The organism is Streptomyces sp. JN8 (assembly GCF_055808075.1).
This window is the reverse complement of the sequence record NZ_CM147852.1, coordinates 5,625,585-5,682,414: the sequence shown is the minus strand read 5'-3', so window position 1 is coordinate 5,682,414 and position 56,830 is coordinate 5,625,585. Positions and strand designations below refer to the sequence as shown.

Below are 56,830 nucleotides of genomic sequence, written 5' to 3'. Positions count from 1 at the left end.
TCCTGCTGTCCCGTCGGGCGATCGCCGCCTCGCTCGACGCGCTCGCCGGGGCCTGGTCCTGGACGGCCGACGACGTCCTCGTGCACGCTCTTCCGCTGTTCCACGTGCACGGGCTGATCCTCGGGATCCTGGGGCCGCTGCGCCGGGGCGGCGGGGTCCGGCACCTCGGCGCGTTCTCGGTGGCGGGCGTGGCCCGCGAGCTGGGCGGCCCGGGCGGCGGCACGATGCTGTTCGGCGTGCCGACGATGTACCACCGGCTCGCGGACGCGCTCGCCGACGACGCCGCCCTGGTCGGGGCGCTGGCCGGTGCGCGGCTGCTGGTCTCCGGGTCGGCGGCGCTCCCGGTGCACGACCACGAGCGGATCGCGGCGGCGACCGGCCGGACGGTCGTGGAGCGGTACGGGATGACCGAGACGCTCATGAACACGAGCGTCCTGCCGGGCGCCGAGCCGCGCCCCGGAACCGTCGGGGTGCCGCTCGCGGGCGTGGAGCTGCGTCTCGTGGACGAGGACGGCGCGGTGTCCGGGGCGTACGACGGGGAGACGGTCGGCGAGGTGCAGGTGCGCGGCCCGAACCTGTTCTCCGGCTACCTCGGCCGGCCCGCGGCGACGGCGGAGGCCTTCGACGGCGACTGGTTCCGCACCGGCGACATGGCGGTCCGGGAGGCGGACGGCACCGTGCGGCTGGTGGGCCGGAAGGCCACCGACCTGATCAAGAGCGGCGGCTACAAGATCGGGGCGGGCGAGATCGAGAACGCGCTGCTCGACCACCCCGGGGTGCGCGAGGCGGCCGTCACCGGCGAGCCCGATCCGGACCTCGGCGAGCGGATCGTGGCCTGGGTGGTGCCGGAGGACGCCGGGAGCCCTCCGACGGCGGAGGAGCTCGCCGACCACGTCGCCGGTCTGCTCGCCCCGCACAAGCGGCCCCGGGTGGTGCGCCGGCTGGACGCCCTGCCGCGCAACGACATGGGGAAGGTCCTCAAGAAGGCGCTGGTCGAGAGGGGTTGAAGGGACGGAACGGGCCCGTCCGGCGCGCGCCGGGAGCCCCCGGCGCGAGCCCGGACCCTCGGACGAGCCCGGACCCCCTCCGGCACGAGCCCGGACCCCCTCCGACGCGAGCCGCGGCCCCTCCCCCGCGGGCCGGGCCATCCCCACGAACCGGCCCCTCCGGCGTCGGCGTCGGAAGCCCTCCCCCACGGGCCCGCCCGTTCCGCACGGGCCGAGCCCTCCCCCACGGCCCGGGCCCTCTCCGACGCGCACCGGGCCCCCTCCCGCGCGGGGCGGGGAGGGGGCCCGGTCTTCCGGGGGTGCCGGCGGGCTACTTCACGCCCACCGCGCGGATCAGCTCCTGCGTGACCGAGCCGCCCCGGTCGTCGCTCGCCCCGGCCCGCAGCGAGACGGACCCGGCGCCGGACGGCACGCGCAGTTCGCCGTCCCAGGCGGCGCCGTGCCGCGCCTTCCGGAGGGCGACCTTCGTCCAGGTCCTGCCCTCGTCGTAGGAGACCTCCAGGGTGGCGCCCGTGATGGTCCCGGTGCCGGAGGCGCCCTTCACGTACTCGGCGGAGATCCCGACGGGCAGCCTGTGCCCGGCGCGGACGTCGCCGTGGAGGTCGGTGTCCACGTCGAAGCCGAGGTTGAGCATCGGCAGGTAGGTGATCCTGTCGTCCGGGGTCTCGGCGGACCGGAAGGTCCACTCGCTGTGGCCCTCGGTGGCGAGCCGCCAGCGCGCCGGGTCGAGCGTGGTGTCGGTGACGACCCTGAAGGTCGACTCCTCCGCCGGGGCGTCCCAGGCGTAGGCGCCCGAGCTCATCTTGCGGTCGACGCGGGTCCCGTTCACGTACACCTCGGTGTACTGGGTCATCGACTCGTCGTTCCAGACGTTGCCGAAGCCGGTGTGGTCGGCGCCGGAGTCGCCCCAGCCGGGGGTGTTGAACCGCAGGTCGTTGCCGGTGCGCTGCTGGCCCCAGCCGAGGCCGGTGCCCAGCCAGGGGTGCCAGACGGGGCCGAACCAGTCGAGGTCCACCCGGCTGCCGCCCCGGTAGGACGGGGTGCCGCCGCGCTGCTCCAGGGACTCGCCGAGGTCGACGGACTCGTGCCAGCGCTGGCCGGTGCCGGTGGAGACGTACTCGGTGCGCTCGGTCGGGAAGGCGATCCACTCCTTGAAGCCGAAGCCGATCGGGAAGGTGTCGGTGATCGAGAAGCGGAACTCCCCGCCCAGCTCCTCGCGCCTGGTCGGCATGCGGAACGTGGAGCGGATGGTGGCCAGTTCGTCCTTGCCGGGGCGGAAGACGAGGTCCTTGCCGATGGCGCCGGGGTGGCCCTCGGAGAGGTCGTAGGTGTACGGGGTGAAGCGGGTGCCGGTCAGGTCGACGCGCTTGCCGCGGGCGGCGCCGGCGGCGAGGCGGCGGCCGTCGGCGGCGTTGACGGTGGCGACGGCGAGCGGCCGGTCCTGGTAGTCGGCGGTGCCGAACCACTTCATCAGCCGGCCGGGCCGGTCGTCGGTGACGAACAGGGCCTTGGCGCCCGCGTCCTGGGCGGTCTGGGCGATCTGCGCCGGGTCCGCTCCGTCGGTCAGGCGGACGAGGACGGCCTTGCCCGTGACCTTCCTGCCCTCGTACTCGGCGGGGGTGCCGGTGCCCGCGTCGACGAGGCCGAGGCGGTGGCCGCCCTCCAGGAGGGCGGCGCCGGCCTGCGGGGTGGCGTCGGAGAGGCGGGAGCCGTCGACTCCGGCCTCCAGCATCGGCTTGCCGAGGCGCCAGACGGTCCGGTACTCGAAGGTGCCGGTGGCGGGCCTGCGGGTGGGCGCCGCGAAGATCGAGTCGTACACGGCCGGGACCTGGACGGCTCCGCCGTAGGAGGCGCCGCCGGCCTTCCGGTCGAACTCCATCAGGAGCTGGCGGGTCTCGGTGCGCTTGTCGACCTCGGCGCGGATCTCGCGGAGCTGCCGTCCGTCGAGGGTGATCTCGCGGTCGCGGTCGAGGGTGATCTCCGGCTCGGACAGGAAGCCGAGGCCGAGGGAGTCGGCGCCGTGGGAGCCGCGGACGTCGAGGAAGGTGTCGACGGCGTACGTGCCGGGCTTCAGGCGGAGTTCGAGGGTGCCGGACTCGCCGACCGCGGCCGGGAAGGGATCGACCCCCTCGGTGAGCTGCTGCACGCCGAGGGAGGCGGGGGCGGGGGCGCCGTCGCGGTCCTTGACGTGGACGGTGAGGGTGTAGCGCTCCTCCTCCTTGACGAGGCCGAGCGCGGTGTGGGCGACGACCGCGCCGGCGGCGGTGGCGGTGACCCGGCCGGAGGACTGGCCGACGGGCGCCTTGGCGCCGTCGCCGGTGACGGTGGTGCTCGCGGTCCCGTGGGCGGGAACGGTGAGGGTGGTGTCGGCGAGTGCGGCCACTCCGGCCGGCATCCCCTCGACGGCAAGGGCCAGCTCCACCGGGGCGTCGGAGGAGTTGGTGTAGGTGACGGTCCTGGTGACCGGCTCGTTCGTCTCGTACGGCCAGGCGACGAAGCCGAGGTCGGCGGAGCCGGTGGCGGTCACGTCCGCGGCGATGGCGGCGGGCACGTCGACGCGGCCGGAGCCGAGGGCGTACGAGGAGGCGTCGAGCGTCTTCGACGAGGACATCAGCGCGTTCTTGAGCTGGGCGCCGGTCCAGTCGGGGTGCTTCTCGGCGAGCAGCGCGGCGACGCCGGCGACGTGCGGGGTCGCCATGGACGTCCCGCTCATCGACGTGTAGAGGCCGCTGCCGGGGACGAGCTGGGAGCGGGCGGCGAGGATGTCCACGCCGGGCGCCGACAGGTCGGGCTTGAGGGCCTGGTCGCCGTGGCGAGGACCCTGGCTGGTGAAGTAGGCGGCCTCGTCGGCGGAGTCGACGGCGCCGATGGTGAGCGCGGAGTCGGCGGCGCCGGGCGAGCCGATGGAGCCGGGGGCGCCGGAGTTGCCCGCGGCGATGACGAAGAGGGCGCCGGTCTCGGCGGTGAGGGTGTCGACGGCCTGGGCCATCGGGTCGGTGCCGTCGCTGGCCTCGCGGGAGCCGAGGCTCATCGACACGATCTTCGCGTCGACGTCCTTGGCCGCCCACTCCATGCCCGCGATGATCTGCGACTCGCTGCCGGAGCCCTCGTCGCTGAGGACCTTGCCGACGGCCAGGGTGGCGCCGGGGGCGACGCCCTTCTCCGCGCCGTCCGAACCGGCGCCGCTGCCGCCGACGGTGGAGGCGACGTGGGTGCCGTGGCCGTCGCGGTCGGCGACCTCCTGGCCCTCGATGAAGGACTTCGACTCGGCGACCCGGCCCACGAGGTCGGGGTGGCCGAGGTCGGCGCCGGTGTCGAGGACGGCGACCTTCACGCCCTTGCCGGTGAGCCCGGCCTCCCAGGCCTTCGGGGTGCCGATCTGGGCGTTGGACTCGGCCATGGCGGCCTTGACCCGGCCGTCGAGCCAGACCTTGGCGGGGGCGGCGGAGCGCGCGGTCGAGGCCGCGGTGAAGCCGCGCCAGAAGGCGGCGGGGTCGGTGGCGGTGACGGCGGCGCCGCCGATGCTGGGCAGGGGGCGGACGGTCTCGGCGCCGCGCGGGGCCGTCGCCGCGGTGCGGGCGGCCTTGCCGCCGTACGTGACGATCAGCGGGAGTTCGCCGGTGACGCCCTGCTCGACGAGACCGGTGACGTCGAAGAGCCGCGGGTCGAGGGCGCCGGAGTCCAGGTAGGGGCGGGCCTCGTCGGGCACGACCGTGACCCGGCCGTTCGAGATCCGGCTGCGTATCGCGCCGGTGGCGCCCGCGGCCCGGTCGACGGTGACGGTCTGCCGGCCGCCGCCGAGGTCGGTGAGGGTGACGCGGTCGCCGGTGACGAGGGTGACGGTGCTGCCGGCCGCCGTCCTCTTGAAGGTGTCCGGGACGGCTGTGGCGGTGGTCCCGGCGGCGGCGGTCTGCCCGGCCGAGAGCATCACGAGGGAGACGCCCGCGGCGATCAGCGCGGCTCTCCCCCTGTCGAAGGGTGTGGTCCTCGACGTCATCGTTCGAACTCCTCGTGGGCCCGGGGTCGGGGGTGTTTCCGGGTGCCGCGAGGAGTCTTGGCCAGGTGGGCGGGAGTTGACTCCGCTCCGCGCTGGCGGTTATGCGCCGTGGCGGCCAACCGCCAGAACAGGACGTGCCGTTCGGGGAGAATTGATCACGGAGTCGGGTCGAGCGCGTCGTACCGGCGGAAACCGCGCCCGTACAGCGCGAGGGCGCCGACGGCGAGGACGCAGGCGATCCCGCCTCCGGTGACGGCGACCGCGGGCGAGGTCAGGTCGGCCACGGAGCCGGCCAGGAAGTCCCCGAGCCGGGGCCCGCCGGCGACCACCACGATGAACACGCCCTGGAGCCGGCCGCGCATCTCGTCCGGCGCCGCGACCTGCATCATCGTGTTGCGGAAGATCATCGAGACGGTGTCGGAGTACCCCGCGACGGCCAGCAGGAGCAGCCCCAGCCAGAGGTTCCGGGTGAGCCCGAAGGCGGCGATGGCGGTCCCCCAGCAGGCGACGGCGAGCAGGATCGCCTGGCCGTGGTGCCGGACGCGTCCCTGCCAGCCGGAGAGCACCCCGCCGAGCAGCGCCCCGCACGCGGGCGCGGCGACGAGGAGTCCGGCGGTCTTCGCGTCGCCGCCGAACCAGAGCACGGCGACGGCGGGGAACAGGGCGCGGGGGTGGGCGAGGATCATCGCGCAGAAGTCCGAGAAGAACGTCATGCGCAGGTTGGGCCGGGTCGCGAGGAACCGCAGCCCGTCGAGCACGGAGGCCCGCTTCCCGCCCTCCTTGCGGTCCGGCAGCATCGAGGGCAGCCGCCACATCGCGTAGAGGCTCGCGGCGAAGGCGAGGGCGTCCACGAGGTACGCGGTCTGGTATCCGGCGAAGCCGACGATCAGCCCGCCGAGGCTGGGCCCGACGAGCATGCCGAAGGTGGTGACCATCGAGTTCAGCGCGTTGGCGGCCCGCAGCTGCTCGGGCGGCAGGAGCCGCGGGATCATCGACGACCGGGCGGGCGCGTTGAGCGCGGCGCAGACGGCCTGGAGGGCGACGATCCCGTAGAGGAACCAGACCCGGTGGAAGCCGGCGAAGGCGGCGGCGGCGAGCCCGGCCGACAGGACGGCGGAGCCGCAGGCGCTGTAGAGCCCGAGCCTGCGGCGGTCGACGGTGTCCGCGATGGCGCCGCCGTAGAGCCCGAAGACCACGAGCGGCACGAGCGAGAACAGTCCGACCAGCCCGACGGAGAAGGGCGACCGGGTGATGTCGTACACCTGGAGGGAGACGGCCAGCGAGGTCATCCCCTGGCCGACCCAGGAGACGGCGCCGCCGAACCAGAGGCGGCGGTAGTGGGCGGAGGTCCGCAGCGGTGTGAGGTCGGCGAAGAGCCGGCGCCGCTCGGGAGCGGGAGCTCCGGGGGGCGGGGTCGCGGCGGGCGGGGGTTCGGGGGGCTGCTGCCGGGAGCGCGGCCGGGCGGCGGTCACGCGACGTCGTACCGGAGCTCGGGACGCTCCCAGTGGATGCGGCCGCCGGGCGGGACGGTTCCGGTCCGGACGGCGCCGGTGCGCAGGTAGAACTCCTCGGCGGGCGGGTGCGCGACGACCCGCACGGCGTCGAGTCCGGCGGCGGCGGCCTGCCCGGTCATGTGCGCCATGAGCAGCCGCCCGATGCCGAGGCCCTGGGCGCTGTCGGCGACGAACGCGAGGTCGAGCTCCGCGTCGTCGACGAGCAGCGCGTAGAACCCGAGCACCCGGTCGGTCGCGTCGACGGCGACGAACACGGAGTGGTGCTCGATGTACGCGCCACCGACCTGGTACCCCTCGACCATCGTGGCGTAGTCCCCCCGATAGGCCCGGGAGTTCCTGACCAGCCTGGTGAGGCGCTTGGAATCGTCGGCGTCGGCACGCCGGACGGTGAACTCGGACATGGGGTGAGTATAGGGGCGCCTACGGCCTTCGATCCTTACGTTTTGGTCAAGGGCCGAAGGTGGAGCCGGTGCCGGGTGGGACGCTCAGCCGCAGGTGCCCAGGTCGCCCGGGTCGACTCCGTCGAGACGGGCGGCCAGGGCGTCCAGGCGCTCCCGGAGGTCGCGGATGTCGGCGAGGTCGAGGCCCGTCGCGGCGGCGATCCGGCGCGGCACGTCGCGGGCCCGCTCCTTGAGCGCGACCCCCTCGGGGGTGGGGCGGACGGTGACGGACCGCTCGTCCTCGGGGCTGCGGCGCCGCTCGACGTAGCCGGCCGCCTCCAGGCGCTTGAGCAGCGGGGACAGGGTGCCGGAGTCGAGCCGGAGGCGCTCCCCGATCCCCTTCACGGGCAGCTCGCCGTGCTCCCAGAGCACCAGCATCGCGAGGTACTGGGGGTAGGTGAGCCCCAGCTCCTTGAGCGCCTCGCGGTAGACGCCGTTGAACGCGCGGGTCGCCGCGTGCAGCGAGAAGCAGATCTGGTGGTCGAGCCGGAGGAAGTCCTCGTCCGGGACGGTGTCGAGCGTCTCCATGGCTCCAGGATACGCGAGGACCCCTCACGCATGATTGAGTTGTGCACAACTTAATCATGCGCTACTAATAGAGGGCCACCGCAGCACACCACCTCCCGAGGACAGGAACGGACACCATGGACGCGATCTACACCGCCGTCGCCACCGCCAACGGCCGCGAGGGCCGCGCCGTCAGCTCCGACGGCCACATCGACCTCCCCCTCGCCCACCCCCAGGCGCTCGGCGGCAACGGTCAGGGCACCAACCCCGAGCAGCTCTTCGCCGCCGGGTACGCGGCCTGCTTCGCCAGCGCGATGAACCTGGTCGCCCGCCAGGAGAAGATCGACATCTCCGAGGCCTCCATCACCGCCGAGGTCTCCATCGGCAAGGACGCCGCGGACGGCGGCTTCGGCCTCGCCGTCGTGATGCGCGCCGAGTTCCCCGACCACCTCCAGGGCGAGGCCGGCGCGGCCCTCCTCGAGAAGACCCACGCCTTCTGCCCGTACTCCAAGGCGACCCGCGGCAACATCACGGTCGACCTCGTCGTCGAGTAGGTTCCTGTCGCTTCCTGTACGCCCCTGACGGTTCTCCGACCGTCGGGGGCGTTCGCTTGTGAGCTCTTCCGTTGGAGCACGGGGGATTCGTCTGCCGTACGACGGGCAGTCATGGAACGGCCCCCGGGCGGTGGTTCACGGGCGCTCTCCTGTGGGGCGCCCGTCGGCCGGTCCGCCGGGCCGCCGCACGCGCACCCCCACCCGTGCCCCGTACCGACCCGGAGGAGAACTCCCCCATGGCCGACCTCGACCGCCGCCGGTTCCTTCAACTCGCGGGCGGCGCCGCCGCGCTGACCATGCTCTCGGACAGCATCGCGCGCGCCGCCGCCATCCCGGCGCAGGGTTCCACCGGAACGATCCAGGACATCGAGCACATCGTCGTCCTGATGCAGGAGAATCGTTCCTTCGACCACTATTTCGGGGCGATGAAGGGCGTACGGGGCTTCGGCGACCCCCGCCCCGTCACCCTGCCCAGCGGGAAGTCGGTCTGGAACCAGTCGGACGGCGGCAAGGTCACCCTGCCCTTCCGTCCGGAGAGCGCGAAGCTCGGCATGGAGTTCCTCCAGGGCCTCAACCACGACTGGGCGGGCGGCCAGAGCGCCTTCAACAAGGGCAGGTACGACAACTGGGTACCGGCCAAGACCAAGGCCACCATGGCGTACCTCACCCGCGAGGACATCCCGTTCCACTACGCGCTCGCCGACGCGTTCACGATCTGCGACGCCTACCACTGCTCGTTCATCGGCTCGACCGACCCGAACCGCTACTACCTGTGGACCGGCCACACCGGCAACGACGGCACCGGCGGCGGCCCGGTCCTCAACAACGCCGAGGCCGGCTACGGCTGGACGACCTACCCGGAGCGCCTGGAGGCGGCCGGGGTGTCCTGGAAGATCTACCAGGACATCGGCGACGGGCTGAACGCCGCCGGTTCCTGGGGCTGGATCAACGACGCCTACCGCGGCAACTACGGCGACAACTCGCTCCTGTACTTCAACACCTACCGCAACGCCCAGGCCGGCGACCCGCTGTTCGAGAAGGCCCGCACGGGCACGAACGCCAAGGCCGGCGACGGCTTCTTCGACCGGCTGCGCGCCGACGTCCAGGGCGGCCGGCTGCCGAAGATCTCCTGGATAGCCGCCCCGGAGGCCTTCTCCGAGCACTCCAACTGGCCCGCCAACTACGGCGCCTGGTACATCTCGCAGGTCCTCGACGCGCTGACCTCGAACCCCGACGTGTGGGCCCGTACCGCCCTGTTCATCACCTACGACGAGAACGACGGCTTCTTCGACCACGTCGTCCCGCCCTACGTCCCCGGCTCCGCCGCGCAGGGCCTCTCCACCGTAGCGACCGGCCTCGACCACTTCCCCGGCAAGACCGGCTACGTGGCAGGCCCCTACGGCCTCGGCCCGCGCGTCCCCATGCTGGTCGTCTCGCCCTGGTCCAAGGGCGGCTACACCTGCTCCGAGACCTTCGACCACACCTCGGTCATCCGCTTCATGGAGCAGCGCTTCGGCGTCCGCGAACCCCAGATCTCGCCCTGGCGGCGGGCCGTCTGCGGCGACCTGACCTCCGCCTTCGACTTCTCCCGCACGGACCCCTCGGCCGCCGCCCTGCCGCCGACGTCCGGCTACTTCCCGCCGGACAGGAACCGCCACCCCGACTTCCTCGCCACCGCACCGGCGACCGGCACCATGCCCCGCCAGGAACGCGGCGCCAAGCCCACCCGCCCGCTGAAGTACGCCCCGTTCGTGGACGGCGCCGCCGACACCGCGGCCGGCAGGTTCCGCCTCACCTTCGGCGGCGGTCCCTCGGCGGGCGCGCAGTTCTACGTGACCTCGGCCAACCGCACCGACGCGCCCTGGACCTACACGACCGAGGCCGGCAAGACGATCGCGGACACCTGGAACACCACGTACTCGAAGGGCGTCACGGACCTCACGGTCCACGGCCCCAACGGCTTCGTCCGCCGCTTCCGCTCCCCCGGCAAGACGGCCGTCCCGGAGGTCACGGCCCGCCACAACACCAGCGCGGGCACGCTGGACCTGACGTTCACCAACACGGGCACGACCGCGACGGTGACCCTCGTCAACGCCTACGGCGGCGCCCAGAAGACGCTCTCCGTCGCGAAGGGCGCCACGGTCACCCACAGCGTCGCCGTCTCCGCCGCCCACCACTGGTACGACGTCACCGTCACCTCGTCCGCGAGCACGGACTACGTCCGCCGGCTCGCGGGCCACGTCGAGACCGGCGCGGCGAGCGTCTCGGACCCGGCCATCCTCACGTACTGACGCCCCGGCGGAACCCCCGGCGGCCCGGACGCGCCCCCTCGGCGCGCACCGGCCCCCGGGGCCTTCCGGCGGACGGATCCGGTCACCGAGCAGGCCGCCGCACCCGCCCTGATAATCGGAGGTGGGCGATCCCGGCCCGGCCGCCGAGCAGGTCCCGGCGGTCCGAGGGCCCGGGCCCGTCCGGCCGGGAACCGCACGCTGCGAGGTGACTGCCATGAGCCAGCACACACCCACCGGGGGTCGGGGGGACGCCGGTACCGCACCGGGGAAGGCGCACCGCCACGGAGGGGGCGTCGCCGGCGGCGGCACGGTGTTCGCCGCGGTCCTCCTCACCCTCGCGGGCATCCTCGCCATCCTCCAGGGCATCGCGGCCATCGCCGAGGACGACGTCTACGCCCGCGTCGGCAGCTACGTCTTCGAGTTCGACCTGACCTCCTGGGGCTGGATCCACCTGATCCTCGGCATCCTCGTCACCCTGACCGGCGTGGGCCTCTTCCAGGGCGCGAACTGGGCGCGGGCGGCGGGCGTCTTCCTGGCCGGCCTCAGCATGATCGCCAACTTCCTCTGGCTGCCGTACCAGCCATGGTGGGCGATCACCCTCCTGGCGATCGACGTGTTCGTCATCTGGGCCCTGTGCTCCAGCTGGTCGCACACCGCCGCCGACTGACCGGCCCGGCCCCGCGAGGCGGTCGCGGCACCCCGGGGGGACCGAGCAGAAAGGGTTCCGATGCCCCGGAAAGCCACCACGGCGCTGCGCGCGGCGCGCGGTGCGACACCGAAGGAGCGCGCGGCGCTCGGCAGGAAGGCCCGGCGCCGCTCGCCGCGGTCCGGCCACGCCGAGTACCGGCCGCCCGCCGACCGGCCCGACCCGCTGACCATCCTGGAGGCGCAGTCGGCGACCCGGGTCCCCGAGCTCGTCCCGATCCGCTACGGCCGCATGATCGAGTCGCCGTTCCGCTTCTACCGCGGTGCGGCCGCGATCATGGCGTCCGACCTGTCCCTCACCCCGCGCTCGGGGCTCACCGCCCAACTCTGCGGGGACGCGCACATGCTGAACTTCCGTCTCCTCGCCTCGCCCGAACGCCAGCTGATGTTCGACATCAACGACTTCGACGAGACGCTCCCGGGCCCCTGGGAGTGGGACGTCAAACGGCTCTCGGCGAGCTTCGTCATCGCCGCCCGCGCGAACGGCTTCGACGAGGCCGAACGGGCCCGCATCGTCCGGGACACCGTCCGGTCCTACCGCGAGGCGATGATCAGGTTCGCGGGCATGCGCACCCTCGACGTCTGGTACTCGAAGATCGACTCCGACCGCCTCGAAGCCCTGGGCTCGACCCTGCTCGGCAGGCGCGGCCGGAAGAACCTGGCCCGCGCCATGGCGAAGGCCCGCGGCCGGGACAGCCTCCAGGCCTTCGACCGGCTCACCGAGACCGTGGAGGGGCGGCCCGTGATCGCGGCCGACCCCCCGCTGCTCGTGCCCATGGGCGACCTCCTCCCCGACCTCCAGCGGGCCGCTCTCACCCAGCGGTTCCACGACCTGGTCGGGGAGTACGGCACCACCCTGACCTCGGACCGGCGCACGCTCCTCGCGGACTACCGGCTGACCGACATCGCCCGCAAGGTGGTCGGGGTCGGCAGCGTCGGAACCCGCTGCTGGATCTTCCTGCTCCTCGGCCGGGACGACGAGGACCCGCTCTTCCTCCAGGCCAAGGAGGCGGACACCTCCGTGCTCGCCCCGTACGTGGGCGCGAGCGCGTACCGCAACCAGGGCGAGCGCGTCGTCTCCGGCCAGCGCCTGATGCAGGCCACCAGCGACATCTTCCTGGGCTGGCAGCGCGTCGACGGGATCGACGGGCGCAAGCGCGACTTCTACGTGCGGCAGCTGCGCGACTGGAAGGGCATCGCCGTCCCCGAGCGGATGGGCCCCGGGGACATGCGGGCCTTCGGCGACCTGTGCGGGCTGACGCTGGCGCGCGCCCACGCGCGGTCCGGCGACCGCATCGCGATCGCCTCCTACCTGGGCCGGGGCGACTCGTTCGACCGGGGCCTCGCGAGCTTCGCGGAGGCGTACGCCGACCAGAACGAGCGCGACCACCGGGCCCTGGTCGACGCCGTGCGGGCGGGCCGGCTGCCCGCCGAGGAGGCCTCCTGACCGAGGCCGGCCGGGATCACGGCGGGGCGGGCGGGCCGCCCCGCTCCCCGTCCTTCGCCTCCAGCCCCCGCAGGCGCCGGCCCTCCTGGACCGCCCCCAGCAGGAACCGGGCCGCGACGCCGATCAGCAGGAAGTTGGCGGTCATCTGTCCGGTGGTCAGCAGCCGGGCGAGTTCGGTGCGCGGGCTGATGTCGCCGAAGCCGACCGTGCTGAACACCGTCATCGTGAAGTAGAGGGCGTCGGTCCGGGTCAGCGTCTCGGTGAAGCTGGCGGGCTCGCTGCGCCCCAGCAGGTAGTAGGTGGCGGCGAAGAGGAGCACGAAGAAGGGCAGCGTCGCGGCGACCGCGGCGACGGCCCGGAGGCCCGGCCGGGCCGAGTGCATGATGGTGCGCACCTGCCAGGCGATGAGCAGGCCCACCAGGGCGACGCCGCCGGCGAGCACCGCCACGGTGGCGGTGCTGAAGGACGAGTCCAGCGGCAGCAGGTAGTAGGCGGCCAGCACCGCCGTCAGCGACAGGACCGCCTGCACGGCGGTCAGCACGGCCGACCGCCGGTCCCCCGGATTGCCGTCCACGTTTCCCCTCTCGGTCGCTCGGAACCCCGTGGCCGTGCCGGACCCGGCCGGCCGGGCGGTGACTGTCCCAGGCGCTCCCGGCCGGGCGCGGCAGGCGCACCGGAGGATCACCGGTCCGGCGGCATCCTCCCCGGCGTGCGGTGCGCCCCGGAGCGGCGCACGCTGGATTCAGTTCGTCCCGCCGGACCGCGGCCTCACCGAACAGGCGGCAGCGGCCGGTCACGATCGGCAGGAGAGCGGCCATGAAGGACTCCGTGGTGAACCTGGCGGTGGACTATCCGCTGCTGAACATGTTCTGGACCATGCTGATCCTCTTCCTGTGGATCCTCTGGTTCATGCTGCTCTTCCGGGTCATCGCCGACATCTTCCGCGACGACGGGCTCGGCGGCTGGGGCAAGGCGGGGTGGACCGCCTTCGTCATCCTGCTGCCGTTCCTGGGCGTGTTCGTGTACCTGATCGCCCGCGGGCGCTCGATGGGCGAGCGCGAGCTGAACCGGGTCCGGCAGAACGAGGAGCAGTTCCGCTCGTACGTACGCGAGACCGCCGGCGGCGGCTCGGGCCACGCGGACGAACTGGCCCGGCTGGCCGACCTGAAGAGCAGCGGCGCGATCACGGAGGCCGAGTTCGCGCAGGCCAAGGCCAAGGTCCTGGCGAGCTGACGGACCGCCGGAGTGCGCCGCGGGCCCCGCGCCCGCGGCGTACTCCCGTGCAGGGGGCCGGCGGGCGGGCCGACGTCCCATGGGCCGCCCGGCCGGGGAGCGAGTCCACGCGGCCGACCGCGCGGTGCCGGCGGCGCCGGCGGCGGCACGGCACCGAGGAGGGCCGTCCATGGCGGAGAACGACGTCCACCCCGCGGATCCCGACGGCGGGGAGCGGCAGCAGCCCCTGGAGGCGGACCGGCTGCGCGACCTGCTCCTCGCCCCGGGCTATCTCAAGGCCCTGGTCTTCTCCGCCGCCATCGGCGTGCCGGTGTCGCTGGTGGCCTTCTGGTTCCTGGTCGCCCTGCACGAGCTGGAGCACCTCATGTGGGCCGACCTGCCCCGGGACCTGGGCTGGGACACCCCGCCGTGGTGGTGGCCGCTGCCGCTGTTCCTGGTCGCGGGGGTCCTCGTCGGGCTGATCGCCCTGCGGCTGCCCGGCGGCGGCGGGCAGGTGCCCGCCTCGGGCCTCCACGCCGGCGGCACCTCGCCCGCGATGCTGCCGGGGGTCCTGCTCGCGGCGGCGGTGAGCCTGCCGCTCGGTGCCGTGCTGGGCCCGGAGGCGCCCCTGATCGCGCTGGGCGGCGGTCTCGCCCTGGTGTTCCGGGACCTCGCGCGTGTTCCGGCGACCCCGAAGAGCACCGCGCTGCTCGCCGCGGCCGGTGCCGCGGCCGCGGTCGCGGCGATCTTCGGCAATCCGCTGGTCGCCGCGGTGCTCCTGATGGAGGTGGTGGGGGCCGGCGGTCCGCAGCTGTTCGCCGTGATGCTGCCCGCCCTGCTGTCCAGCGGCGTCGGGGCCCTGGTCTTCACCGGCATCGGGCACTGGACCGGTCTGGAGACGGGGAGCCTGAGCCTCCGGCTGCCGATGCCGTTCCCCCGGCTGGACGTGGGGGACGTGCTCTGGGCGGTGCCCTTCGCGCTCGTCGTCGCCCTCCTCCTGCACCCGGTGCTCGGCGCCGCCCGCCGGGTCGCCGCCTTCGTCTCCGCGGGGGTGGCCGCGCGGACCGCGCTGTGCGCCGTGGCGGCCGCGGCCTGCGCGGCGCTCTACACCCTGGCGACCGGCCGTTCCCCGGCCGAGGTGGCGCTGTCGGGCCAGGCGACCCTGGGGCAGCTGGCCGCCGACCCGCACGCCTGGGGCGTGGGGGCGCTGATCGCCGTCCTGGCCCTCAAGGGGACCGCGTACGCCCTCTGCCTGGGCAGTCTGCGCGGCGGCCTCGTCTTCCCCGCCCTCTTCCTGGGGGCCGCCGCCGGGGTCCTGCTGGCCCCGCTGCCCGGCCTGGGCCTGGTGCCGGCCATGGCGGCGGGCATGGGTGCCGCCGCGGCCGCCACCCTCCGGCTGCCGGTCAGCAGCGTCGTCCTGGTCTCCCTGCTGCTGGGCGGGACGGAGATGATCCCGGTCGTGATCCTCGCGGCCGTGATCGCCTTCGTCGCCACGGAGCTGCTGCCGAGGCACCGGCCGGCCGGGTGAGGGCGCACGGGGCCCGGCCACGGGCCGTGAGGCGGCGCGCGGTGGGGCCGCACGGGGCCGGAGCTGCGTCATCCGGGTGACTTCGGCGTGTCGGAGCCCGCGGGGCCGCGTCCTCTGTCCACACACTGGGGGAAGAGGCGCGACGCGGGCCGGCATGGCCGGGGGCCGCCTCGTCCGACCAGCGGAAGCGCTGGTCAGAACGATTCTGCGGGCACCACGAGGTGGTGGGGCGGGTGGGACTCGAACCCACGGCCGACGGATTATGAGTCCGCTGCTCTAACCGGCTGAGCTACCGCCCCGTTCGGTGAGGCGCGTACATGTGTGCGCGCCGTCTGCCGCAGCATAGCCGCTCATACGATCTCCTGCTCCGGAAGATCGGCTCTGCTCGACCATGAAGACTGCGCCGCGCGCCGCATGGTTCCCCGGGACGCGAAAAAGGACCCCGAAGGGTCCTCTTCCGTTCCGCTCCCCCGACTGGACTCGAACCAGTAACCCTCCGGTTAACAGCCGAATGCTCTGCCAATTGAGCTACAGGGGATCGCGCTCCCCCGACTGGACTCGAACCAGTAACCTGCCGGTTAACAGCCGGCTGCTCTGCCAATTGAGCTACAGGGGATTGCTGCGTTGCACCGAACGTACCCACTCCGGATGCTCCGGGCGGGCGGTTGCTCGCTGCGACACATACATTAGCGCAAGCAGGGGGGTGCTCCGCCAATCGGTATCGCCGTGGCACCACCAGGGCACCAGCCATGCATCAGGGAAGCTCTCCAGGGAAGGTGGTGGCCATGCGATACAAGCTGACGTTCGTCGTAGGACTCGCCCTCGGTTACGTGGTCGGCACGCGGGCCGGCCGCGAGCGCTACGAGCAGATGAAGAAGTCCGCGAAGGAGTTCACGCGGAACCCGGCCGTGCGCAACGCCGCCGAGTCCGCCGCCCAGACCGGGCGGCAGGTCGCGGGCAAGGCGGCGCACGTCGTGGGCGACAAGGTGGGCGACCGGCTGCCGTCCTCGGTGACCGACCGGTTCCACGCGCTCTCCGGGCGCGGCGGGGCCAACGGGAAGGTCGAGGACGACGACTGGGGCACCAGCAACACCTGAACCGCCCCGCGTGCGGCAGAATCAAGTGTCATGGGGATAGTCGCCGGACTCGACAGCTCAGCGGAGTTCACACGCATCGTCGTCTGTGACACGGACACGGGTGCCGTACTGCGGCAGGGATACGCCCCTCACCCGGGCGAACCCAAGGCCGTCGACGTCGACCCGCAGACCTGGCTGCTCTCCCTCGGGGAGGCCGCCGGCGGCGGCATCCTGGAGGGCGTGCAGGCCATCGGGGTCTCCGCGCAGCAGCACGGGCTCGTGCCGCTCGACGCGCAGGGCGGCCTGGTGCGGCCCGCGCTCGTCCGGAACGACAAGCGGGCCCAGGTCGCGGCCGCCGACCTCGTCGAGTCGCTCGGCGGCCGCCAGGCCTGGGCCGAGGCCGTCGGCTCCGTGCCCGGCGCGGGGCAGCCGGTGGCCAAGCTGCGCTGGCTGGCCCGCACCGAACCCGAGCACGCCCGGCGGGTCGCCATGGTCCTCCAGCCGCACGACTGGCTGGTCTGGCAGCTCCTCGGCCGGCCCGCCCGGCGCACCACCGACCGCGGCGCCGCCTCCGGCACCGGCTACTGGTCGGCCCGCACCGGCACCTACCGGCCCGATCTCGTCGAACTGGCCCTCGGCCACCAGGCCGTGCTCCCCGAGGTCCTCGGCCCGGCCGAGGCCGCCGGCACCACCCCCGAGGGGCTCCTCATCTCCGCCGGCACGGGCGAGACGATGGCCGCCGCGCTGGGCCTGGGGCTCGGGGTCGGCGACGCCGTGGTCTCGCTCGGCGCCTCCGGCTCCGTGATGGCCGTCCACCACGAGGCCCTCGCCGACCCCGGCGGCATGATCACCTCCTTCGCGGACGCCACCGGCATGCACCTGCCCGTCGTCCACACCTCCAACGCGGTCCGGGCCCTGCGCGGCACCGCGGAGATGCTCGGCACCGACTCCCTCGACGAGCTGTCCGCGCTCGCCCTGAAGTCGACCCCCGGCGCCTCCGGGCTCGTCCTGCTGCCCTACCTGGAGGGCGAGCGGACCCCGAACCTGCCGAACACCGCGGGCACGCTCAGCGGGCTGCGGCGCGAGTCGATGAAGCCCGAGCACCTGGCGCGGGCGGCGTTCGAGGGCATGCTGTGCGCGCTCACCGACGCCATGGACGTGCTGCGCGGGCGCGGGGTCGAGGTGCGCCGGGTGTTCCTGCTCGGCGCCGCCGCCGCGCTTCCGGCGGTGCAGGCGCTCGCGCCCGCGCTGTTCGGCGCGCAGGTCGTCGTCCCCCAGCCCGCCGACTACGCGGCGCTCGGCGCGGCCCGGCAGGCCGCCTGGGCCCTCGGGGTGGCGCGGGGGACCCTGTCGCCGTCCGCTCCCCCGGCCTGGCAGGGCGCCGCCACGCAGATCCTGGAAGCGGGCGACGACCTGCCCGCGGGCCGGGCCGTGCGGCAGCAGTACAGGGCGACCCGGGACCAGCTCCACCCGGGGGCGTTCGGGTCCTGAGGCCGGCCGCGGGGCCCGGACCCCGTTCGTAAAGTCTTCCCCAGGGCTCCCCCCGCACCCCGAAACGGAGTCGTAACGCCCCGGGCGTGCGGGCGATAGTGGAGCCGTGCTCATAAGACTTCTCCGAACCCACCTCGGGCCCTATCGAAAACCCATCACCCTGCTCGTCCTGCTGCAGTTCCTGCAGACCTGCGCGAGCCTCTACCTGCCGACCCTGAACGCGGACATCATCGACAACGGTGTCGTGACCGGGGACACCGGATACATCCTGCGCTTCGGCGCCCTGATGGTCGGCGTCTCCGTCGTCCAGGTCGTCTGCAACATCGGGGCCGTGTTCTACGGCGCGCGCACCGCCTCCGCGCTGGGCCGGGACGTGCGGGCCGCGGTCTTCGACCGCGTGCAGTCGTTCTCCGCCCGGGAGCTGGGGCACTTCGGCGCTCCCTCGCTGATCACCCGGACGACCAACGACGTGCAGCAGATCCAGATGCTGGTCCTCATGGCGTTCACCCTGATGGTCTCCGCGCCGATCATGTGCGTCGGCGGCATCGTGATGGCCCTGGGGCAGGACGTGCCGCTCTCCGGCGTCCTGCTCGCCGTGGTGCCCGTCCTCGCGGTCTCGGTCTCCCTGATCGTCCGGCGGATGCGGCCGCTCTTCCGGACGATGCAGGAGCGTCTCGACACGGTGAACCGGGTGCTGCGCGAGCAGATCACCGGCAACCGGGTGATCCGGGCGTTCGTGAAGGACGACTACGAGGAGGAGCGGTTCCGCGGCGCCAACGCGGAGCTGACCGACGTGTCGATGGCGACCGGCCGGCTGATGGCGCTGATGTTCCCGGTCGTCATGACCGTCGTGAACATCTCCAGCGTGGCGGTCGTCTGGTTCGGCGCCCACCGCATCGACAGCGGCGGGATGCAGATCGGCGCGCTGACCGCGTTCCTCGCCTATCTGATGCAGATCGTGATGGCGGTCATGATGGCCACCTTCATGTTCATGATGGTGCCCCGGGCCGAGGTCTGCGCCGAGCGCATCGAGGAGGTCCTCGCGACCGAGTCCAGCGTGGTGCCGCCGGTGAAGCCGGTGACCGCGCTCGACCGGCGGGGACACCTGGAGGTCCGCAGCGCGGACTTCCGGTACCCCGGCGCGGAGGAGTCCGTCCTCAAGGACGTCCGGCTGGAGGCCCGGCCCGGCGAGACCACCGCGATCATCGGCTCGACCGGAAGCGGCAAGTCCACCCTCCTCGGACTCGTCCCCCGCCTCTTCGACGCCACCGGCGGCGAGGTCCTCGTCGACGGCGTCGACGTCCGCCACCTCGACCCCGCCCTCATGGCCCGCACCGTCGGACTCGTCCCCCAGAAGCCCTACCTCTTCTCCGGCACCGTCGCCACCAACCTCCGCTACGGCAAGCCCGACGCCACCGACGAGGAACTCTGGCACGCCCTCGACGTCGCCCAGGCCGCCGACTTCGTGCGGAACCTGGAGGCCGGCCTGAACGCGCCGATCGCCCAGGGCGGCACCAACGTCTCCGGCGGACAGCGCCAGCGGCTCGCCATCGCGCGGACGCTGGTGCAGCGGCCGGAGATCTACCTGTTCGACGACTCGTTCTCCGCCCTCGACTACGAGACGGACGCCCTGCTGCGGGCCGCGCTCGCCCGGGAGACCGCCGACTCGACCGTCGTGATCGTCGCCCAGCGGGTCTCCACCATCCGGGACGCCGACCGGATCGTCGTCCTGGACGAGGGCCGGGTCGTCGGCACCGGACGGCACCGGGAGCTGATGGCCGACAACGAGACGTACCGGGAGATCGTGCTCTCCCAGCTCACCGAGGCGGAGGCAGCCTGATGGCCGGTCCTGGCGGACGCATGATGGCCGGTGGCGGCCCCGACCAGCGGTCGATGGACTTCAAGGGCTCCGGCAAGCGGCTGCTGAGGCAGCTGGCGCCCGAGCGCGGCGCGCTCTGGGTGATGCTCCTCGCGGGTGTGCTGTCGGTGGCGGCCTCCGTGGTCGGCCCGAAGATCCTCGGCAGGGCGACCGACCTCGTCTTCGCGGGCGTCGTCGGGCGGCAGATCGAGGGCGGCACCAAGGCGGAGGCCGTCGAGAGGCTTCGGGCCTCGGGCGACTCCGGCATGGCGGACATGCTGAGCGGGGTGGACTTCACGCCGGGGCAGGGGATCGACTTCTCCGCCGTCGGCGAGGTGCTCTTCGTGGTCCTCGGCGTGTACGTGGCGGCGGGCCTGCTGATGCTGGTCTCCACCCGTATGTCGATCAAGGTGATCAACCGGACGGTCTACCGGATGCGGGAGGACGTCCAGACGAAGCTGGCGCGGCTCCCCCTGTCGTACTTCGACAAGGCCAAGCGCGGCGAGGTCCTGTCGCGGGCGACCAACGACATCGACAACATCTCGCAGACCCTCCAGCAGTCGATGGGCCAGCTGATCAACTCGCTGCTCACGATCGTCGGCGTGCTCGCGATGATGTTCTGGATCTCGCCGCTGCTCGCGCTCGTGGCGCTCGTCACGGTGCCGGTGTCGGTCTTCGTCGCGGCGAGGATCGGCAAGCGTTCGCAGCCGCACTTCGTGCAGCAGTGGAAGTCCACCGGCACGCTCAACGCGCACGTGGAGGAGATGTACAGCGGCCACGCCCTGGTGAAGGTGTTCGGCCGGCAGGAGGAGTCCGCGAAGGACTTCCGCGAGCAGAACGAGGCACTGTACGAGGCCGGGTTCAAGGCGCAGTTCAACAGCGGTGTGATGCAGCCGGTGATGTTCTTCGTCTCGAACATCAACTACGTCCTGGTGGCCGTGGTCGGCGGTCTGAGGGTGGCGAGCGGCACGCTCTCCATCGGCGACGTGCAGGCCTTCATCCAGTACTCGCGCCAGTTCTCGATGCCGCTGACGCAGGTCGCGTCGATGGCGAACCTGGTGCAGTCCGGCGTGGCCTCCGCAGAGCGGATCTTCGAGCTGCTCGACGCGGAGGAGCAGGAGCCGGACGCGCCGGCCGACCAGCCGGGGACGTCCCCGGACCGGGGGACGGCCGACCTCAAGGGGAAGGTCGCCCTGGAGGGCGTCTCCTTCCGCTACGAGGCCGACAAGCCGCTCATCGAGGACCTGTCGCTCACGGTGGAGCCGGGCCAGACGGTCGCGATCGTCGGCCCGACCGGCGCCGGCAAGACGACCCTGGTGAACCTGCTGATGCGGTTCTACGAGGTCACCGGCGGCCGGATCACCCTCGACGGGGTGGACATCGCCGGGATGCCCCGGGAGCGGCTGCGGACCGGGATCGGCATGGTCCTCCAGGACACCTGGCTGTTCGGCGGGACCATCGCGGACAACATCGCGTACGGCGCCACGCGCGCGGTGACCCGGGCGGAGATCGAGGAGGCGGCGCGGGCCGCGCACGCCGACCGCTTCGTCCGCACCCTGCCCGAGGGGTACGACACGGTCATCGATGACGACGGGGCGGGGGTCAGCGCGGGCGAGAAGCAGCTGATCACCATCGCGCGGGCGTTCCTGTCCGACCCGGTGATCCTCGTCCTCGACGAGGCCACCAGCTCCGTCGACACCCGGACCGAGGTCCTCATCCAGAAGGCGATGGCCCGACTGGCCCACGGGCGCACCTCGTTCGTCATCGCGCACCGCCTCTCCACGATCCGGGACGCCGACGTGATCCTGGTGATGGAGAACGGCTCGATCGTCGAACAGGGCACCCACGAGCAGCTGTTGTCGTCCGGCGGGGCGTACGCCCGGCTGTACGCGGCGCAGTTCGCGCAGGCGGTGGCGGAGGTCGACTGAACGGGACGGTGACCCGTGCCGCGTGAGGTGCGGCACGGGTCGCGCCCTAGTCCAGGTACCCCCGCAGCTGGTCCGCGTACGCGTGGTCGCGGAGTTTGTTGAGGGTCTTGGACTCGATCTGGCGGATGCGTTCGCGCGTCACGCCGAAGATGCGGCCGATCTCCTCCAGGGTGCGGGGGCGGCCGTCGTCGAGGCCGTAGCGGAGCTGCACGACCTTCCGTTCGCGTTCGCCGAGGGTGGAGAGCACGTCCTCCAGGTGGCGGCGGAGCAGCAGGAAGGCGGCGGACTCCACGGGGGAGGCGGCGTCGCCGTCCTCGATGAGGTCGCCGAGGGCGACGTCGTCCTCCTCGCCGACGGGGGCGTGGAGGGACACGGGTTCCTGGGCCAGGCGGAGCACCTCGCCGACCCGCTCGGGGGGCACGTCCAGCTGGGCGGCGACCTCCTCGGCGGTGGGCTCGTAGCCGCGCTCCTGGAGCATGCGGCGCTGGACGCGGATGACGCGGTTGATGAGTTCGACGACGTGCACGGGGACGCGTATGGTCCGGGCCTGGTCGGCCAGGGCCCGGGACATCGCCTGGCGGATCCACCAGGTGGCGTACGTGGAGAACTTGTAGCCGCGCGCGTAGTCGAACTTCTCGACGGCTCTGATGAGGCCGAGGTTGCCTTCCTGGACGAGGTCCAGCATGGTGAGGCCGCGGCCCACGTACCGCTTGGCGACGGAGACGACGAGGCGGAGGTTGGCCTCGATGAGCTTGCGCTTGGCGATCCTGCCCAGGACGACGATCCGGTCCAGGTCGCCCGCCAACCGGGTGTCCAGGTCCGGGGTGTTGGCGAGTTTCTCCTCGGCGAACAGGCCCGCCTCGACGCGGCGGGCGAGTTCGACCTCCTCCTCGGCGGTGAGGAGCGGGATGCGGCCGATCTCGCGGAGGTACTGGCGGAAGAGGTCGGAGGAGGGCCCGTTGCCGCCGGGATCGGGGCGGCGGCTCTGGGGTGGTGTCTCCGGCTGCTCGTCCGGTGCGGCGGCGGGCGGTTCCTGGGACACGATCCGGGTCTGCACGGCGGGCGACCTCCAGGGGGGTGATCGCTGCCGGTCCGGGGGCGTAGGGCAGCGCGACGACACCGTCACCCAGTGTGGGGTACGACACAGTGAGCCCACGAGGGGCGTGCGGTGACTTTTTGAGACCGGGGCGTGACTGACTGTGCGTCAGAGGGCGGCGGCGCCGTTGTTCCGGAGGGACTGGCCGTACTGGGTGAGGACCCAGAGTTCGTTCTGGACGGCGCCGACCTGCTCGGGGTCGCCCTGGGGGCCGAGGCGGGCCAGGGTGCCCTGGACCTCGCGGATGCGCCGGTCGACGGCGCGGAGCCGGACGGTGACCAGCTGGTCGCCGGCGTAGGCCTCGTCGACGCTCTTGGCGAAGATCGTCTCGACGGCGAGTTCGGTGACGAGGGCGCGGACGGTGTCGTTGGGTGCGGCCTCGCGGACGGTGTCGAGGTAGTCGGAGGGGGCTCCGGTGGCGCCGCCGGCGTCCTGGACGCACTGGCGGACGGCCGCGTAGGGCGGGGCGGTGAACTCGTCGACCCCGTAGGCGTCGAAGGCCGGGGAGACGAGTTCGGGGCGCTGGAGCGCGAGCTTGAGGAGTTCGCGCTCGGTGCGGTGGGCGGGGCTGCGCAGGTTGAGCGCGGGTCCGGAGGAGACGGGGGCCCCGGTCGGGGCGGCGGTGTCGTAGCCGCGCTGCGGGGTCTGCTGGGGTGCGGGGTTCCTGCCGCCGCGGTCGCGGGCCCAGCGGGCGAGCTGGGCGACCCGCTTGACGACGAACTGGGTGTCGAGGATGCCGAGCATGCCGGCGAGCTGGACGGCGACCTCGTGCTGGGCGCCGATGTTCTTGATGCGGGCGACGACGGGCGCGGCCTCGTCGAGGGCGGCGGCCCGGCCGGCCGGGGTCTCCAGGTCGTAGCGCCGCACGATCTGGCGGAGCGCGAACTCGAACAGCGGGGTGCGGGGCTGGACGAGGTCGGCGACGGCCTCGTCGCCCTTGGCGAGGCGCAGGTCGCAGGGGTCCATGCCGTCGGGGGCGATGGCGATGTAGGTCTCGGCGGCGAACTTCTGGTCGTCCTCGAAGGCGCGCAGGGCGGCCTTCTGGCCGGCCGCGTCGCCGTCGAAGGTGAAGATGACGCGGGCCGAGCCGTTGTCCATGAGGAGCCGGCGGAGGATCTTGATGTGGTCGCCGCCGAAGGCGGTGCCGCAGGTGGCGATGGCGGTGGTCACGCCGGCGAGGTGGCAGGCCATGACGTCGGTGTAGCCCTCGACGACGACGGCGCGGCTGACCTTGGCGATGTCCTTCTTGGCCAGGTCGATGCCGTAGAGCACCTGGGACTTCTTGTAGATCGGCGTCTCGGGCGTGTTGAGGTACTTGGGGCCGTTGTCGTCGTCGCGGAGCTTGCGCGCGCCGAAGCCGACGATCTCCCCGCCGACGTCCTTGATCGGCCACATCAGACGGCCGCGGAAGCGGTCGATGGGGCCGCGGCGGCCGTCCTGGGAGAGGCCGGAGAGGATCAGCTCCTTGTCGGAGAAGCCCTTGCCCCGGAGGTAGCGGGTGAGGTGGTCCCAGCCGGCCGGGGAGTAGCCGACGCCGAAGTGGGCGGCGGCGGCCTGGTCGAAGCCGCGCTCGGCGAGGAACTTCCGGCCGATCTCGGCCTCGGGCGAGTCGAGTTGCCCGACGTAGAACTGGGCGGCGACCTTGTGCGCCTCGATCAGGCGGATCCGCTCCCCGCGCTGGTGGCCGGGGTTGTAGCCGCCCTCCTCGTACCGCAGGGTGATGCCCGCCTTGGCGGCGAGGCGCTCGACCGTCTCCGAGAAGGAGAGGTGGTCGATCTTCATCACGAAGGCGATGGTGTCGCCGCCCTCCTGGCAGCCGAAGCAGTGGAAGAGTCCCTTGCTGGGGCTGACCTGGAAGGAGGGCGACTTCTCGTCGTGGAAGGGGCAGAGGCCCTTGAGGTTCCCGCCGCCCGCGTTGCGGAGCTGGAGGTACTCGGACACGACGGCGTCGATCGGGACCGCGTCCCGGACCGCCTTCACGTCGTCATCGTTGATCCTGCCTGCCACGCATGAAGTGTACGGGGGTCCGGGGGCGGTCCTCGGAGGGATCCGGGGCCGCGCGGGCGGCGGCGGTCAGGCCAGGCTCTCCAGGGGGACGGAGGAGTCGGCCAGGGCCTCGGGATCGACGGCGGTGCGGGCCCGGATGAGCTGCTGGATCGGGTCTGTGACGTCCCACACGTTCACGTTCATCCCGGCGAGGACCCGGCCCTCCTTGAGCCAGAAGGCGATGAACTCGCGCTTGCCGGTGTCGCCGCGGACCACGACCTGGTCGTACGTGCCGGGGGGCGCCCAGCCGGAGTACTCCATGCCCAGGTCGTACTGGTCGGAGAAGAAGTAGGGAACGCGGTCGTAGGAGACGTGCTGCCCCAGCATGGCGCGGGCGGCGGCGGGGCCGCCGTTGAGGGCGTTGGCCCAGTGCTCGACGCGGAGCCGGGTGTGGAGCATCGGGTGGTGGGCGGCGGCCACGTCGCCGGCGGCGAAGACGTCGGGGTCGGAGGTGCGCAGGGACTCGTCGACGGCGATGCCGCCGCCGTCGGCCCGGTCGACCAGGGCGAGCCCGGAGTTCTCGGCGAGGACGGTGCGGGGGGCGGCTCCGATGGCGGCGAGCACGGCGTGGGCCGGGTGCTCCTCGCCGTCGTCGGTGCGGACGGCGAGGACCATGCCGTCCTGGCCGACGATCTCGGTGAGCCGGGCGCCGAAGTGGAAGCGGACTCCGTGGTCGGTGTGCAGGTCGGCGAAGAGCTGGCCCAGCTCGGGGCCGAGGACCCGGTGCAGCGGAGTCGGGTCGGACTCGACGACGGTGACCTCGGCTCCGTAGCCGCGGGCGGCGGCGGCGACCTCCAGGCCGATCCAGCCGGCCCCGGCGATGACCAGGTGGCCGTTGTCGCGGCCGAGGGAGGCGAGGACCTGGCGGAGCCGGTCGGCGTGGGCGAGCCGGCGCAGGTGGTGGACGCCGGCCAGCTCGGTGCCGGGGACGTCGAGGCGGCGGGGCTCGGCGCCGGTGGCGAGAAGCAGCTTGTCGTAGCGGATGACGGTGCCGTCGCCGAGGCGCACGGTGCGGGCCTCCCGGTCGACGGCGGTGACGGCCTGCCCGAGGTGCAGCTCGATGTCGTGGCCCGCGTACCAGGCGGCCTCGTGGACGAAGACGCCGGAGCGTTCCTTCGCGCCGGTCAGGTACCCCTTGGACAGCGGTGGCCGCTCGTAGGGGTGGTCGCGTTCGTCGCCGATGAGGATCACCCGGCCGTTGAACCCCTCGGCTCGCAGGGTCTCCGCCGCTTTGGCCCCTGCCAGGCCCCCGCCGACGATGACAAAGGTCTGATCTGCGTCGACCACGTCGTTTCCTCCTCTTTGCGACCGGTTCCAACCTACGCCCCCGGGCGTTCGTCGGGCCGTACCGCCTCGGGCCGTGCATGCGAGCGTCCCGCACGGACGGTGGTGACGGAAGAGGGCCGACCCCGAGGGGGCCCCGCGCGCGGTCAGCCGTGGTGCGGGCGGAGACGGGCGTGCAGGGCGCGGGCGGAGGCGTCGGTGAGGGAGGCGATCTGGTCGACGATGACGCGTTTGCGCGCCCGGTCGTCGCCCGCCTGGTCGAACAGGGAACGGAACTGCGGTTCGAGTCCGTCGGGGGCGCGGGCGACGAGGGCCTCGGCGAGCTCGGCGACGACGACACGCTGGTCGGCGCGGAGGGCCTCCTGCTCGGCGCGCTGCATCACGTACCGGTCGGCGACGGCCTTGAGCACCGCGCACTCGTTGCGGGTCGCCCGGGGGACGACCAGTTCGGCGGCGTAGCGGGTGAGGCGGCCGGAGCCGTAGGCCTGGCGGGTGGCGCCCTCGGCGGCGAGCGCGAACCGGCCGATGAGCTCGCTGGTGGCGTCCTTGAGGCGGGCCTGGGCGACGGCCGAGCCGTCGTAGCCGTGCGGCCACCAGTCCTGGTCGACGAGCCGGTCGAGGGCCTCGGCGAGCTCCTGCGGGTCGGTGTCCTCGGGGACGTAGCGGCCGATGGCGACGGCGGCGATGTCGGCGCGCTCGGGCTCGGCGAGGAGGAGGTTGGGGTCGATGTGCCCGGCGTGCAGGCCGTCCTCGAAGTCGTGCACCGAGTAGGCCACGTCGTCGGACCAGTCCATGACCTGGGCCTCGAAGCACTTGCGGTGGCCGGGGGCGCCCTGCCGGATCCAGGCGAAGACCGGCAGGTCGTCCTCGTAGACGCCGAACTTGGACGAGCCGGGGTCGTCGGGGTGCCCGCCGCGGCCCCAGGGGTACTTGGTGGCGGCGTCGAGGGCGGCCCGGGTGAGGTTGAGTCCGACGCTGACGGGCTCTCCGTCGGCGCCCTGCACGAAGCGCTTGGGTTCGATGCGGGTGAGGAGGCGGAGCGACTGGGCGTTCCCCTCGAAGCCGCCGCAGTCCTTGGCGACGTCGTTGAGCGCCTGCTCGCCGTTGTGCCCGAAGGGCGGGTGGCCCATGTCGTGGGAGAGGCAGGCGGCCTCGACGAGGTCGGGGTCGCAGCCGAGGGCGGCCCCGAGCTCCCGGCCGACCTGGGCGCACTCCAGGGAGTGGGTGAGCCGGGTGCGGGGGCTGGCGTCCCAGGCGTGGCCGCGGGTGCCGGGGGTGACGACCTGGGTCTTGCCGGCGAGCCTGCGGAGCGCGGCGGAGTGCAGCACGCGGGCGCGGTCGCGCTGGAAGGCGGTGCGGCCGGGGCGTTTGTCGGGCTCGGCGGCCCAGCGGTCGGTCGCGGCGGCGTCGTAGCCGGGGGTTCCGGTGGCGTCGGCGGTGCCGGCGGGGTCGGTGGGGTCCGGGCTGCCCTTGGTCGCTGTGCTGTGTGCGATGCCTTCCATGCATCGAAGGTAACCGGAGGGACCGACAGAAGCGCTCAGACGGCGGCGAGTTCCCGCTCCCGGGTGGTCGCGCGCAGGGCCCGGTCGTAGCGGTGCAGCACGAGGCGGGCGAGGGCCGGGTGCGCGCCGAGGGGTTCGGAGGCGATCCAGGGGGCGTGGGCGGCGGCGCGGCTCGCGAAGAGGCCGGGGGCGGTGAAGCAGGAGGCGACGGCGACCCGGTGGCGGCCCCGGGCGGCGAGGGCGCGGACGGCCTCGGGCACGGTGGGCGCGGCGGCGGAGGCGTACGCGGGGACGACGGGGACGCCGCCGAGGCGCTCGCCGAGGAGGGCGGCGATCCGGCGGAGCTCGGCTCCGGAGCGGGGGTCGCGGGATCCGGCGGAGGCGAGGACGACCCCGGCGGTCCGCGAGGCGCCGTCCTCGGGGGTCCAGCCGGCGCGCGCGAGCCGGTCGGCGAGGGCCTCGACGAGCAGCGGGTGGGCGCCGAGCGGCCCGGCCACGCGGGCGCGGAGTCCGGGCACGGCGGCGAGGGCGGCGGGCAGGTCGTGGCCGACGTGGTGGCCGGGCGCGAGGAGCAGGGGGACGAGGACGGCGTCCCGGTCCTCGGCGGCGAGGTCCGCGAGGGCGGTGTCGAGGAGCGGGGTGTTCAGTTCGATGTGCGCGAGGCGGACGTCGAGGCCGGGGCGGAGTTCGCCGACCCGTTCGAGGAGGCGGGCGAGGGTGGCACGGGCGCGGGGGTCCCGGCTGCCGTGGCCGACGGCGACGAGGACGGGCGCGGCCGGGGCCGCCCCTCCGGGGGCGGCCCGGAGCGGTGCGGCGGCACCGCGGGCGGGCTCGGCGGCGGGTGTGGTGGGGGGCGGCGCGGCTCCGTCACCGAGCTCCGGGTCGGCACCGCGTACGGGCTCGGCGGGGCGACCGCGGGCGGGCTCCCGGGGGATGCGGCGTGCGGGCTCGGACGGGCGGTCGCGGGCGGGCTCCGGGGCGGGCTCGGCGGCGGGTGTGGTGGGGGGCGGGGTGGGCATGGGCGGGGGCACCTCCTGCTCGTCCTTCCGCGGTCGGCGGCCGTACGGACGCACGTGGCCGAGCTGGAGTCCGAGCTGCTCGGTGATGCCGCCGAGCAGTGCGGCGGCGTTGGCGAGGGTGCTGTCCGGCTCCGTCATGCGGCGATCCTGCGGGGCGCAGGTTGCCTGCCCGTTGCACGGGGGTCACGACTGCTCTCCCCGCCCTCACGTCCGCGTTTCGGCGTCCTCACGCGCGCGGTGGGGCGACTGTCAGGTCCGTGCCGCGGCGGTGTCCCCGGCGGGCCGCGCCGGGCCCGGTCCGGCGGTCGGCACGGGTCGGCCACACCTACCCCTGCCCCCTTTTCGGATTCCGAATCACGGAATATCTTTTCCGCTATGAGAATGTCCCCGCCCGCTCTCCCCCGGCGCGCCGCCGCCGAGTTCATCGGCACCTGCGCCCTCGTCGCCGTCATCGTCGGCTCCGGGATCCGCGCCGACACCCTGAGCCAGGACACCGGCGTCCGGCTGCTCGCGAACGCCGCCGCCTCCGCCATCGGCCTCGGGCTGCTGATCGCCCTCATCGGTCCGCTCTCCGGCGCCCACTTCAACCCCGTCGTCACCCTCTCCGAGTGGTGGTCGCGGCGCCGCGAGGGGAAGGGCCACGAGGTCCTCGCCTACATCGGCGCCCAGCTCGCCGGGGCCGTGACCGGCGCGCTGCTCGCCGAGACGATGTTCGGGCGGGTGCCCGGCGCCTGGGCCACCGAGTCGCGCTCGGCGCTCCACCTGCTGGTCGGCGAGGCCGTCGCCACCGCCGGGCTGGTCCTCGTCGTCCGGGGCCTGAGCCACATCGGCCGCCCCGGGCTCGCCCCGGTCGCGGTCGCCGGCTACATCGGCGCGGCGATCTGGTTCACCTCCTCCGGGTCCTTCGCCAATCCGGCCGCCACCGTCGGCCGCGCGTTCTCCGACTCCTTCACCGGGATCGCGCCCGGCTCGGTACCCGCCTTCGCCGCCGCCCAACTGCTCGGCATGCTCCTCGGCATGCTCCTGGCCGGTGTGTTGTACGGAACACAAGGGGCCGCCGCCGAACCGAACGCCCCCGAAGCGCGTCGGACGGTGTGACAGAGCGACACCGAGAACACCCGCCACGGAGGCCCGCATGCCGGCACGGCTCACCCGGTTGATCCCGCGCACCACCCGGGCCCGCCGCCGCACCGTGCAGGCCGTGATGCTGGGCGCCGTCCTCGCCCTGACCCCCGTCACCTGGATGCACACCGCGGCCGCCGGGAAGCTCCGCACCACCGCCGACGTGCCCGCCCGGGACGTCGCCGTCGTCTTCGGCGCCGGACTGTGGAAGGGCCGCCCCACCCCGTACCTCGCGCACCGGCTCGACGCGGCCGCCGAGCTGTACCGGACGGGGAAGGTCAGGGTCCTGCTCGTCACCGGCGACAACAGCAGGACCGCGTACGACGAGCCCAGCGCCATGCGCGCGTACCTCACCGAGCGCGGGGTGCCGGACGGCCGGATCGTCAGCGACTACGCGGGCTTCGACACCTGGGACTCCTGCGTCCGGGCCAGGAGGGTCTTCGGTGTCGACCGGGCCGTGCTCGTCACCCAGGACTTCCACATCAAGCGGGCCGTCGCGCTGTGCGGGCGGGCGGGCGTCGACGCGTACGGCGTCGGGGTCCCCGAACCCCACGACGCCACCTGGTACTACGGCACCACCCGGGAGGTGTTCGCCGCCGCCAAGGCCTCCCTCGACGCCGCGCTCCGCCCCGACCCGCACTTCCTCGGACCGGAGGAGAAGGGCGTCACCGAGGCGCTGGCCTCACCGCGGGAGCCGTAGCCGGCGGAGCGCATGGCACCGCGCCCGTAATCGGCGGTGCCGCCCCGCGTAACACGGCCGACCCAGGCTGGTCCCATGTCCGAGGCCACCGCCGTACCCACCCACTGCCCCTACTGCGCCCTCCAGTGCGGCATGTCGCTCCGCGCCACCGGCGTCCCGGAACGGCCCGCCGAGGTGGTCGAGCGGACCGACTTCCCCGTCAACCGGGGGGCGCTCTGCGGCAAGGGCCGCACCGCCCCCGCCGTGCTCTCCTCCCGGGTCCGGCTCACCGGGCCGCTGGTCCGCCGCCCCGGCACCGGGGCTCTGGAGCCCGCTTCCTGGGAGGAGGCCCTCGCCGCCGTCGCCGACGGGCTGCGCCGGACCCGCGCCGACCACGGTCCCGATGCCGTGGGGGTCTTCGGCGGCGGCGGCCTCACCAACGAGAAGGCCTACACCCTGGGCAAGTTCGCCCGGCTGGTCCTCGGCACCTCGCAGATCGACTACAACGGGCGCTTCTGCATGTCGTCGGCGGCCGCCGCGCACGGCAGGGCGTTCGGGCTCGACCGGGGGCTCCCCTTCCCCCTGGAGGACGTCCCGAGGACCGGCTGCGTGATCCTCGTCGGCTCGAACCCGGCCGAGACCATGCCGCCGGCCCTCCGCTACCTCACCGAGCTGAGGGAGAACGGCGGGAAGCTGATCGTCGTCGATCCGCGCCGCACCCGCACCGCCGAGCAGGCCGACCTCCACCTCGCCCCGCGCCCCGGCACCGACCTGGCCCTCGCCCTCGGCCTGCTGCACCTGGTGGTGGCCGGGGGACACGTCGACGAGGAGTTCGTCGCGGCCCGCACCACCGGCTGGGCGGAGGCCCGCGCCGGGGCCATGGCCCACTGGCCCGAGCAGGTCGAACGTCTCACCGGCGTCCCGGTGCCGCTCCTCCGCGAGGCCGTCGCGCTGTTCTGCGACGCGGCCACCGGCATGGTCCTGACCGCGCGCGGCCCCGAGCAGCAGTCCAAGGGCACCGACACCGTCGGCGCCTGGATCAACCTCTGCCTGGCCACCGGCAGGGCCGGCCGGCCGCTCAGCGGCTACGGCTGCCTCACCGGCCAGGGCAACGGCCAGGGCGGCCGCGAGCACGGCCAGAAGGCCGACCAGCTCCCCGGCTACCGCAAGCTCGACGACCCGGCCGCCCGGGCGCACGTCGCCGGGGTCTGGGGCGTGGACCCCGCGACGCTGCCGGGACCGGGGCGGAGCGCGTACGAACTCCTCGACGCCCTCGGCACCGACGTTCGGGCCCTGCTCCTCATGGGCTCCAACCCGGTCGTCTCCGCGCCGCGGGCCGCGCACGTCGAGGGGCGGCTGCGCTCGCTCGACTTCCTCGCCGTCGCCGACGTGGTGCTCTCCGAGACCGCGGCCCTCGCCGACGTCGTCCTGCCCGTCACCCAGTGGGCGGAGGAGACCGGCACCATGACCAGCCTGGAGGGGCGGGTCCTGCTCCGCCGGCGCGCCCTCACCCCGCCCGCGGGGGTCCGCAGCGACCTGGAGGTGCTGCACGCGCTCGCCGGCCTCCTCGGCTGGGAGAAGGGCTTCCCCGCCGAGCCCGAGGAGGTCTTCGAGGAGCTGCGCCGGGCCTCGGCCGGCGGCCCCGCCGACTACTCGGGCATCAGCTACCGCCGGATCGAGGAGGAACAGGGCGTCTTCTGGCCCTGCCCGGAGACCGGCCCGGACGGGGGCGGCCACCCGGGCACCCCGCGTCTCTTCCTGGACCGCTTCGCGACCCCCGACGGGCGGGCCCGGTTCGTCCCGGTGGTGCACCGGGCGGCGGCCGAGGAGACGGACGCCGAGTACCCCGTCGTCCTCACCACCGGCCGGGTCGTGTCCCAGTACCAGTCGGGTGCGCAGACCCGGCGGGTCGACGAGCTGAACGCGGCGGCGCCCGGCCCCTTCGTGGAGCTCCACCCCCGGGTCGCCGAGCGGCTCGGCGTGACCGAGGGCGAGCGGGTCGCGGTGGTCTCGCGGCGCGGCCGGGCCGTCGCCCCGGCCCGGATCAGCACCGCGATCCGGCCGGACACCGTCTTCATGCCGTTCCACTGGGCGGGCGAGGGCCGGGCCAACACCCTGGTGAACCCGGCGCTCGACCCGGTCTCGCGGATGCCCGAGTTCAAGGTCTGCGCGGTCCGGCTCGAACCGCTCTCCCCCGGGGACGCTACGACCGGTCGAACCAGTCGCCGCTCTCGATGACCTCGCCGAGGGGCGCGTCCGGCGCCGCCAGGAACACCCACGCGGACACGCTCGCGCTGTCCCGCGTCCGGACGACGTCCATCGCCACCCGCTCGTACCCGGCGGGCAGCTCCAGCCGGTCGAGCAGGCCGAACAGCTCGCCGTACGCGTCGGGCGCGGGCGTGAGCAGGGTGCCGACCACCCGGCCCCCGGTCGCCGGGACGACGTAGGGGTAGCCGGGTCCGTCGTGCAGGACCGCCCCGTGCAGCACGGCGTCCGCCTCGGTGCCGATCCGGCCGGCGAGGAACCGGTCGTGGTTGTACGCGCCGGGGCGCAGCGTGCCGTACACGAAGAACGGCCGCTCGTCGTGGGCGGCGGCCTCGGGCTCCGCGGCTCCGGAGGTCTCCCGCTCGACCCAGCGCGCGTACCCCTCGCCGGCCCGGGTGACCCGGGTGGCGAGGATCTCGGGGGTCTCGTAGTCGTGCGCGGCGAGGAGGTGCGACTCCAGGGCCGGGTAGCGGGCCTCGGTGGTCTTGAACACCACCTCCCACTCCTCGGTGGTCTCGATCGCGCCCCGCCAGTGGTAGACGGAGGTGGCGGGCCCGGAGATCTGCGCGCAGGCCGCCAGCCGGGCCTCGACGGCGCCGCGCGCCAGGGCGTCCGCCTTGGCGCGCGCGTCGGTGGTGGTGCGGACGGTGACGATCACGTCTCCACCGTACGGGCGAACTGGGCCGCGTGCAGCCGGGCGTAGGCCCCGCCCGCGGCGAGGAGTTCCTCGTGGCCGCCCTGCTCGGCGATCGAGCCGCCGTCCATCACCAGGATGGTGTCGGCGTCCCGGATCGTGGAGAGCCGGTGGGCGACGACGAAGCTGGTGCGGCCCGCCCGGAGCGAGGCCATCGCCTCCTGCACGAGGCGCTCGGTCCGGGTGTCGACGGAGCTGGTGGCCTCGTCGAGGACGAGGATCGCCGGGTCGGAGAGGAAGGCGCGGGCGAGGGTGACCAACTGCTTCTCCCCGGCGCTGAGGCCGCCGCCGTCCTCGTCGAGGACGGTGTCGTACCCGGCGGGCAGGGTCCGCACGAACCGGTCGGCGTGCGCGGCCCGGGCCGCCTCGACGATCCGCTCGCGCGAGACCTCGCCGGGCACCCCGTACGCGATGTTGTCGGCGATGGTGCCGCCGAACAGCCAGGTGTCCTGGAGCACCATGCCGATGCCGGAGCGCAGCTCCTCGCGGGTCATGGCGGCGGTGTCGACGCCGTCCACGGTGATCCGGCCGCCGGTGACCTCGTGGAAGCGGAGGAGCAGGTTGACCAGGGTCGTCTTGCCCGCGCCGGTGGGGCCGACGATGGCGACGGTCCGGCCCGGCTCCACGGTGAGGGACAGGTCCTCGATGAGCGGCCTGCCGGGCTCGTGGCGGAAGGCCGCCTTCTCGAAGGAGACCCGGCCCCGGCGCTCCGCGGGCCGCTGCGGCGCGGCCGGGTCCGGGTCCTCCTCCTCGGCGTCGAGGAGGTCGAAGACCCGCTCGGCCGAGGCCACTCCGGACTGGAGGAGGTTGGCCATCGCGGCGACCTGGGTGATGGGGCCGTTGAAGTCGTAGGAGTACTGGATGAAGGCCTGCACGTCGCCGACGGAGAGCGAGCCGCCCGCCACCCGCAGGCCGCCGACCACGGCGATGACCACGTAGTTCAGATTGCCGACGAGGGTCAGCGCGGGCTGGATGAACCCGGACACGAACTGCGCCCGGAAGCTCGCCCGGTACAGCTCCTCGCCCAGTTCGTCGAAGCGGCGCACGGCCTCCTCGCGGCGGCCGAAGACGACGACCTCGGTGTGACCGGTGATCATCTCCTCGACGTGGCCGCCGAGTCGGCCGGTGACCGCCCACTGCTTCACGAACTGCGGCTGCGCGCGCCGCCCCACGAAGCCGGCGACGGCGATCGAGACGGGCACGGTGGCGAGGGCGACGAGGGCCAGGACCGGGGAGACCCAGAACATCATCGCGAGGACGCCTACCAGGGTGAGGAGCGCGCGGCTCATCTGGCTGAAGGCCTGCTGGAGGGTCTGGGTGACGTTGTCGATGTCGTTGGTGGTGCGGGAGAGGACCTCGCCGCGCGGCTGCCGGTCGAAGTAGCCGAGGGGCAGCCTCGCCAGCTTGTGCTGGGCCTCCTCGCGGAGCCGGTGGCCGGCCCGCTGGACGACGGTGGTGGCGATCCGCAGCTGGACCCAGGTGAAGAAGGAGGATCCGGCGACGACCACGGCCGAGAGGGCCAGGAGCCGGCCGACGGCCGGGAAGTCGACCCCGGCGGGGCCGGTGGCCCCGGTGATGACGAGGTCGGTGGCGCGCCCGAGGAGCAGGGGGTTGAGGACGGTGAGGAGGACGCCCGTGGCGCCGGCGGCGAACAGGCCGACGAGGCGGGCGCGGTCGGGGGCGAGGGTGCGGAGCAGGCGGAGCCCGGAGGAGCGGAAGGACAGGGAGCGTTCGAGGCCGGGCGAGGCGGGCGGGCCGGGGCCGCGCTGCGGGGCGGCGGGGCCGACGCGGGCGGGTGCGGCGCCGTCGGTCGTGTGCTTCGCCGGGCGGCTCTCCGTGGCGGTGCTCATGCGGCTTCCTCCTCGGTGAGCTGGGAGAGGACGATCTCCCGGTAGGTGGGGTTGTCCCGCATCAGGGACGTGTGGGTGCCGGTGCCGACGGTCCGGCCGCGGTCGAGGACGACGATCCGGTCGGCGTCCCGGATGGTGGAGACCCGCTGGGCGACGAGGACGACGGTGGCGTCCGCCGTCTCCGCGCGCAGGGCGGCGCGGAGGCGGGCGTCGGTGCCGGGGTCGAGGGCGGAGAACGAGTCGTCGAAGAGGTAGAGGCGGGGGCGGGCGACGAGGACGCGGGCGATGGCGAGCCGCTGGCGCTGTCCGCCGGAGACGTTGGTGCCGCCCTGGGCGATCGGCGCGTTCAGGCCGGCCTCCAGGTTCCGCACGAAGTCGGCGGCCTGGGCGACGTCGAGGGCGTGCCAGAGTTCCTCGTCGGTGGCGTCGGGCTTGCCGTAGCGGAGGTTGGTGGCGACGGTGCCGGAGAAGAGGTAGGGCTTCTGGGGGACGAGTCCGACGGTGCGGGCCATGAGGGCGGGGTCGAGGTGGCGGACGTCGACGCCGTCGACGAGGACCTCGCCGCCGGTGGCGTCGAAGAGGCGGGGGACGAGTCCGAGGAGGGTGGACTTGCCGCTTCCGGTCGAGCCGATGATCGCGGTGGTCTCGCCGGGCCGGGCCTCCAGCCGGACGTCCTTGAGGACGGACTCCTCCGCGCCGGGGTACCGGAAGTCCGCGCTGCGGACCTCCAGGTGTCCCCGCCGGTCGTCCGGGGTCGGCACCGGGAAGGCCGGCGCGAGGACGGACGGGCGGGTGTCCAGGACCTCGCGGATGCGGACGGCGCCCGCCTCCGCGCGGGGCATGTGCATGAACATGAAGGTGGCCATCATGACGGACATCGAGGTCTGGAGCAGATAGCCGAGGAAGGCCACGAGCCCGCCCGGCCGGAGGGCTCCGGACTCGATGCGGTGGGCGCCCGCGTACACGAGGGCGACGGTGGTCAGCTCCCAGACGATCAGCACCGTCGGGAACATCAGGGCCTGGAGCCGGCCGGCCCGCAGGCCGACGGAGCGGAGTTCGTCGTTGGCGGCGGCGAACCGTTCCCGCTCGTACCGGTCGCGGACGAAGGCGCGGACCACCCGGACACCGGTGATCTGCTCGCGCAGCACCCGGTTGACGTGGTCCAAGCGCTCCTGCATGCCCGTGAACAGCGGCCGCATCCGCAGGACGACGCTGCCCACCGCCACGGTCATGACCGGCACGAAGAGCACCAGTACCAGGGCGAGCGGCACGTCCTGGCGCAGCGCCATGGTGATGCCGCCGAAGCAGAGGAGCGGCGCGGCGACCAGCATGGTGAGGACGAGGACGGTGAACGTCTGGACCTGCTGGACGTCGTTGGTCGTCCGGGTGATGAGGGAGGCGGCGCCGAAGCGGCCGCGCTCCCTCGCCGAGAACTCCTGGACGCGGCGGAAGACTTCGGAGCGGAGGTCGCGGGCGACGCCCATGGCGATCCGGGCCCCGGTGTAGGTGGCGGCGGCCGCGGCCGCCGCCTGGACGAGGGTGACGGCGACCATCACGGCGCCGCCGTCGAGGACGCGTCCGGTGTCGCCCTTCAGGACTCCCTCGTCGATGACCCCGGCGTTGAGCGCGGGCAGGGTGAGGGAGGCCAGGGACTGGACGAGCTGGAGGGCGACGAGGAGGACGAGGAGGGCCCGGTAGGGCCTGAGGCGGGGCGCGAGGAGTCCTGACAGCATGACGGTGTCCCCTCACGCGCCGTACGGCCGGACGGACTTGGCGTCCTTGAGGGCGCGGCCCCACCAGCCGAGCTGGTCGAGGAGGGCCTTGGCCGCGCCCTCGGCGGCGGCGGGGTCCTTGTGCCGTCCGTCGGCGTCGAACAGCCCGTGGGCGTGGTGGAAGGAGACGGTGTCGCGGACGGTGACCGCGTGCATCTCGGCGTAGACCTGCCGGAGTTGCTCGACGGCCCGCAGGCCGCCGGAGATGCCGCCGTAGGAGACGAAGCCGACGGGCTTGGCCTGCCACTCGGTGTAGTGCCGGTCGATCAGGTTCTTGAGGGAGGCGGGGAAGGAGTGGTTGTACTCGGGGGTGACGACCACGTAGGCGTCGGCGGCCTCCAGCACCGGGCTGACCTTGGCGAGTTCGGCGCGGACCGCCGGGGACGGGTCGTGCGAGAGGGAGGTGGGGAGGTCGATCTCGGCGAGGTCGACGACGGTGACGGTGAAGTCCTCGCGCTCGGCGAGGCGGGAGCGGAACCAGTCGGTGACGACGGGGGCGAAGCGGCCTTCGCGGTCGCTGGCGACGACGAGGGCGAGGGTGAGGGGGGCGGGGGCGGCCGCCGCGCCGGAGGAGGAGTCGGTGGTCGTGGAGGCGTTCGTGATGTCCATGTCGATGATCGTGGTACCTCAAGTTTGGTTGAGGTCAAGCGGCGTTCCGCGGGACTTCCCCAAGGCCGTTGGCACGGACGTACGGTGAGGTCATGACGACTCCGACCCCGCACATCGAGATCGACGGCGTCCCCGCGGCCGACCCCGGGCTGCTCGCCGCCCTCATGACCGGCTTCGGCCACTTCACGGCGATGCAGGTGCGGGGCGGGCGCGTGAAGGGGCTCGACCTGCACCTCGACCGGCTCGACCGCTCGACCCGCGAGCTCTTCGGCCAGAAGCTGGACGGCAAGCGGGTCCGGTCCCTGGTCGCGGGCGCGCTGGAGACCTCCGGGCGGCGGGACGCCTCGGTGCGCGTGTACGTCTACCCCGACGTCCGGATCGCGGTGACCGTCGCCGACCCCGCCCCGGACGGGCCCGGGGCCCCGCAGCGCCTCACGACCGTCGAGTACTGGCGGCCCGCGCCGCACATCAAGCACCTGGGCGGCTTCGGCCAGGCCTACCACCGGGAGGCCGCGCGGCGCGCCGGCTACGACGACGCCGTGCTGACCTCCCCGTACGGCGAGATCGCCGAGGGCGCCATCACCAACATCGGCTTCTGGGACGGCACGTCGGTGGTCTGGCCGGCGGCGCCCTGCCTCCGCGGGATCGCGATGGCCCTCCTGGAGCCGCGCCTGGAGTCGGTCCGGCGCCCGGTGACGCTGGCCGACCTGCCGGGCTACCGGGCCGCGTTCGTCACCAACTCCCGTTCCCTCGCCCCCGTGGCGTCGATCGACGAGGTGGTGTTCCCGGGGGACGAGGAGCTGATGGCACGGGTGTACGCGGCGTACGACGCGGTGGAGTGGGACGAGCTGTAGAGCGGTAGAAGCCGTAGGGGGCCGGACCCGGCCCCGCGGGCCGTAGGAGGGAGTGGTCGGCGTGGTCGCGAGGTACGTCGTCTCGCCGCGCGGCGGCCGGCGTGCCCACCGGGACATCGGCGCGGCCCTCCGGGCGGCGGGCGCGCGGGGCGGGCCGGCCCTCATCGAGATCGCGCCCGGCCGGTACGAGGAGGCGCTCACCGTGCGGGGCGACGTCCGGCTGGTGGCCGCCCGGGGGCCCGGCACCGTCGAGGTCGGGCTGCCGCGGACCACCGTCCTCGACGCCTCGGGTGCGGTCCTGGTGCACGGCCTCACCCTGGTCGGCCGCGAGGCGGACGTCGTCGCCTGCCACGCGGGCACGCTCACCCTGGAGCACACCGGCATCCGGGCCCACAGCGGCGTCGCCCTGCACGCCCGCCCGCACTCCGCCGTCACCCTGCGGGACACCGTGGTCACCCACGGCCGGATGCTCTTCTCCGGGGGCACGGGGCTGATCGAGCGCTGTCGGTTCACCGACGCCGCCGACAACGCGATCGCCGTCCTCGAAGGGGCCCGGGTGGCCGTCCGGGGCAGCCGGATCGAGGGGAGCCGGATCCACGGGCTGCGGGTCAGCGACGCGCACGCCGAGGTCGTCGGCTGCGAGCTGACCGGCACCGGGCAGGCCGCCCTCACGGCGGACGCCCGGGCGCGGCTCGTCGTGGCGGACTGCGTGATCACCGATGTGCACGGCGAGGGGATCATGTTCACCGAGCAGTCCCGGGGCTCCGTCGACGGCACGCGCGTCACCGGCGCACGGCACGGCATCGGCGCGGCGAGCGGCGCCGACCCGGTGGTGCGCGGCTGCGTCCTCGCCGACTGCCACGACACCGGCATCAACGTGCAGACGGACGCCCGGGGCCGGTTCGAGGACTGCCAGGTGCTCGGCTCGGGCAACGTCGCCGTCTTCTCGACCAGGGGCGGCGCGCCGGAGGTGCTCGGCGGCCGCGTCTCCGGGGGCAACGTCGGGATCGCGGTCACCGAGGGCGCCCGGGGCCGCTTCACCGGGGTCGCGGTCGAGGACCTGACGAACACCGCGCTGCGGGTCTTCGACGACTCCGGGGCCTCCTTCGCCCGCGTACGGGTGGAGCGCTGCCAGTCCGGGCTGGAGACCCGGGGAGACGGCGGGACGACCGCCGAGGTGGCGGACACGGTGTTCCGCGACTGCGAGATGGCCGCCGTGGCCATCGGCGGCCGGTCCCGCGTCACCCTCCGGAACGTGACGGCGGAGGGCGGCGTCCTGGGCTTCGGCGTCTCCGACGAGGCCCAGCTCCGGGTGACCGACAGCCGCGTCACGGCGGTGAGCGGCGCCGGGGCCGGGGCCCTCGGCAGCGGCCGGCTCATCGCCAGGAACCTCACCGTGGACGGCTCGGGGGCGCTCGGGATCTACGGGACGGGCTCCGCCTGGCTGGACGTCGCGCGGAGCGAGTTCACCGACTGCGCGAACGCCGGCGCGAGTTTCGACGAGGAGGCCGGCGGGCAGCTGGTGGACTGCGCGGTGAACGGCCCCCGCGGGGTGGCCGTCGTCGGCAACGGCCGGGTCGAGACGGTCCGGCTCCGCACCTCGCTCCGGGTCCTCCGGCACGCGGAGAAGCCGGCCGGACCGCCGCAGCAGATCATCAACATCTTCAACGGGCCGGTCTTCCACGGGCCGGTCCGGGACATCCAGATGGCCTGGGGCAACGAGCACGTCACCCAGCACCGGGGACGCGCCGAGGACGACCGGAGCACGGAGACGGAAGGGGACGGTTCCCGCTCATGAACGACCGCTCGCACGAGAACGGACCACCGCAGGTCAACCACTTCAACGGGCCGGTGTTCCACGGCTCCGTGTCGCAGGGCCAGTTCGCCTGGGACAACGCGACCGCCACCCAGAACCAGCAGAACGTCGGCACGCCCGGCCCGGTCGCCCCCGGGTACGAGGCACTCGCCGAGCGGGTGGCCGAGCTGCTCCGGCAGCTCCCCGGCGCCGGTCTCGCCGAGGAGGACCGGCGGAACACCGAGGAGGCGGCGGCGGAGGTCCTGGAGGTGATCGGCCAGGAGGAGCCGGTCGAGGAGGGCCGGGTGCGCCGGGCGCTCAACCAGCTCAGGGGCGCGCTCGCCCCGGTGGCCACGGGGGTCGCGGCCGGCGCGACGATGGGGGCCCAGGAGTGGGCGCTGGCGGCGATCGGGGGCCTGACCGGGGGCTGAGGGGCGCCCGGAGCGGCTTCCGCCGGGCGGGCCGGCAGCCGGGGCGGGTGGCGGCCCCGGGCGCGGTCACCCGTTCGGCACGGGACGTCAGCCGACTCCATGTAAACCGTCCTGACCTGCATGAACTCCGGAAATCCAGGCGACACACCGTATCGAACGGCCCAATCCTGATGCCTCATCAGGAGGCGGGGTGCGCGCGGCGGCTCTTATCTCGGTCACAGAAGGCCCGTCCGGGAAGTCCCTCCCGGAGGCCGTCCCGCTCGACCGCTCGCGCGCCCCGGAGGCCCCCATGCGCACCACTGTCCGCCTGTTCACCGGTACCGCGCTGACGGTCGCCGCGATCGGAGCCCTCGCCGTCCCCCCGGCGTTCGCCGGCGACTCCGAGTGGCTCGAGATCTTCCCCTCCGAAGCCGCCCCGGGGGCCAGCGTCACCGTGAACACCCTCGCCTGCGGCAAGCACGGCCGCGGCGTCGGGGACGCCAACTCGCTGGGCGCGGGCGACTTCCAGCTGAGGCCGGGCACCCACAAGGACGTCGTGGTCGGCCAGTTCCACGTACCGGAGCACGCCAAGGCCGGTACGTACGGCATCAGCGTGGCCTGCGACAACGGAAAGACGGCCCGGGGCGACCTGACCGTCACGCACCGGCGTCCCAGCGGCCACGTCCAGACCGGTGTCGGGGGCAGCGTCGGCCCCGACACCGCCCAGGTCACGGCAGGCGCGGCGGTGCTGGCCGCAGCTGCCGTGGGCGGGGTCCTGCTCCTGCGCCGCCGGGCGAGCGGCGCGCGGGGGCACTGAGACCACCGCCTGTCCTGCCCCCGCCGGAGCGCCCGAACACGGCCCGGCGGGGGCAGGGCCACATCACGGACCCCGGGGCGGCTCGCTCGACGCCCCGCCGGCCGCGTCGTCCACGGCGCCGCCCGTCGCACCACGAACCGACCGAGGGAACCCAGGTGAGCAACAGGAGCAAGGGCTGGGGCATAGCCGCGGCCGCCTGCGTCGGGCTCTGGCTCGTCCAGAACGGCTCTGAGCAGGTCACCCCGCCCGTACCGTCGGCCGCCCAGGCCTTCGCCGCCGGGCCGAGCGTGCACACCGACGCCGCCGCCGACCCGCTGCCGCCCTCGGCGCCGGTTCGGCTGCGCATCCCCGAGACCGACGTGGACACCCCGATGATGCGGCTCGGTCTGGCCGGGGACGGCTCGCTCGCCGTCCCGCCGGCCGGGAACCGTAACCTGGCCGGCTGGTACGGGGACGGCACGGCGCCGGGCGCCAAGGGCACGGCGATCGTCGCGGGCCACGTCGACAACGCCGACGGACCCGCCGTCTTCTACACGCTCGGCGCCCTGAAGAAGGGCCACCGGATCGAGGTGGACCGGCAGGACGGGCGGACCGCCGTGTTCACGGTGGACGCGGTCGAGGTCTACGAGAACGAGGACTTCCCGGACCGGAAGGTGTACGACGAGGCGAACCGGGCGGAGATCCGGGTGATCACCTGCGGCGGCGGCTTCTCGAAGAAGAACGGCTACCGGGGGAACGTGGTCGCCTTCGGCCACCTCATCGGGGTGCGGTAGTCCGGCCCCGCGGGTTCAGGCCCACTGGTCGAAGGCGAGCTTCGCGACCAGCGAGAGGACGACCACGAGCAGCACCCCGCGGACGAACTCGGCTCCCCTGCTGAGCGCCATCCGCGCCCCGACCGTCCCGCCGGCCAGGTTGAAGACGGCCATGACGGCGGCGAGCTGCCAGTACACGCTGCCCTGGTAGGCGAACATCGCGAGCGCGCCCGCGTTGGTGCAGACGTTGACGATCTTGGCGGTCGCCGAGGCCGTCACCAGGTCCAGGTGGAGCACGGCGGTCAGGGCGAGGACCAGGAACGTCCCGGTGCCGGGGCCGAACAGGCCGTCGTAGAAGCCGATGCCGCCGCCGACCACGACGATCGCGGTGACGATCCGGGCCCGGGTCAGCGGTGCCCGGTCCTCCCCCGCGGCCCGCGCGCCGAACGACGGCCGCAGCATCACGAAGGCCGCCACCGCGAGCAGCACGACCATGATCACCGGCCGCAGGACGTCGCTGCTGATGCCCGCCGCGAAGAAGGCGCCGGCCATGGAGCCCGTGAGGGCGGCCAGGCCGATGCGCACCGCGGTCCACACCTGGACGGGTGCCTTGCGGACGTAGGTGACCGCGGCCCCGGTGGTGCCGACGATCGCGACGGCCTTGTTCGTCCCGAGGATGTGCGCGGCCGGGACGTGGGGCAGTCCGAGCAGCAGGGCCGGCAGCAGAAGCAGCCCGCCGCCGCCGACCACGGCGTCGATCCAGCCGGCCACGAGCGCGGCGAGGCACAGCAGGACGAGGGTGGTCAGCGAGAGCTCGGGCATGTCCGAGAGCCTAGGGAGGAGATCGTTGCCCCGTCCATCAATCTCTGGAGAGTTGAGCTACGTCTGAGCTTGCGGTGCCCGGGAGGCGGTCGGGGGCCGGGGGCGCCGCCGGGGAGACGGCGGCCGTGAGGAGGGTCCCGGCGAGCGCGCCCGCCCCGAGGAGGGCGGCGGCGAGCCGGCGTCCGGCCCGGTGCGCGCCGGGGACGGGGCGCGGGGCCGCGTGCCGGGACCTGTGGGGTTCACGCATGGTCGAAGTCCTCGCTGTGGATGCGGGAGGCCGGCACTCCGGCCCTGATCAGGTTGGCGGTGGCGGCGCGGGCCATGGCGGGCGGCCCGCACAGGTAGACGTCGTGGGCGGCGAGGTCCGGCACCAGGTGGCGCAGGGCGCGCGGGGCGAGGGGGTCGAAGGAGTCGTCGGAGCGGCCGAGGAGGAAGTGGAGCGCGGCCTGCCGCTCCCGGGCGATGTCCTCCAGCTCCTCGCGGAGGACGAGTCCGGCGGCGTCGGAGGCCCGGTAGAGCAGGGTCACGTCGCCGGGCCCGCCGGGCAGCGTCTCGAAGAGCGCGCGCAGCGGGGTGATGCCGACGCCGCCCGCGAGCAGCAGCACCTTGCGGCGCGTGCGGCGGTGGGCGGTGAGGGCGCCGAACGGTCCGGCGGCGAGGACCCGGACGCCGGGGCGGAGCCGGCGGATGCGGCGGGTGTGGTCGCCGAGGGCCTTGACGGTGATGCGCAGGGTGTCGTCGCGGACGGGCGCGGAGAGGGAGAAGGGCAGGGCGGTCGCCCAGAGCCCGCGCCGCAGGAAGCGCCAGCGGAAGAACTGGCCGGGCTCGGCGCGCAGTCGGGCCACTCCCCTGCCGCGGATCAGCACCGAGACGACTCCGGGGCCCTCGTCGCGGACCTCCACGACCCGCAGGTCGTGCCGGAGGGCGGCGCGGACGGGGACGACGAGCCGGTACCAGAGCAGGAGGACGGCGACGGTGCCGTGGGCCATCGCCCAGAGCCAGCGGACGAGGAGGCTCTCGGCGATGTCGGGGCCGGCGAGCTGGTGCACGAAGCCGAGGGCGGCGGCGAGGAGCCCGCCGAGGTGGACGGCCCGCCAGGTCTCGTGCCGGAGCCGGTTCCGCACGGCCCGGGCGGAGGTGACGCCGACCGCGACGAAGAGGGCGGTGCCGAGGGTGGCGGCGGCGATCGCGCCGTACGCCATGAGGTCCCCGGTGGCGGTGAGCAGGTCGGTGCGGGTGTGCACGGCGTACCCGCAGAGCGCGAGGAGCGCGTGCGCGCCGATGAGGCCGAGCACGTACCGGCCGCCGAGGGCGTGCCAGCGGGCCAGCCGGTCGGCGCCGACGCCGTGCTCGATGCCGGGGACGCGGGCCATGAGCAGCAGCAGGACGAGCACGCCGTATCCGGCGAGCAGGCCGGTGAGGTGCGCGCCGGACGCGAAGAGGGCGTCGAGGCGGGCGGAGGGCCGGGCCTGGACGCCCCAGAGCAGGGCGACGGCCCCGGCGCCGCCGAGGATCGCGGTGCGCAGCCGGTCGGGGGCGAACCGCAGGAGGGGATGGGGCGGGGCGGGGGTCGGCGGGGCGGAGGGCGGCGCGGCGGGGGCCGGTGCGGCAGGGAGGGGTACGTAGAGAGGGTGGCTGGCCTCGGTGGTCACATCCGGCACAGTAGGTCCGCCCGTATACGGGAATCCGCAGCTCAGCCCGCTCCCGCCGATCTTTAAGCCTGGCTTGAGCCGAGCCTGACCACGGGTTAACCCGGGCGCTCCCCCGGCCCGGCCTCACAGTGGGCGGGGGCGGGGACGGAGATCAGCGTTCCGTACGGGAAACAGCCGGGATGCCGCCGGGAAACACCGGCCGCGCACGCTTCCCGGTATGAGTACACGGATCGTGGTGGTCGGGGGCGGAACGGCGGGCGCCCGGCTCGCCCAGCGCCTGCCGGTCACCCTCCTCGGCGAGGAGCCGCACGCCCCGTACAACAGGGTGCTGCTCGCCGACGTCCTCGCCGGGCGGTACGGCCCCGAGGTCATCGCCCTGCCGGGGACCCGCGAGCCGGTGCGGCTCGGGGTGCGGGCGGTGCGGATCGACCGGGCGGCGCGGACGGTGGAGTGCGCGGACGGCTCCCTCGTCGGCTACGACCGCCTGGTCCTGGCGACGGGCTCCAACCCGGTGCTCCCGCCGCTGCGCGGACTGCGCGGCCCGGCCGGGGCGGAGCCGCCGGAGGGCGTCCACGCCTTCCGCACGCTCGACGACTGCCTGGCGCTGCGCGACCGGGTGCGGCCCGGGACGCGGGCGGTGGTCATCGGCGGCGGGCTCCTCGGGGTCTCGGCGGCGCGGGCGCTGGCGGCGGTGGGCGCGGAGGTGGTGCTCACCCAGCAGGGCGAGCGCCTGATGGAGCGCCAGCTGGACGCGTCGGCCTCGGAGCTGCTGCGGGAGCACGTCGAGGCCCTCGGGGTCGAGGTGCACACCGAGTGCCGGGTGAGCGGCCTGCGGCAGCGGGACGGCCGGGTCACGGCCGTCGAGCTGGCCGACGGCTTCGTCCTCGACGCGCGGGTCGTGGTCCTGGCGTGCGGGGTCCGGCCGAGGGTGGCCCTGGCGCGGGAGGCGGGCCTCGCGGTCGCCACCGGCATCGTCGTCGACGACGAGCTCCGGACGTCCGATCCGTACGTCCACGCGATCGGCGACTGCGCGGAACACGCGGGCCGGGTCTACGGGCTGGCGGGCCCGGCGCTGGAGCAGGCGGACGCCCTGGCGGAGGTCCTGCTGGCCTCGGCGGCCGCCCCGCCCCCGCCCGGACCGCCGGCCCCGGCGGGCACCGCGGGAACGGCGTCGGCTCCCGGGGCGGCTGCCGCGGGAACGGCGTCCACTCCCCGGGCGGACGCCGCGGGAACGGACCGCGCCCCCTGGGCCGCGGGAGCGGACGGTGCCTCCTCCGTCTCGGGAGCGGACCGCGCCCCCTCGGCCGCCTACACCGGCACCCGCGCCCTCACCCGGCTCACCCTGGGCGGCGCGCAGCCGCTCGACCTCGCCGCCTTCGGGGAGACCACCGCCCTGCCCGGCGACGACGTCGTCCAGCTCACCGACGCCACCCGCCGCGCCTACCGCAAGGTCGTCGTCCGCGGGGACCGCCTCGTCGGCGGCGTCCTCCTCGGCGACCTGGCCGCCGTCGGCACGCTCGCCCGGGCCTGGGAGGGCGACGAGGCCCTGCCCGAAGAGGCCCCCCTGCTGCACCTGCTCACCCACGACGGAGGCTCCTCATGACCACCCCCACCATCGTCCTGGTCGGCCACGGAATGGTCGGCCAGCGGTTCCTGGAGTCGCTCGCCGACCGCGGTGTCACCGGGCGGGCCAGGATCGTCGTCCTCTGCGAGGAGCCGCGCCCGGCCTACGACCGCGTCCAGCTGACCTCGTACTTCTCGGGGAGGACCCCGGACGACCTGTCGATGGTCGAGGCCGGCTTCATGGAGAAGCACGGAATCGAGCTGTACGTGGGCGACGCGGCGGAGTCGGTGGACCGCGACGCCCGCACGGTCACCGCCCGCTCCGGACGGGTCTTCGCCTACGACACGCTGGTCCTCGCCACCGGCTCGTACCCCTTCGTGCCGCCGGTGCCCGGCAAGGACGCCCGGGGCTGCTTCGTCTACCGGACGATCGAGGACCTGCTCGCCATCGAGGAGTACGCGGGGACGGCGAGGACCGGCGCGGTCGTCGGCGGCGGCCTGCTGGGCCTGGAGGCGGCCGGGGCGCTCAAGGGCCTCGGACTCGACACCCACGTGGTGGAGTTCGCCCCGCGGCTGATGCCGGTGCAGGTCGACGAGGGCGGCGGCGCCGCGCTGCTGCGCACCATCGAGCGGATGGGCCTGACCGTGCACACCGGGACGGGGACGCAGGAGGTCGTGACGGCGGACGGCGCCGTGACGGGGATGCGACTGTCGGACGGTTCCGAACTGGCCGTGGACATGGTCGTGTTCTCCGCCGGCGTCCGGCCCCGGGACCAGCTGGCCCGCGACTGCGGCCTTGCCGTCGGGGAGCGCGGCGGCATCGCGGTCGACGAGCGGTGCCGCACCTCGGACCCCGCGGTGTTCGCGATCGGCGAGTGCGCGCTGGCCTCCGACGGGCGGGTGTACGGCCTGGTGGCGCCGGGCTACGAGATGGCCCAGACGGTGGCGGCGACCCTCGCGGAGGAGGCGGGCGAGGACGACGGCTTCACCGGCGCCGACCTGTCGACGAAGCTGAAGCTGCTCGGGGTGGACGTCGCGTCCTTCGGCGACGCGCACGGCACGGCCGAGGGCTGCCTCGACGTCGTCTACTCCGACTCCCGCTCGGGCGTCTACAAGAAGCTGGTGGTGAGCGGCGACGGCGTCCTCCTGGGCGGTGTCCTGGTCGGCGACGCCGAGCAGTACGGCCTGCTGCGACCGCTCACCGGGACGGTCCCACCGGTCTCCCCCGAGCAGCTGGTCCTCCCGGCGGGCGCGGGCACGCCGGTCGCCCTCGGGCCCTCGGCGCTGCCGGACGAGGCGGTGATCTGCTCCTGCCACAACGTGACGAAGCACGCGATCGGCCAGTGCTCCTCGCTCGCCGAGGTGAAGAGGTGCACCAAGGCCGGCACGGGCTGCGGCAGTTGCGTGAAGGTCATCGAGAAGCTGCTGCCGGCCCCGGCCGACCGGGGCCTGTGCCGCTGCTTCCGGTACACCCGCAGCGAGCTGTACGAGATCGCCCGCACCCTGCGGGTGACCTCCTTCGCGGCGCTGCTCGACTCCCACGGACGGGAGGAGGCGCGCGGCGGGGAGGGCTGCGAGGTCTGCAAGCCGACCGTCGGCTCGATCCTGGCCTCCCTCAACAACGGCTACATCCTGGACGGCGAGCAGGCATCCCTCCAGGACACCAACGACCACTTCCTCGCCAACATGCAGCGCAACGGCTCCTACTCGGTCGTGCCGCGCATCCCCGGCGGCGAGATCACCCCGGACAAGCTCATCGTGATCGGCGAGGTGGCCCGCGACTTCGGTCTCTACACCAAGATCACCGGCGGTCAGCGGATCGACCTCTTCGGCGCCCGGGTGGATCAGCTCCCGGCGATCTGGACCCGCCTGGTCGACGCGGGCTTCGAGTCCGGGCACGCGTACGGCAAGGCGCTGCGCACGGTCAAGTCCTGCGTGGGGCAGACCTGGTGCCGGTACGGCGTGCAGGACTCGGTGCGGATGGCGATCGGACTGGAGCTGCGCTACCGGGGCCTGCGGGCCCCGCACAAGCTGAAGTCGGCCGTCTCCGGGTGCGCCCGCGAGTGCGCCGAGGCGCAGTCGAAGGACTTCGGGATCATCGCCACGGCGAGCGGCTGGAACCTGTACGTTGGCGGGAACGGCGGCGCGACCCCGCGCCACGCCGACCTGCTCGCCCAGGACCTCTCGGACGCCGAACTGGTGCGTCTGATCGACCGGTTCCTGATGTTCTACATCCGGACGGCGGACCGCCTGGAGCGGACGTCGACCTGGCTGGAGCGGCTGGAGGGCGGTCTCGACCACCTCAGGGACGTGGTGGTGCACGACTCGCTCGGGCTCTGCGGCGAGCTGGAGGCCCTGATGGCGGCGCACGTCGCCGACTACCGGGACGAGTGGGCGGAGACCCTCGACGACCCGGAGCGGCTGCGGCGCTTCGTCTCCTTCGTGAACGCCCCGGAGGCACCGGACCCCTCGGTCCGCTTCGTGCCGGAGCGCGACCAGATCAAGCCGGATCTCACGTTCCTCACCCTGGAAGGGGTCACCTCCCGATGACGCATCCGACGACGCTCGACGCCACGACGCCCGCCCCGCCCCCGGCGCCCCGGACGCCGACCCTCGAACTGTCGCCGTCCCCCGACGCCTGGATGGCGGTCTGCGAGGCGGGCCGCCTGACCCCGGGCCGGGGAGTGGCGGCGCTGCTGCCGGACGGCCGGCAGGCGGCGGTCTTCCGGGACCGGACCGGGCGGACGTACGCGATCGACAACCGCGACCCGTTCACCGGGGCGCAGGTGCTCTCCCGGGGGCTCGTCGGCTCGGCGGACGGCCGGCCGTTCGTGGCCTCGCCGCTGCTGAAGCAGCGCTTCGACCTGGAGACGGGCCGGTGCCTGGACGACGACGAGGTCGCGGTGGCGGTGTTCCCGGTACGCCTCAGGTAACTTGACCGATCGTTCCAGAGAGTCGTACGGTCCTCTCGTGGCCAGGACCAAGGAATTCGATCCCGACGCCGCGCTCCAGGCCGCCCTCGAGCTGTTCTGGGCGCGCGGCTACGAGGCGACGACGATGTCGGACCTCGTGGAGCGGCTCGGCATCGGCCGGGCCAGCATCTACGCGACCTTCGGGAACAAGCACACGCTGTACCTCAGGGCGATGGACCGCTACCTGGAGACCCGCGACCCGCGGATCGTCGAGGAGCTGTCCGCGCCGGGCCCGGCCCTGCCGGCGGTCCGCGCCCTGGTCCGCCGGTTCGCCGCCGAGGCGTCGGCCGACGGGGAGCGGGCGAACGGGTGCTTCGTCACCAACTCGGCGGCGGAGCTCGGTCCGCACGACACGGCGGTGGCCCGCCGGGTCGAACTCAGCTGGGAGCAGATCGAGACCCTCCTGTACGCGGCGCTCACCCGGGCCCGCGCCGGGGGCGAACTCCCGGCCGACCGGGACCCGCGCGCCCTGGCGCGCATGCTGCTGGTCCTGCTCCAGGGCATCCGGGTCGTCGGCAAGGCGTCGAGCGAGCCGGCCCGGGTGCGGGACGCGGCGGAACAGGCCCTGGCGCTGCTGGACTGAGGCCGCGGCACGGAAGGAAGGGCGCCCACGGGGGGCGCCCTTTCTTCGGGGCTTATTTTGGAACGTACGGTCAAATACGGGGGATGGACATGTCGCCGACGAAGGTGGGGGAACCCGGCGGAGCCGCCGAGGGCGGACGCTGCGAGGAGGCCGGAGCCGGGACGGCGCGAGGCGCGGCACGGCGTGGAGGGACCGCGCACGAGGGCAGGCCGTCAGAGGCCCGGCCGCGGGGGAGCCGCCTGCGACGGGGAGGTCGCGGGCGCGAGGGTGCCGTGCGCGAAGGCCCGGGGTGTGGAGGACCGGCGCACGAAGCGCCCGGGCGCGGGGGCCCGGCGCACGAGAGCCCGGCGCACGAGAGCCGTGCGCGCCGGAATCCCGCGCGCGAAGGCCCCGAGCGCGAGGGCCGGACGCACGAGGACCCGGCGCCCCGGGACCGCCGTACCCGTGGCGGCTTCGCCCTCCTCGCGGCCGTCCAGATGACCCTGATCTTCACGCTCGCCTCCCTCGCCGTGCCCCTCCCCCGCATCGGCGTCGAGTTCCGGCTCGACCGCGCCCAGCTGATCCTGCTGAGCGCCGCCTACGGCCTCACCTTCGCCGGGCTGCTCCTCTTCGGCGGCCGGCTCGCCGACCGCTTCGGCGGGCGCCGGGTCCTCACCGCGGGGCTGCTGGTCTTCGCCGCCTCCTCCGCCCTCGCGCCGCTCACCCCGGGGTACGAGGCGCTGCTCGCCGCCCGGTTCGGACAGGGCGTCGGCGCGGCGCTCGTCGCCCCGTCCGCGATGGCGGTCCTCCGGGCCCTGTTCCCCGACCCCGGCGCGTACAGCCGGGCGATGGCCACCTGGGGCGGCCTCTCGGTGCTGGGCGCGACGGCGGGGAACCTGCTCTCCGGGGCGATCGCGGCGGCCACGTCCTGGCGCGGGACGTTCGCGGTCCCGGTGGCGGTGGCCGTCGCGGCCCTGCTCCTGGCACCGCGCGCGCTGCCGCGGACCCCACCGGGCCGCGACCGGGACGGCCGGTCCCTGGACCTCCCCGGCGCGCTCCTGGCCACCGCCGGGGCCACCCTCGCCAGCCTCGGGCTCGTCCTCACCGACGCGCACCCCTGGGGCTCCGCCCCGGTCCTCGTCCCGCTGTCGGCCGGTCTCGTCCTCGTCACCGCCTTCGGGGCCGTGGAACGGCGCACCGCCGACCCCCTGCTGCCTCCGGACTTCCTGCGCGACCGCCGCCGGGGCCTCGGTCTCGCGGCGATCGGCCTCACGGCGACCGGCATGGCCTCCGTCTTCGTCCTGCTCTCGCTGTCGCTCCAGCAGCAGCGCGGCTGGGACGAGCTGCGCACCTCCGCGGCGTTCGTGCCCTTCGCGGTCGCCCTGCTGGGTGCGGGCCGGTCGGCGGGGCCGCTGATCGGGCGGTACGGCCCCGGGCGGGTGACCGCCGCCGGGCTCGGGACGGCGGCCGCGGGGCTCGGCCTGCTCGCCGGCACCGGCTTCACGCCGTCGGTGCCGTACGCGTACGGCCTGCTCCCCGGCCTGCTCCTGCTGCCGGCGGGCGGCGCCCTGTCCTTCGCGGCCGCCGCCGTGCTGGCCACCGAGGGCGTCCCGGCGCACCGGGCGGGCCTCGCGGGCGGCGTCCTCAACACGGCGATGGAGCTCGGCCCGACCGTGGTCTTCGCCGCGCTGCTCGCCCTCGGCGGGGACGCGGTGTCCCTGGCGGCGGCCGCCGCCCTGTTCGCCGCGCTCGCCTCCGCCGCGTCCCGCCTCGGGTAGGCACGCGTCCTCACGCCCCACGACCGCATCGCACGGAAGCTCACACCGCACACCACACGCCACACGCCACACGCCACACGGGAGTCGACTCACATGAACGCACGCTTCACCGACCGCGTCGTCCTCGTCACCGGGGCCGGTTCCGGTCTCGGCCGGGCCATCGCGCTCGCCTTCGCCGCCGAGGGCGCGAAGGTCGTCGTCGCCGGCCGCACCGCCGAGCCCCTGGCGGGGACGGTGGGCCTGATCGAAGCCGCCGGGGGCACCGCCGCGGCCGTCACGGCCGACGTGACCGACACCGGGTCCGTACGGGAGCTGGTCCGGCGCACGGTCGAGATCCACGGCGGTCTCGACGTGGCCGTGAACAACGCGGGGGTGTTCCGCGGCGGCGGCCGGAGCGCCGCCGACCTCCCGCTGGACGAGTGGCGGACGCTGCTCGACGTCAACGTGACCGGCGTGCTGCACGCCCTGCAGGCCGAGGTCGCGCACATGCGGGCGCACGGCGGCGGGGCCATCGTGAACATCGCGTCGAACCTGGGCCCGCACGTCCGGAAGCCGGGCCTCCTCGGCTACCAGGTCTCCAAGGCCGCCGTGTCGGCGCTCACCCGGGCCGCGGCCCTGGACCACATCGCCGACGGGGTCCGGATCAACGCGGTCAGCCCCGGTGCCGCGGAGTCCTCGATGTCGCTGCTGCCCGGCGAGACGGAGGCCGGGCGGGAGGTCCGGATGAAGCAGGAGTCCCCGCTGGGGCGGATCTCCTCCGCCGCCGAGGTGGCGGCGGCGGTGCTGTACCTGGCGTCGGACGCGGCGGGCTCCGCCGTCGGCACGGATCTGGTGATCGACGGCGGCGTCTCCGCCTGACGCACGGGGCTCAGCCCTGGGCGGCCGCCGGGTCCATCCAGAAGACCTCCCAGTGGTGGCCGTCCAGGTCCGTGAAGGAGCGGCCGTACATGAAGCCCATGTCCATCGCGTCCTTCGCCGGGGTGCCGCCGGCGGCGAGGGCCGCGTCGGCCAGCTCGTCGCACCTCTCGCGGCTCTCGGCGCTCAGGGTGACCAGGACCTCGGTCGCCCTGGTGGCGTCGGAGACCTCCTTGCCGGGGGCCATGAACGACCTGAACTTCTCCTCCTCGAGGAGCATCGCGAAGATCGTGTCACTGAAGACCACGCAGGCGGTGGACTCGTCGCTGAACTGCGGGTTGTGGGAGAAGCCGAGCTTCTCGAAGAAGGCCCTGCTGGCGTCGACACTCTTGACGGGCAGGTTCACGAAGATCATCTGCGGGGCCATGATGCGCTCTCTTCCCTTGCGGTCGCTCCGGTCGCTTCGGTCGCTCCGGCGCTTTCAAGAGGTAGGACGGGCGTCCCGCCCGTAACTCATCGCTCTCCCGGGGATTCTTTTCCGATCAGGCCGCGGAGCGCAGCTCAAGGGCGGCCAACGGTACGAATCCACCGCCCGCGCCCGCCGTGCCGGCCCCGGGGCCGGCGAGCCGGCGGAGCATCGCGACGGCGATCCGCTCGCCCTGGCCCTTGGCCCGCTCGGCGCGCGGCCCGGTGTGCAGGCCGTCGACGGCGGCCCGCCAGAGCTGCACCCAGCGCCCGAAGTGGGCGGCGGTGAGGGGCCGGGCGGAGTGGAGGGCGGCGTGCGGCGCGAAGGCGTCGCGGCCGTAGTCGGCGGTACGGAAGAGGGCGCGCTCCCAGAAGTCGGTGATGCGCGGCAGGTGCGCTTCGAGGTCGGTGCCGGCGATCGCGGTGAAGAACGGCCCGATGAGGGGGTCGGCGAAGGCGGCGGTGTAGAACCGCCGCAGCAGCACGTCGAGGTCGCCTCGGCCCCTGATGTCCCGGGTGGCACGCATGCCCTCCAGTGTCCCCGCGGGACCGGATCCGTCCAAGTGCCGAAGGTCCCGGCCGGGCGGGGTCCGTGCGGGCGGAGTCCCGTGCGAGCCCGGGCCCGCCCCGGACCGCACCGCGCACCCCCGAGTCCGCACCGCGCACCCCCGAGTCCCGCACCGCACCACCCACCCGCGCCCCGGAGTCCCGGACCGCACCGCGGCCCCCGGACCCGCCCGCCCGACAGGGACCCGCCGCTTCCCCGTCACCGCTTGTTGATGCACCGTCAACTCCGTACTCCTAGGTTCCGGAAGCGCGCGACCCCGTCGCCGACCGGTCTGACGGGGCGGTTCACCACCCTTCCCAGGAGTGACACGTGGAGCGACGCAGTTTTCTGCGCGGAGCGGTCATCGGCACGTCGGCGGCGGCCTTCGGCGGCACCCTGATGCACGGCGCCGCCTACGCGGCCCCCGCGCAGCCCGGAGCAGGCCCGTACGGCGCCCTCGGCGCGGCGGACGCCAACGGCATCCTGCTGCCCGCCGGCTTCACCAGCCGGGTCGTCGCACGGTCGGGCCAGACGGTGCCCGGCACCTCGTACACCTGGCACAGCGCCCCCGACGGCGGCGCCTGCTTCGCCGACGGCACCGGCTGGATCTACGTGTCGAACTCGGAGATCAACCCGAGCGGCGGCGCGAGCGCGCTGCGGTTCGGCTCGACCGGCGCCGTCACCGGCGCGTACCGCGTGCTGTCCGGCACCCGGCAGAACTGCGCCGGCGGCCGGACCCCGTGGAACACCTGGCTCTCCTGCGAGGAGGTCAGCCTCGGGTACGTCTACGAGACCGACCCGTACGGGGTGAACGCGGCCGTCCGGCGGGACGCCATGGGCCGCTTCAAGCACGAGGCCGCCGCGGCGGACCCGGTCCGCAAGGTCGTCTACCTGACCGAGGACGAGACGAACGGCTGCTTCTACCGCTTCATCCCCACCACCTGGGGGAACCTCTCCGCCGGCACCCTCCAGGTACTGGTCGCGGGCACCGCCGCGAGCGGCTCCTTCAGCTGGCAGAACGTCCCCGACCCGGACGGCTCCCCGACCGCGACCCGCAGCCAGGTCTCGGGCGCGAAGAAGTTCAACGGCGGCGAGGGCTGCCACTACGCCAACGACACCGTCTGGTTCACCACCAAGGGCGACAACCGGCTCTGGCAGCTGAACCTCGCGTCCGGCACCTACGAGCTGGCCTACGACGACTCGCTCGTGCCCGGCGGCGCCGCCCCGCTGACCGGCGTCGACAACGTCACCGGCTCCTCCTCCGGCGACCTGTTCATCGCCGAGGACGGCGGCACCATGGAGATCTGCGTCATCACCCCGGACGACGTCGTCGCGCCCTTCCTGCGGATCAACGGCCAGTCCTCCTCGGAGATCACCGGCCCCGCCTTCTCCCCCGACGGCCGGCGCCTCTACTTCTCCAGCCAGCGGGGCACCAGCGGCAGCTCCTCCGGCGGCATCACCTACGAGGTGACGGGCCCGTTCCGCGCCTGACGCCGCGCGGTGGACGGGCCCCGCTCCCCTACGAGCCGGCCGACCCGTTCCGCGCGTAGCACCGCAGGTCCACCGTCCGTTGGGCGCCGCCGAGCAGGGCGGCGCCCAGCGGCGTCAGGGTGTGCAGGACCGCGTTCCCGTGCCGCAGGGTCGCGATGAGCCCCGCCTCGCGGAGCACCCCGGCGTGCTGGCTCGCCGAGGCCAGCGAGACCCCGGCCCGGCGGGCGAGCTCGCTCGTCGTGCCGCCGTCGCCGATGGCGTGCAGCACGGCCGAGCGGGTCTGGCCGACCAGCTTGGCGAGCGAGGAGCCGCCAGGCGCCCGGACGGTCGGCGCCTCGCCGTGGGTGACCGGGTAGACGAGGACCGGGGGCAACGCGGGGTCGCGCAGCACCACGGGGGTCCCCCGGCAGAAGTACGAGGGCTGGAGCAGCAGCCCCCGCCCGTCGAGGTGGACGTCCCGGTCGACCGGGTAGTCGGCCTCCAGGACGGGCGCGCGCCAGCGCAGCATCGGCGGCAGCGAGGCGAGGAGCTCGTCCGCGCCGCCGTCCAGGAGCGCGCGGCCGCGCCGCGCCCGGTCGGCCTCGACACGGGCCCTGATGTGCGGCCAGTACGGCTCCACGGCGGCGCGGTGGTAGCTCCGCAGCGCCCCCAGGAGCCGGCCGAAGGGGCCCGCGCCGCCGTCGGCGAGGGCGCGCAGCGAATGCGGCACCGTGCGCCCGCCGGAGCGGTCGGCGGCGAGGAGGGAGAGCTCGCCGCGCAGTCGTCCGGGGTCGGTGCCGCGGACCGCCTCCAAGCCCTCGTCGAGCCCGTGGACGCCCTCGGCGGGCGTCAGGAAGTCGGGAAAATAGCCGCGGCTCGGAACGAGCGCCGCGAGGAGCCTCGTCTCACCGCCGAGCCGCATCCGGGTTGCGGAGCGCCATTCCCCGAAGACGACGGGGCCGCGCCGGTCCCTTAAACGGTGAAAGCTGAGAATCGTTTCCCACAGAACATCGGGCCGGGCGGCGGTCCGTACCCCCGCCAGATCGTTTCCGGTGAAATGAATCCGCAGCATGACGTCCCCACCTGTGCACTCGCAACCACCCCCGACGTCGAGTATGCACAGCATCACTGCACGTTACCAGGGTGTTTCAGCCACAGTTGAAAAGCATCGCGGCAATGGGGGCGGAACCGAAAAGCTGTACGGGTCGGGCAGGAAACCTTCTGGACCGAGGTGACGTGGTGAAGACCGTGGGGGGCTTTGCCCGTCCGGCGGCGGTCGGCGAGGGTTGCGGCTCACCTGCCCGGCAGCGGTAAAGGGCGCGGCCTCCGGGTGGGGATCCGGGGGTCGCGCCCGCCTCATTCTTTGCGGTGGATCCTTTGCGGAGGACGAGAAAGTTCAATGGCCAATAATTCAATCAGGCGCAATTGAACAACTCCTCACATCCGCTCAACAAACAAACGACGGGACGGACACCTCCGCACAAAGGTGTCCGTCCCGTCGCCGTGATTCCGGGGCCGCCGCCCGCCGGTGAGGGTGGTGGAGTGACCGGCGGCGCCCCCGGTCGTACCGGAGTGGTTCGGTGATTCCCGCTGCTGAACGGGGGTTCAGGAGGGCCCGACCGCCGCTCCTGACCCCCCGTTCAGCAGGACTCAGCGGCTGTCGCTGCCCTTCGACTCGGCCGCCGCGCGGCCGGCCTCCAGGCGCGCCACCGGGATCCGGAAGGGCGAGCAGGAGACGTAGTCGAGACCGACCTCGTGGAAGAAGTGCACCGACTCCGGGTCGCCGCCGTGCTCGCCGCAGACACCGAGCTTGATGTCGGGGCGGGTGGCGCGGCCGGCCTGGACGGCGCTGCGCACGAGCGCGCCGACGCCGTCCTTGTCGATGGTCTCGAAGGGGCTGACCCCGAAGATGCCCTTCTCCAGGTACGCCGTGAAGAACGAGGCCTCCACGTCGTCGCGGGAGAAGCCCCAGACCGTCTGCGTCAGGTCGTTGGTGCCGAAGGAGAAGAACTCCGCGGCCTCG

Annotated in this window: 46 protein-coding genes and 3 tRNA genes (2 of these 49 only partly in view); 26 read left to right on the top strand and 23 right to left on the bottom strand. The window is 74.0% G+C overall.

What is annotated here, in order from left to right; all coding sequences use genetic code 11:
- Positions 1–1,007: the 3' portion of an acyl-CoA synthetase gene (locus ACY0MR_RS24985; protein ID WP_473555458.1), read on the top strand. It extends 442 nt beyond the left edge of the window; 1,007 of the gene's 1,449 nt are visible here — the last part of the coding sequence; its start codon lies off the left edge, out of view; the stop codon is at positions 1,005–1,007.
- 310 nt (positions 1,008–1,317) lie between these two features.
- Here the strand turns inward: ACY0MR_RS24985 and ACY0MR_RS24980 are convergent, their stop codons facing one another.
- The 4 genes from ACY0MR_RS24980 to ACY0MR_RS24965 all read right to left on the bottom strand — a co-directional run bounded on the left by ACY0MR_RS24980 (position 1,318) and on the right by ACY0MR_RS24965 (position 7,486).
- On the bottom strand, positions 1,318–5,004 hold the full coding sequence (locus ACY0MR_RS24980) for a S8 family serine peptidase (protein WP_473555456.1): 3,687 nt from the start codon (positions 5,002–5,004) through the stop codon (positions 1,318–1,320).
- A gap of 155 nt (positions 5,005–5,159) precedes the next feature.
- A complete protein-coding gene (locus ACY0MR_RS24975) occupies positions 5,160–6,476 on the bottom strand; it encodes an MFS transporter (RefSeq protein WP_388799124.1) in 1,317 nt (438 codons plus the stop codon).
- Positions 6,473–6,919, bottom strand: a complete 447-nt coding sequence (locus tag ACY0MR_RS24970) for a GNAT family N-acetyltransferase (RefSeq protein ID WP_361859720.1) — start codon at positions 6,917–6,919, stop codon at positions 6,473–6,475. Before ACY0MR_RS24970 ends, ACY0MR_RS24975 begins: the two co-directional genes overlap by 4 nt.
- 84 nt (positions 6,920–7,003) lie before the next feature.
- The gene (locus ACY0MR_RS24965; RefSeq protein ID WP_388799109.1) at positions 7,004–7,486 is read right to left on the bottom strand and encodes a MarR family winged helix-turn-helix transcriptional regulator; all 483 of its coding nucleotides are present in this window, start codon (positions 7,484–7,486) and stop codon (positions 7,004–7,006) included.
- A gap of 116 nt (positions 7,487–7,602) precedes the next feature.
- Here ACY0MR_RS24965 and ACY0MR_RS24960 point away from each other — a divergent pair, with 116 nt between their 5' ends.
- From ACY0MR_RS24960 to ACY0MR_RS24945, 4 genes are all read left to right on the top strand, one after another.
- Positions 7,603–8,019, top strand: coding sequence for an organic hydroperoxide resistance protein (locus ACY0MR_RS24960; RefSeq protein ID WP_361859714.1), 417 nt, complete (start codon positions 7,603–7,605; stop codon positions 8,017–8,019).
- 236 nt (positions 8,020–8,255) lie between these two features.
- A complete protein-coding gene (locus ACY0MR_RS24955; RefSeq protein WP_473555452.1) occupies positions 8,256–10,310 on the top strand; it encodes a phosphocholine-specific phospholipase C in 2,055 nt (684 codons plus the stop codon).
- A 214-nt stretch (positions 10,311–10,524) separates the two neighbouring features.
- A complete protein-coding gene (locus ACY0MR_RS24950) occupies positions 10,525–10,977 on the top strand; it encodes a DUF7144 family membrane protein (RefSeq protein ID WP_388799100.1) in 453 nt (150 codons plus the stop codon).
- 60 nt (positions 10,978–11,037) lie between these two features.
- Positions 11,038–12,462, top strand: a complete 1,425-nt coding sequence (locus ACY0MR_RS24945) for a DUF2252 domain-containing protein (RefSeq protein ID WP_473555450.1) — start codon at positions 11,038–11,040, stop codon at positions 12,460–12,462.
- Between the two features lie 16 nt (positions 12,463–12,478).
- On the opposite strand, the gene ACY0MR_RS24940 is transcribed toward ACY0MR_RS24945, so the two are convergent.
- Entirely contained in the window at positions 12,479–13,036 is a 558-nt protein-coding gene (locus ACY0MR_RS24940) for a potassium channel family protein (protein ID WP_388799094.1), read from the bottom strand.
- A 242-nt stretch (positions 13,037–13,278) separates the two neighbouring features.
- Here ACY0MR_RS24940 and ACY0MR_RS24935 point away from each other — a divergent pair, with 242 nt between their 5' ends.
- Together ACY0MR_RS24935 and ACY0MR_RS24930 are read left to right on the top strand one after the other, a co-directional pair.
- Positions 13,279–13,695, top strand: coding sequence for an SHOCT domain-containing protein (locus ACY0MR_RS24935; protein ID WP_361859701.1), 417 nt, complete (start codon positions 13,279–13,281; stop codon positions 13,693–13,695).
- Between the two features lie 169 nt (positions 13,696–13,864).
- Entirely contained in the window at positions 13,865–15,202 is a 1,338-nt protein-coding gene (locus tag ACY0MR_RS24930) for a chloride channel protein (RefSeq protein WP_388799091.1), read from the top strand.
- A gap of 222 nt (positions 15,203–15,424) precedes the next feature.
- Here ACY0MR_RS24930 and ACY0MR_RS24925 read toward each other — a convergent pair.
- From ACY0MR_RS24925 to ACY0MR_RS24915, 3 genes are all read right to left on the bottom strand, one after another.
- Positions 15,425–15,501: transfer RNA gene (locus ACY0MR_RS24925), tRNA-Ile, on the bottom strand.
- 166 nt (positions 15,502–15,667) lie between these two features.
- Positions 15,668–15,740 (bottom strand) — tRNA-Asn (locus ACY0MR_RS24920).
- Between the two features lie 5 nt (positions 15,741–15,745).
- A tRNA-Asn gene (locus ACY0MR_RS24915) sits at positions 15,746–15,818 on the bottom strand.
- A 169-nt stretch (positions 15,819–15,987) separates the two neighbouring features.
- On the opposite strand from ACY0MR_RS24915, the gene ACY0MR_RS24910 reads away from it, so the two are divergent.
- The 4 genes from ACY0MR_RS24910 (at position 15,988) to ACY0MR_RS24895 (ending at position 21,555) form a co-directional block, all read left to right on the top strand.
- Complete coding sequence (locus ACY0MR_RS24910; protein WP_361856994.1) at positions 15,988–16,299, top strand: YtxH domain-containing protein; 312 nt, start codon at positions 15,988–15,990, stop codon at positions 16,297–16,299.
- Positions 16,300–16,329: 30 nt separating this feature from the next.
- On the top strand, positions 16,330–17,769 hold the full coding sequence (locus ACY0MR_RS24905) for an FGGY family carbohydrate kinase (RefSeq protein ID WP_361856991.1): 1,440 nt from the start codon (positions 16,330–16,332) through the stop codon (positions 17,767–17,769).
- Positions 17,770–17,875: 106 nt separating this feature from the next.
- Positions 17,876–19,609, top strand: coding sequence for an ABC transporter ATP-binding protein (locus tag ACY0MR_RS24900; protein ID WP_361856988.1), 1,734 nt, complete (start codon positions 17,876–17,878; stop codon positions 19,607–19,609).
- Positions 19,609–21,555, top strand: coding sequence for an ABC transporter ATP-binding protein (locus ACY0MR_RS24895; RefSeq protein WP_473555446.1), 1,947 nt, complete (start codon positions 19,609–19,611; stop codon positions 21,553–21,555). The genes ACY0MR_RS24900 and ACY0MR_RS24895 overlap by 1 nt, the downstream gene beginning before the upstream one ends.
- A gap of 46 nt (positions 21,556–21,601) precedes the next feature.
- Here the strand turns inward: ACY0MR_RS24895 and ACY0MR_RS24890 are convergent, their stop codons facing one another.
- From ACY0MR_RS24890 to ACY0MR_RS24870, 5 genes are all read right to left on the bottom strand, one after another.
- Positions 21,602–22,612: an RNA polymerase sigma factor gene (locus ACY0MR_RS24890; protein ID WP_361856982.1), complete on the bottom strand. Its 1,011-nt coding sequence runs from the start codon at positions 22,610–22,612 to the stop codon at positions 21,602–21,604.
- A 147-nt stretch (positions 22,613–22,759) separates the two neighbouring features.
- Positions 22,760–24,658 (bottom strand): DNA primase, encoded by a 1,899-nt coding sequence (dnaG, locus tag ACY0MR_RS24885; RefSeq protein WP_388799079.1) that lies wholly within the window; start codon positions 24,656–24,658, stop codon positions 22,760–22,762.
- A 66-nt stretch (positions 24,659–24,724) separates the two neighbouring features.
- The gene (locus ACY0MR_RS24880; protein ID WP_473555443.1) at positions 24,725–25,984 is read right to left on the bottom strand and encodes an NAD(P)/FAD-dependent oxidoreductase; all 1,260 of its coding nucleotides are present in this window, start codon (positions 25,982–25,984) and stop codon (positions 24,725–24,727) included.
- Between the two features lie 143 nt (positions 25,985–26,127).
- Positions 26,128–27,483, bottom strand: coding sequence for a deoxyguanosinetriphosphate triphosphohydrolase (locus ACY0MR_RS24875; RefSeq protein WP_361856973.1), 1,356 nt, complete (start codon positions 27,481–27,483; stop codon positions 26,128–26,130).
- A gap of 35 nt (positions 27,484–27,518) precedes the next feature.
- Entirely contained in the window at positions 27,519–28,502 is a 984-nt protein-coding gene (locus tag ACY0MR_RS24870) for a sirohydrochlorin chelatase (protein ID WP_473561880.1), read from the bottom strand.
- 375 nt (positions 28,503–28,877) lie between these two features.
- Between ACY0MR_RS24870 and ACY0MR_RS24865 the strand changes: the two genes are divergently transcribed.
- The 3 genes from ACY0MR_RS24865 (at position 28,878) to ACY0MR_RS24855 (ending at position 32,541) form a co-directional block, all read left to right on the top strand.
- The gene (locus tag ACY0MR_RS24865; RefSeq protein ID WP_392042827.1) at positions 28,878–29,600 is read left to right on the top strand and encodes an aquaporin; all 723 of its coding nucleotides are present in this window, start codon (positions 28,878–28,880) and stop codon (positions 29,598–29,600) included.
- A 37-nt stretch (positions 29,601–29,637) separates the two neighbouring features.
- Positions 29,638–30,324, top strand: coding sequence for a SanA/YdcF family protein (locus ACY0MR_RS24860; RefSeq protein ID WP_388799070.1), 687 nt, complete (start codon positions 29,638–29,640; stop codon positions 30,322–30,324).
- Between the two features lie 75 nt (positions 30,325–30,399).
- Positions 30,400–32,541, top strand: coding sequence for a molybdopterin oxidoreductase family protein (locus tag ACY0MR_RS24855; RefSeq protein ID WP_473555441.1), 2,142 nt, complete (start codon positions 30,400–30,402; stop codon positions 32,539–32,541).
- On the opposite strand, the gene cutA is transcribed toward ACY0MR_RS24855, so the two are convergent.
- The 4 genes from cutA to ACY0MR_RS24835 are packed head-to-tail and all read right to left on the bottom strand — an operon-like array spanning position 32,507 to position 37,493.
- On the bottom strand, positions 32,507–33,226 hold the full coding sequence (cutA, locus tag ACY0MR_RS24850; protein ID WP_473555438.1) for a divalent cation tolerance protein CutA: 720 nt from the start codon (positions 33,224–33,226) through the stop codon (positions 32,507–32,509). The two genes, ACY0MR_RS24855 and cutA, sit on opposite strands and share 35 nt — an antisense overlap.
- On the bottom strand, positions 33,223–35,112 hold the full coding sequence (locus tag ACY0MR_RS24845; RefSeq protein WP_404087050.1) for an ABC transporter ATP-binding protein: 1,890 nt from the start codon (positions 35,110–35,112) through the stop codon (positions 33,223–33,225). Before ACY0MR_RS24845 ends, cutA begins: the two co-directional genes overlap by 4 nt.
- Complete coding sequence (locus tag ACY0MR_RS24840) at positions 35,109–36,845, bottom strand: ABC transporter ATP-binding protein (protein WP_473555435.1); 1,737 nt, start codon at positions 36,843–36,845, stop codon at positions 35,109–35,111. Before ACY0MR_RS24840 ends, ACY0MR_RS24845 begins: the two co-directional genes overlap by 4 nt.
- Positions 36,846–36,857: 12 nt before the next feature.
- Complete coding sequence (locus ACY0MR_RS24835) at positions 36,858–37,493, bottom strand: NADPH-dependent FMN reductase (RefSeq protein WP_473555432.1); 636 nt, start codon at positions 37,491–37,493, stop codon at positions 36,858–36,860.
- A gap of 92 nt (positions 37,494–37,585) precedes the next feature.
- On the opposite strand from ACY0MR_RS24835, the gene ACY0MR_RS24830 reads away from it, so the two are divergent.
- The 5 genes from ACY0MR_RS24830 (at position 37,586) to ACY0MR_RS24810 (ending at position 42,142) form a co-directional block, all read left to right on the top strand.
- The gene (locus ACY0MR_RS24830; protein ID WP_404082297.1) at positions 37,586–38,347 is read left to right on the top strand and encodes an aminotransferase class IV; all 762 of its coding nucleotides are present in this window, start codon (positions 37,586–37,588) and stop codon (positions 38,345–38,347) included.
- 61 nt (positions 38,348–38,408) lie between these two features.
- Complete coding sequence (locus ACY0MR_RS24825) at positions 38,409–40,145, top strand: right-handed parallel beta-helix repeat-containing protein (protein ID WP_403313240.1); 1,737 nt, start codon at positions 38,409–38,411, stop codon at positions 40,143–40,145.
- Positions 40,142–40,573, top strand: coding sequence for a hypothetical protein (locus ACY0MR_RS24820; protein ID WP_392042844.1), 432 nt, complete (start codon positions 40,142–40,144; stop codon positions 40,571–40,573). Before ACY0MR_RS24825 ends, ACY0MR_RS24820 begins: the two co-directional genes overlap by 4 nt.
- A gap of 289 nt (positions 40,574–40,862) precedes the next feature.
- Positions 40,863–41,369 carry a hypothetical protein gene (locus tag ACY0MR_RS24815; RefSeq protein WP_388799043.1) on the top strand — a complete coding sequence of 169 codons (507 nt, stop codon included), beginning with the start codon at positions 40,863–40,865 and terminating at the stop codon, positions 41,367–41,369.
- Between the two features lie 155 nt (positions 41,370–41,524).
- Entirely contained in the window at positions 41,525–42,142 is a 618-nt protein-coding gene (locus ACY0MR_RS24810; protein WP_388799040.1) for a class F sortase, read from the top strand.
- A 15-nt stretch (positions 42,143–42,157) separates the two neighbouring features.
- Here ACY0MR_RS24810 and ACY0MR_RS24805 read toward each other — a convergent pair whose 3' ends face one another.
- Positions 42,158–42,943, bottom strand: a complete 786-nt coding sequence (locus ACY0MR_RS24805) for a sulfite exporter TauE/SafE family protein (protein ID WP_473555428.1) — start codon at positions 42,941–42,943, stop codon at positions 42,158–42,160.
- A gap of 239 nt (positions 42,944–43,182) precedes the next feature.
- On the bottom strand, positions 43,183–44,490 hold the full coding sequence (locus tag ACY0MR_RS24800; protein ID WP_392863699.1) for a ferredoxin reductase family protein: 1,308 nt from the start codon (positions 44,488–44,490) through the stop codon (positions 43,183–43,185).
- Between the two features lie 322 nt (positions 44,491–44,812).
- Between ACY0MR_RS24800 and ACY0MR_RS24795 the strand changes: the two genes are divergently transcribed.
- The 6 genes from ACY0MR_RS24795 to ACY0MR_RS24770 all read left to right on the top strand — a co-directional run bounded on the left by ACY0MR_RS24795 (position 44,813) and on the right by ACY0MR_RS24770 (position 52,328).
- Entirely contained in the window at positions 44,813–46,198 is a 1,386-nt protein-coding gene (locus ACY0MR_RS24795; protein WP_473555426.1) for an NAD(P)/FAD-dependent oxidoreductase, read from the top strand.
- Entirely contained in the window at positions 46,195–48,708 is a 2,514-nt protein-coding gene (gene nirB / locus ACY0MR_RS24790; RefSeq protein ID WP_473555423.1) for a nitrite reductase large subunit NirB, read from the top strand. The genes ACY0MR_RS24795 and nirB overlap by 4 nt, the downstream gene beginning before the upstream one ends.
- Positions 48,705–49,091, top strand: coding sequence for a nitrite reductase small subunit NirD (gene nirD, locus ACY0MR_RS24785; RefSeq protein ID WP_473555421.1), 387 nt, complete (start codon positions 48,705–48,707; stop codon positions 49,089–49,091). Before nirB ends, nirD begins: the two co-directional genes overlap by 4 nt.
- 37 nt (positions 49,092–49,128) lie before the next feature.
- Positions 49,129–49,713, top strand: coding sequence for a TetR/AcrR family transcriptional regulator (locus ACY0MR_RS24780; RefSeq protein ID WP_392863505.1), 585 nt, complete (start codon positions 49,129–49,131; stop codon positions 49,711–49,713).
- Between the two features lie 476 nt (positions 49,714–50,189).
- Complete coding sequence (locus ACY0MR_RS24775; protein WP_473555418.1) at positions 50,190–51,470, top strand: MFS transporter; 1,281 nt, start codon at positions 50,190–50,192, stop codon at positions 51,468–51,470.
- 93 nt (positions 51,471–51,563) lie between these two features.
- Positions 51,564–52,328, top strand: coding sequence for an SDR family NAD(P)-dependent oxidoreductase (locus tag ACY0MR_RS24770; RefSeq protein WP_473555416.1), 765 nt, complete (start codon positions 51,564–51,566; stop codon positions 52,326–52,328).
- Positions 52,329–52,338: 10 nt separating this feature from the next.
- On the opposite strand, the gene ACY0MR_RS24765 is transcribed toward ACY0MR_RS24770, so the two are convergent.
- Both ACY0MR_RS24765 and ACY0MR_RS24760 read right to left on the bottom strand, forming a co-directional pair.
- Entirely contained in the window at positions 52,339–52,752 is a 414-nt protein-coding gene (locus tag ACY0MR_RS24765; protein ID WP_361849771.1) for a VOC family protein, read from the bottom strand.
- 115 nt (positions 52,753–52,867) lie between these two features.
- Entirely contained in the window at positions 52,868–53,317 is a 450-nt protein-coding gene (locus ACY0MR_RS24760; protein WP_392863506.1) for a group III truncated hemoglobin, read from the bottom strand.
- Between the two features lie 350 nt (positions 53,318–53,667).
- On the opposite strand from ACY0MR_RS24760, the gene ACY0MR_RS24755 reads away from it, so the two are divergent.
- On the top strand, positions 53,668–54,828 hold the full coding sequence (locus tag ACY0MR_RS24755) for an alkaline phosphatase PhoX (RefSeq protein WP_361849775.1): 1,161 nt from the start codon (positions 53,668–53,670) through the stop codon (positions 54,826–54,828).
- 28 nt (positions 54,829–54,856) lie between these two features.
- Here the strand turns inward: ACY0MR_RS24755 and ACY0MR_RS24750 are convergent, their stop codons facing one another.
- Positions 54,857–55,879: an ArsR/SmtB family transcription factor gene (locus ACY0MR_RS24750; RefSeq protein WP_388799009.1), complete on the bottom strand. Its 1,023-nt coding sequence runs from the start codon at positions 55,877–55,879 to the stop codon at positions 54,857–54,859.
- A 578-nt stretch (positions 55,880–56,457) separates the two neighbouring features.
- Positions 56,458–56,830, bottom strand: the 3' end of a protein-coding gene (gene ppdK, locus ACY0MR_RS24745) for a pyruvate, phosphate dikinase (protein ID WP_361849779.1). The gene runs 2,339 nt beyond the window's last position; 373 of the gene's 2,712 nt are visible here — the last part of the coding sequence; the start codon falls outside the window, past its right edge; its stop codon occupies positions 56,458–56,460.

Bases quoted from the DNA above. Each gene is read 5' to 3' on its own strand.
- ACY0MR_RS24980 (WP_473555456.1), bottom strand. From the start codon at position 5,004: ATGACGTCGAGGACCACACCCTTCGACAGGGGGAGAGCCGCGCTGATC.
- ACY0MR_RS24970 (WP_361859720.1), bottom strand. From the start codon at position 6,919: ATGTCCGAGTTCACCGTCCGGCGTGCCGACGCCGACGATTCCAAGCGC.
- ACY0MR_RS24965 (WP_388799109.1), bottom strand. From the start codon at position 7,486: ATGGAGACGCTCGACACCGTCCCGGACGAGGACTTCCTCCGGCTCGAC.
- ACY0MR_RS24960 (WP_361859714.1), top strand. From the start codon at position 7,603: ATGGACGCGATCTACACCGCCGTCGCCACCGCCAACGGCCGCGAGGGC.
- ACY0MR_RS24955 (WP_473555452.1), top strand. From the start codon at position 8,256: ATGGCCGACCTCGACCGCCGCCGGTTCCTTCAACTCGCGGGCGGCGCC.
- ACY0MR_RS24950 (WP_388799100.1), top strand. From the start codon at position 10,525: ATGAGCCAGCACACACCCACCGGGGGTCGGGGGGACGCCGGTACCGCA.
- ACY0MR_RS24945 (WP_473555450.1), top strand. From the start codon at position 11,038: ATGCCCCGGAAAGCCACCACGGCGCTGCGCGCGGCGCGCGGTGCGACA.
- ACY0MR_RS24935 (WP_361859701.1), top strand. From the start codon at position 13,279: ATGAAGGACTCCGTGGTGAACCTGGCGGTGGACTATCCGCTGCTGAAC.
- ACY0MR_RS24930 (WP_388799091.1), top strand. From the start codon at position 13,865: ATGGCGGAGAACGACGTCCACCCCGCGGATCCCGACGGCGGGGAGCGG.
- ACY0MR_RS24910 (WP_361856994.1), top strand. From the start codon at position 15,988: ATGCGATACAAGCTGACGTTCGTCGTAGGACTCGCCCTCGGTTACGTG.
- ACY0MR_RS24905 (WP_361856991.1), top strand. From the start codon at position 16,330: ATGGGGATAGTCGCCGGACTCGACAGCTCAGCGGAGTTCACACGCATC.
- ACY0MR_RS24895 (WP_473555446.1), top strand. From the start codon at position 19,609: ATGGCCGGTCCTGGCGGACGCATGATGGCCGGTGGCGGCCCCGACCAG.
- ACY0MR_RS24875 (WP_361856973.1), bottom strand. From the start codon at position 27,483: ATGGAAGGCATCGCACACAGCACAGCGACCAAGGGCAGCCCGGACCCC.
- ACY0MR_RS24870 (WP_473561880.1), bottom strand. From the start codon at position 28,502: ATGCCCACCCCGCCCCCCACCACACCCGCCGCCGAGCCCGCCCCGGAG.
- ACY0MR_RS24865 (WP_392042827.1), top strand. From the start codon at position 28,878: ATGAGAATGTCCCCGCCCGCTCTCCCCCGGCGCGCCGCCGCCGAGTTC.
- ACY0MR_RS24860 (WP_388799070.1), top strand. From the start codon at position 29,638: ATGCCGGCACGGCTCACCCGGTTGATCCCGCGCACCACCCGGGCCCGC.
- ACY0MR_RS24855 (WP_473555441.1), top strand. From the start codon at position 30,400: ATGTCCGAGGCCACCGCCGTACCCACCCACTGCCCCTACTGCGCCCTC.
- ACY0MR_RS24845 (WP_404087050.1), bottom strand. From the start codon at position 35,112: ATGAGCACCGCCACGGAGAGCCGCCCGGCGAAGCACACGACCGACGGC.
- ACY0MR_RS24840 (WP_473555435.1), bottom strand. From the start codon at position 36,845: ATGCTGTCAGGACTCCTCGCGCCCCGCCTCAGGCCCTACCGGGCCCTC.
- ACY0MR_RS24835 (WP_473555432.1), bottom strand. From the start codon at position 37,493: ATGGACATCACGAACGCCTCCACGACCACCGACTCCTCCTCCGGCGCG.
- ACY0MR_RS24830 (WP_404082297.1), top strand. From the start codon at position 37,586: ATGACGACTCCGACCCCGCACATCGAGATCGACGGCGTCCCCGCGGCC.
- ACY0MR_RS24820 (WP_392042844.1), top strand. From the start codon at position 40,142: ATGAACGACCGCTCGCACGAGAACGGACCACCGCAGGTCAACCACTTC.
- ACY0MR_RS24815 (WP_388799043.1), top strand. From the start codon at position 40,863: ATGCGCACCACTGTCCGCCTGTTCACCGGTACCGCGCTGACGGTCGCC.
- ACY0MR_RS24805 (WP_473555428.1), bottom strand. From the start codon at position 42,943: ATGCCCGAGCTCTCGCTGACCACCCTCGTCCTGCTGTGCCTCGCCGCG.
- ACY0MR_RS24795 (WP_473555426.1), top strand. From the start codon at position 44,813: ATGAGTACACGGATCGTGGTGGTCGGGGGCGGAACGGCGGGCGCCCGG.
- nirB (WP_473555423.1), top strand. From the start codon at position 46,195: ATGACCACCCCCACCATCGTCCTGGTCGGCCACGGAATGGTCGGCCAG.
- nirD (WP_473555421.1), top strand. From the start codon at position 48,705: ATGACGCATCCGACGACGCTCGACGCCACGACGCCCGCCCCGCCCCCG.
- ACY0MR_RS24775 (WP_473555418.1), top strand. From the start codon at position 50,190: ATGACCCTGATCTTCACGCTCGCCTCCCTCGCCGTGCCCCTCCCCCGC.
- ACY0MR_RS24770 (WP_473555416.1), top strand. From the start codon at position 51,564: ATGAACGCACGCTTCACCGACCGCGTCGTCCTCGTCACCGGGGCCGGT.
- ACY0MR_RS24765 (WP_361849771.1), bottom strand. From the start codon at position 52,752: ATGGCCCCGCAGATGATCTTCGTGAACCTGCCCGTCAAGAGTGTCGAC.
- ACY0MR_RS24760 (WP_392863506.1), bottom strand. From the start codon at position 53,317: ATGCGTGCCACCCGGGACATCAGGGGCCGAGGCGACCTCGACGTGCTG.
- ACY0MR_RS24750 (WP_388799009.1), bottom strand. From the start codon at position 55,879: ATGCTGCGGATTCATTTCACCGGAAACGATCTGGCGGGGGTACGGACC.